We start from the raw sequence: 57,671 nt of genomic DNA, 5'->3' as shown, positions 1-57,671 counted from the left end.
CGTCAAAAAGTATGTGAATACGCATTAATGCACGTCGTGACAAAGGCGGCACGAAGGTATCATACTTACCGACAATTTGTGTATCGCCTACTGAAGCGATACGACGGCACGGCCGGCGGTCTCGCTCTTCGTTCACGAAAACCGAAAACAAGTCCCAAGGCCCACAGGGAAGAAGAACTGTGTTTGATACGTCGCATGCTAAGAAGAAATGATGTGTATGGTCTGGCGGAAGTGTATGTACGATGTCGTTCTAAGGGATACAGCCGATGTTTTGAAAGAATGTGTCGTCAAATACGTAAAAAAGGCTATAGAAAGCCACAAGCTCATCGTAAGAGCTACACACGCTATGAAGGGCTGGAGGAGAAGTTTCCGGGAGATAAGGTGCAAATAGACATCAAATACGTTCCGCAAGAATGTGTCCGCTTTCCAAGCTATGGATTACGCTATTACCAGATAACAGCTATTGATGAATTCAGTCGAAAGCGTGTTCTAAAAATCGTTGATGAGAAGTCGACCTATGAGACAACAAAATTTTTAGATGATTTATAAGAAAGAATGGGATTTTCCATTCATACCATTCAGGTAGACAACAGCTTAGAATTTGTGAACGACGATGATCACACCAATCGGGAAAGTCGCTTTGAACTGGCGGAAAGGGAAAAAGGCTGGGTTCTGCGAAGGACAAGACCCTATTCGCCGTGCCAAAACGGGAGAGTGGAGAGAAACCATCGAGAAGATGGGAAAATCCTGTATAATCGACACATTTTTACAAGAAAAAAAGATTTAATTAGTCAGGTAAAAAAGCATGAGCGACGTTACAATACGACAGCTAAATACGTTCTGAATTTCAAAAGCCCGGAAGAGATAGTACAAGAGTATTTTGAAGGCTCAGTCGCTTAGGCTAATGCATTTTCCAGGCGAGAAGGATAGTCACTTCCTTTCTCCAGGTCAAGGGACGCTCCCCTTGCTCACTCTTCGCCCTTGACAAGTCGAAAGCAAGTGTCTGTTAGAAGACCTCCGGAAAAAAGACAACTGTGTCAGATGCATCTTGATCGGAATGTGTAACATATGTCTTGACAGTTAAGAAATTCTAAAGCTATAGTCAACACTTTTATGTGAAATAGAAAACTAAAGTATGGTATAATAAACTTTAAATCGTGACTGAAAATAAGTGGGAGATAATTATGAAACTAAGTTATAAAAAATTATGGAAACTTCTTATTGATAGAGAAATAAAGCATAAAGATCTAATCAGTAAATTAGGAATTAGCAGAAGTACTTTTTATAAGCTTAAAAATGATGAGAATGTTAATACAGAAACATTGCTGAAGATTTGTAATACATTGGAATGTGATATATCAGAAATTATGGAGTGTATTGAAATTAATGAGTCTATAAAAAATTGAAATATCAATAAAGTTTGATATGTAACTATAAGGTTGCGTAAGGAATATTGATGAACCCCTTAATAAGTAACAGGTGTTGTAAAGGAGGGAGATTAATGAGTAACTTTACTATAGATGCCAGAACAATTTTTCAAATAGGTCGAGAATCGATTGAAAGTGTGACTTTGGCTGTTTCGGAAGTAATTAAAAATTCATATGATGCAGATGCATCTTTTTGTCATATTAGAATTGAAGAAAACAAACTTATATTTCATGATAATGGTACAGGTATGTCTTATGATGGACTAGAGAATAATTGGTTAAGGATAGGTACTGATAATAAAATAAAAAAACCATTTACAAATAAGGGCAGAAGAAAAATCGGTGAAAAAGGGATTGGAAGATTTGCTTTAAATAGGATTGGTAATATAGTTGAAATTTATACAAAGACATCTTTAGAAAGTTCTTATCTGAAAATTAATTTTAATGAATTTGAAAGAGGAGAAAATTTACAGGATATCTCAGTAAATTTAGAGCCTACAATAATAAATAAAAATATAAATGAATTATTAGGAGATCATGGAACTATAATTGTTATTACTGATTTGTTGGAAGAATGGGATGAAGCTTTGGTTGAAAAAATTCAGTTAGAATGTTTAAAATTAACATCGCTGAATAAGTCTTATTTAATGTTAGAAAACAATGAGCTTATTTTTAACAAAGAAAAAATTCAAAAGATAAAGAAAGAACAAAATGATGATATATTTGAAATAAAATTATTTAATGAAAAATATCCGAATAAAGAATTAGAAGAAACAAAGAGATTGGAAGAGTATCTAAATTACTCTTTGTTTCGTATGAAACTAAAAATAGACACTTCTTCTATGGAATATATTTATACTTTCAGTTTCCATCCTTATGAAGGGATGGATGTAGTCAAGAAAGGCGATCGAATAGAGAGCGGAAAAGATATTATTACTGACATTGATAAACGAGGAGCGACTCCATTAGCTAAAAGAGATATAGATTTAGGTGAAATTGAAGTTGAGCTTTTTGCTTATGATTTTTCTGCTCTGGTAAATAAATTTTCGCCATTAAAAAAAATTACACCATTAAAGCAAGTAGTAAAACAGAATGGTGGGGTTAGAGTATATAGAGATGGTCAAAGAGTCTACAATTACGGTGAACTAGGAATAGATTGGCTTGAGTTAGATTCAAGAAGAGTAAATCGACCAGGAAGGTTTTTGAGCAACAATGTATTGGTTGGAAATGTATATTTGAATAGAAATGATTCTGTCATTTTAGAAGAAAAGACGAATCGTGAGGGCTTTATAGCTAATGCAGGGTATCAAAAATTTAAGAAAATAATTCAAAGTGTAGTTTTTGAGTTTTCTTCAAAAGTAGAAGATGTAAAGTATTTAATTAAAAAATATTTAGGAGATCCAAAAGTAACAATTGATTATGATGACACAATTGATACTCTTTCTCAAAAAATTGATTCTATTGCGGAAATAAATGAAGAAGATAAAAAAGAGCTACATGACGGACTTTTTTTAGTTAGAAAACAGCTTAATTTTATAAAAGATGTCATGCTTAATACGTCTATTGAGGTAATGGACTATCTTAGTATAATGCATGACTTAGAAAAAAAATTAGAAAGAATGAAAGAATTAATAGAAAATCAAGATTATGGAAATTCTTTGGTAGAGCTAATAAATGAGACGAATAATTTAGTAATTAGACAAAATGATTTAATTAGAGATAAGAGCAAAAAAATATACTGTTTGAATGAGCTATTAATAAACATTATGTATAGAGCAAGATACAAGTTTAGAGCAAATGAAGTTCAAGTTTTAGAGGACTACACTGAGACACAGGGAGAACACATAAAAATTAATAAATCTTCTTTGATAAGAATTTTTGACAACTTAATTAACAATTCTTTGTATTGGAGAATGGGCCAAGATGACAAAATAAAAGTTTCTACAAAGAAAACAAATAGGTTTATTGAAGTTGTTTTTGAAGATAATGGAAGTGGTTTTAAGGGAGATTTAGAATACCTAAAAGAACCTTTTGTTACGAAGAAACCTGGTAATGAAGGTTTAGGATTAGGTTTGTTTATTGTTGGAGAACTTATGAAGAATCAAAATGGTAAATTTGAAATCAGCAATAATTCTTCGATTAAGGAGGGAAGCGCTCAGGTACGACTTATTTTCCCTAGGGAGGACAAAGATGACAATTAAAAAAAATAGTCAAGAAGAGCTAATAATCAATAAATGCTTGATTATTGATGACAACTTTTACGAAGTAAAAGATATTATTTTCAATCTAAATAATCAAGCAATTAGTACTGATTATCGAAAAGATGTACTAGATATGGGGGTTGAGATAGACCCTAATATACAGTTAGTTATATTAGATTTATATATGTCTGAAAGTCAAGATTCTTTTAGTAATGCCTTAGAAAGTGTGGCGTTTCTTAATGAGCACATTAAAGGACCATTTTTTTTATTAATCTGGACAAAGCATAAGGATAAATTTGAAAAGTTTTCTGAAATTCTTTGTGAAAAATACAGTAATTATGAGAATTTTCCTTTAGATATCGAAATGTTGTCAGCGACAAAAATAACAGGACAACAGGATTCAGTAGTTATTAATAAGACTGTTGATGATATTATTCAATATATTAGAAGTATTAAAGGAAAGTATACCAATATATTTTATTATTTGAAGTTGACAAAAATATTTCAAAAACAGTCAACAATGTTTTGGAGAATATTCAAATCCGATAGTCTAGATAATAAAAAAAATCCGAATGAATTTAGTAAATATTATGAGAAAGTTTTAGGACAAGCATTTAATTCTTTTGACAAATCCTTTAATTATGAAAAATCTGGTAAGGGATTTTTAAATATACACGCTAAATTTTTAGAGCATGAACTTACAGTTAATCGTATAGATTATCAAAGCGAACATGATGAGTTGGACAATAAATTCAAGAAAGAAATTAACTCTAGACTATTAATACACAACTTTTATGATTCAAAACCAGAAGAAGGATTACCTGGCTTAATTTATAAAGAAAGCGAAGAAGAAGTCTCTAAAAATCAAGAGCGTATTGAAGAATTTTTTTCGATTACAAATCTGAATGAGGTAAAATTGTCTCCCGCCGAATCCTTAAAATATAATTATTTTAAATTAGGAACTTTATTAGGTAAAGGTCAGAAAGATAAAGATCACTTAGTAGAATTATTACAAACTCCCATTAATCTAGAAATAAAAAACGATTCAAAAATATTAGACCATTTTAAAGAGATTGAAGTTGAATTACCATTAGACACTTCAACTTTAGGTCAAGTGTTAGAAAATATATTAAGATTAAAAATTGAGATAGGAAAACTTATAATAACTCCTTATTGTGATTTCGCACAAAAGAAAAAGAAAGATGTATTATATTTACCAATCTTGATTGTAGAAGATGATTTTAAAAACAAAAATAAATTGTTTAAGCCTAATGTAAACTTTTTAGATTTACATAATGGCAAATATATAGCTTATATAGTTTCTATGTACAATGTTTGTAACGTAGAAAAACTAGGTCATCAAATGTATTCTTTTTATCTGAGTAAAGAGTACGTAAATGAAATTCAGATTAATGTTGCAAATAATATTTCCAGAATTGGGACAACCATCCTTGATTATCGTAAAGAAGAGGTGGAAGGATGAGAGTAATTGATTTATTTGCAGGCGGAGGAGGACTAAGTGAAGGTTTTAGGTATAATGAGTTTAAGTTTATATGTCATATTGAAAAAGATTATGCTGCTTGTCTTACACTAAAGCTACGAAATGTCTATTACTATTTGAAAAATTTAGATAGCTTAGAAATATATAATGAGTATTTAAAGGATAATATTACTTTTAAAGAATTGTTAAATGAAATTCCAGAAAATGTTATTGAGGATGTTTTAAATTATGAGATTAACGATGAAAGTATTACGGAAATTTTTAATTATATAGATAAAAAAATAGGAGAAGATTCGTTAGATGGCATAATTGGAGGTCCTCCATGTCAAGCTTATTCAACAATTGGAAGAGGTAAAAACAAGCATAAAAAAGAAACAGATGAAAGAATTTATCTTTATGAGTATTATATTGAATTTTTAGAAAAGTATAAACCTAAGTTTTTTATCTTTGAGAATGTCAATGGATTATTATCCTTTAGGGACTTTAATCATAGGCGTTTGCTCCCTATTATTTTAGAATCTTTTGACATCGCAGGATATAACGTAAAATGGCAGATTGTAAACACAGAAGACTATGGCATTGCACAAAAAAGAGAGAGATTGTTTTTAGTAGGCTTTAGAAAAGATTTGAATTTAGAAAAAAACTTTTTTGAAGTATTAGGGCAGTATAAGTGTCAAGCACCCACGATTACAGAATTATTCGAGGATTTACCTGATATAAAAGCAGGAGAACAAAAAAATGAGTATTCAAAATCGATAGACAGTTCATTAGTTACTAAAGAATATCGAGATATCTTGACAGATGTTTTGACACAACATATTAGTCGACCAAATAACGAAAATGATTTGAAAATTTATAAATTAGTTTCTGACGCCAAAAAACATGGTGTAAACCTCAAATATAATGAACTACCAGAAGAGTTAATTACACATACGAATACTAAATCTTTTTTAGATAGATATAAGGCGATTGATGGAGATTCAGTATCACATACAGTTGTTGCTCATATTTCTAAGGATGGACACTATTATATTCACCCTGATAGTAAACAGAACAGATCTATAAGTGTTAGAGAGGCTGCTAGAATACAGGGATTCCCAGACAATTATTATTTTGAAACTTCTAGGACATCGGCTTTCATTCAAATTGGTAATGCAGTTCCACCCAAGCTATCTAGAAAATTAGCAATGTCAATTTTAGAGATCTTGATAGGGAAGTAGAGATTATCTCTCCGCTTCCTTGTCCATATAATTCTCATAATTCTTTTTATACTGAACCAACTCATAAAATAGCTCATTCGAATTAGAATACTCTTGCATAAGGGTATTCTTTTTTTCGTGCAATTCATTAAGTTGTTGAAGTATTTCTTTTGACTTTAGTACTGAGTCATGTTCCTTTTGGATTGCTTTAGATGCAACAATGTAGAGCTGAATTTCAGAAGAATACTCTTCTAAGAATGATTGGTCACTTGGATTCTCTTTATGATATTTGTAGTGCTAACGATATTTTCTAATAGTTTCAACATGCTCCATTGTTTCGGCAAGACTGTCCATTTTTGATTCGATTATTTGAATTTCATCAAGTAATTTTTGTCTTTCGTCAGCAGACTTTTCGATATAAATTTCTAACTCCTGTTTGGAGTTAATTCCTAGTTCACGTATAGCAATAACAGATTCAGCCATTGTTTTGAGGTTATGTTTCTTAGCCCAAAACTTATAGCCTTTACTAGTTTTAGTTTTTTCATTCTGTTCAATATCAATTACTTTTCTAACTTTTTTTTGACTTTGGGATGAGTATGTTGAAGGTTTTCATTAAGTCTTTCTTTCAATATATCTTCTGTATAATCTTCTCCGATAGTCTTCGATCTTGTAAATCTTTGCTTATCTTTATGACGAAAAGCAATGTGTTTACCAAACTTAATTTCATAATCCAGGGTTTTCATATTTTCTAAAAATTCTTCCCATGATTTAGACTTATTAATCATTCTATCTATATCAAATTGCAGTTTAGATTTCCAAGAATTTCCTTTCTTGTTTTGGTCATATTCGTACCAAGACTTACCAGCAGTTTTATATTTTCTTTTGTAAGCTTCATAGTATTCATCAATGACTGAAAGCTTATTTTCTTTACATAACTCATCACTTTGATACCTGATTTTGTGGTAAGTTTTTTTGTTAGATTGGTAGCATTTACCAGTCCTGTAATTTACATTATTAAAAATAATATGGTTATGGATATGTCCTCTATCTATATGAGTTGCAAGAACAAATTCATAATCTTCTTTTAAAATTTTCTTGCATAACTCCATTCCAATTTCGTGAGCTTTTATAGGATCAACCTCTCCTGGTAGAAAAGATTGAATTAAATGTCTAGCTAAGACTGTTCCTTTAGTATCATTATCTTCTCGAGTTTTCAAAAATTGAATATGGGCAGTAGATGGATGACATTTGAATGAAGATACTAAGATTTTTTCATCAGTTTTTTCACTATTGGTTATATAATCTATTGCCAAATTTAGAGTTGATTTTATAGGATGTATTTTTGTAATTGCCATACTAATCACCAGAACTTTCTTTTGACTTATTAAGAAGTAGGGAATGGATCTGCCATATTTCTCTTGATAATTTTTCTATTTCTTTATTCATTGAGTCGATTTCATTTTTGTAAATAATGCCAGTTGCATTAGTAGCTTTTGCAATCTGGTTTATGTTATTTGTTGCATTTGAAAGCAGCCATTGTAGGTTTCTAAATGGTTCTAAATCTACAACATAAATCTCTTTTTCTAATACGCATTTTCTAAGAAAGTGGGACATAGTTTTGCAATTAGCAAGTTTCATTTTCTTTTCAAAAACTTCCTTTTCTTCATCTGTTAAATATATTTTCAGTTGATTATTTCTTTTTCTATTATCCATAGTATATCTCCTTATCATAAAATATTGGGGTCTTAGGGTTCTCCCTAACAAGGTAAAATTGATAAAAAAAGAAGCAGTCCATAAAGGTTCTGCTTCATCAATTTTTCGTAAGTGGGTACTCACTTACTGTGCTTGCTATTAAAGTTATAAGCGTTAAGCGTTTATTAGATTTTATTAATTATACCGCATTTAAAAAAATTAATAAAGAAGTATAAGCGAAGCTATTGACAATGATTATCAGTTCTGATACAATAATACCGACAAGAATGTCGGTTTGGAGGTTATTTATGAAATGAAAATGGAAGCTGATGAAAGAAAAAAGCAAATTAGACAAGCAGCTATTAAAGTCTTTTTGGATAAGGGATTTAGAAATACAGTTATGAATGACATTATGGAAGCTACTGGGCTTTCTAGAGGTGGTTTGTATCATCATTATGGTTCTACCTATGAAATTTTATACGACATTATGTTAGAAGGAAATAAATACAGAGAGAAGATAATCTATGATGAGATGAATAAAACAAGTCAGGATTTTAGCGAAGTTTTATCTGAGATTATTTTAGAAAAAATGCTATATCAGAGTGACTATGTTTCAATTTATGCAATGTTTTTGCAGGAATTAAATCATGACGATAAGTTAAAAGACTTATATAAGAAACTAAAAAAATCATCATCTGATAGTATTTTAATGTTATTTGATGAAGATGTAAGAGGTGAATTAAGTGAAGCTATCGAATTAATAACTGATTTTATTAACATATTTATTCTAGGTTGTGAAGTTCTAAATGCAAGAGAAAATTTTGTGAAGAACAAACTTGCATTAAAAAAAATGATAGGAATTATCTTAGATAATAATGCTAAGTAAATCTTAGGGTTTACTCAGAAAGAAAAAACATATCTTAAATTGGAGGTTTATATGAAATTAAAAGATATAGTACAAATTGCAGTATTAACAGTAATTGGTTTTGCTATTGGAATGGCTGTTTCAATGTTTACAGGAACACTTGGAGCTATCGCTCTTTATGCTTCAGCTGGATTTGCAGCTTTTGCTGTTGGACCAGTTTTTGTAATAATGGCAAAAAGAATTCAGAAGAGAGGAGCTGCAGCCCTATTTTGGATTATATATGGTCTACTATATTCAGTGATGGGATATTGGATTATGATTCCTATCTGCCTAGTTTCAGCAATATTGGCAGAAATTATAATAGGTGATTATAAAAATAATACGAAGGTAGGAATAGCATTTTCAGTGGCTATGTTTATTGTTGCTATGCATCCTATTATCTTTGTTAAAGTTTTAGGAGTGGAAGGAATAGTTAAGTTTGCGTCTTCTATAGGCAGAGAGCAAGCTGAATGGATGGCGAGCTTTTATACGAATAAAGTAATAGCAATAGCTATGGGATGTAATGTAATATTAGAACTACTTGCAGGATGCTTTGGCATATATATAAACAATAAATTTTTTGAAAAGAGAAAAGAAAAAGGAATTTTGTAGTGAACAATTTTGGAAAAAGTAAGACAAAAGATATAAATCCAATCACTCTTTTTTTGATAATATTGATTTCGTCTTTCTTGGTTTTTCTTGTTAATGGAATAGCTTATTATGTTCTTTTGGGAATGAGCTTTGTGGTTGTCTTGTTATTTTCATACTTAGAAGCTATCAAAAGGTTGAGCATCTATTTAGGATTATATGTGTTAATAAAAATCTTATCTTATATTGACTTAGGATTAACTACTGGGGCAATAATAGGTCTAATTGCCTTGGTATTAAAATTATATCCAATTTTTAATATTGGTAGGGTATTGATCCTCACTAGCCCTCTCAAAATAATGGCAGCTTTAAGAAAGGTTCATTTTCCACAAATGGTAAGTATAGCTCTTGTAACTGCATTAAGATATCTTGGAGAATTAGAATCTAGAATTAAAGAAATACGCAATGGAATGAGGGTGAGGGGCTTAAAAATAAGCCCCTTACATCCTGTGCGTTCATTTGAATTTTATCTTATTCCACTTATCTATAAATGCCTTCAAGTAAGCGAAACATTAACATCTTCTATAATAACAAGAGGTATTGAGTATGAGGGTGAAAAAACAAATTATAATCCAATATATTTTGGTATTTTAGATTATATTGTCATATTTTCCTTTTTGATGGTATTTGCATTATGGAGGTTAGAAGGATGAGCTTATTAAAAGCTAAAATTTTGAATTTCCGATATGATGAAGACAATTCTTCCGTTCTTGAAAATATTGATTTAGAAATTTACGAGGGTGAATTAGTTGTAATTACAGGCTTATCGGGTTGTGGTAAAACAACTTTGACAAGAATTCTAAATGGGCTTATCCCAAATCATTATAATGGAATTTTAAATGGAGAAGTGAAACTATTAGATAAAAATCTGATGGATTATAGAAAAGGAGAACTTGCAAAATATATAGGCAATGTCTTTCAAAATCCATCAGACCAGTTTTTTGCAACTATTGCCGATGAGGAAGTTGCTTTTGTTGGTGAAAATTTAGGAATGCCCTTAGATAAATTGAAGTTAAAAACAAAAGAAACTTTTGAAAAAATGGGAATTAGCGACTTGATGGATAGGAAGCTTTCAGAACTATCTGGAGGTCAGAAACAAAAAGTAGCAATAGCTTCCACGTTACTATATGATACAAAAATTATTTTCTTTGATGAGCCTTCGTCTAATTTAGATTATCACGGGATTCTACAGTTTAAGGATATCCTTTCTAATTTAAGAAAAATGGGAAAAACTGTTATTATAGCTGAACATCGATTATTCTTTTTAAATGACTTGTATGACAGGCTAATCTATATGAAAAACGGAACAATAGAGAGAATATTTTCACGTGGAGAACTTACAGAAGATGCTTGCAAAGAATATGGACTAAGAGCAATTAATTATAAATCTTTGAAAGCAGAAAATTTAGTTTGTCCTCAAGAACAAGCCTTAGAGGTCTCAGGCTTAAATATCAAAATAGGTAATAATGAATTAATAACAAATCTTTACTTTAGTCTCAATTCTGGAGAAATAATGGCAATTATTGGACAAAATGGAATTGGTAAAACAACTTTGGGAAAGACTTTATCAGGCTTAATTAAAAATAATGGGAAAACAAGTTATGGAAAAAATAAAAAAGAAAGGTTAAAAAACTCTTATTATATGATGCAGGACGTGGATTATCAGATTTTCTTTGATACAGTAGAAAACGAGCTTTTACAAAAAGATAGAATTAATGACGATGGATATTTAGATAGACTTAGAAAAGAATTAAAACATATTGACCTTTGGGAAAATAGGTATGATCACCCTCAAAATCTATCTGGTGGGCAAAAACAAAGACTTGCCCTATTGACAGCTTGTTTAAGTGGTAGAAAGTTAATAATTCTTGATGAACCCACATCAGGTTTAGATTATAAGAGGATGAACGACATTTCTCAAATAATAAAAAGATATTCAAAAACTTATCCCTTTGCAATAATAACTCATGATATAGAACTTATTTTTAAGGTTTGTAACTCTGTGTTAATGCTTGGAAAAAATGGATACAAGAAAGTAAATATCCAGGGACATGAAAAAGAAATTTTGGAATTTATTAAAGATGGACTGATTATGTAAGGAGTTGATTTTTTGAAACAAGATATGAAAGAACAATTATTAAGCAAAAGACCTATAGACCTACTTTTTCAATTATCTATCCCTGCTGTAATAGGAATGATAGTAATAGGTCTTTATCCACTTATGGATGGAATTTTTGCAGGAAATATTATAGGGCAAACTGCAATGACAGCTTGTGGTGTCGCTATGCCACTTACTTTTTTCAATAGCGGAGTATCTACCCTAATTGGTGTAGGGTCAGCATCGGTTTTATCAAGAGCTATAGGAAAGAGCGACCAAAAAACAGTTGATAAAATTATGGGGAATTTAATCTTTTGGGTTATTCTATTCTCATCAATTATTACAATAGGCGGAATTTTACTTGCACCACATTTTTTAGATATGGTTGGAGCAAGTGGAGAAATTAAAGAATATGGTATCAGATATTTACGAGTAATTTTCATTGGTTCTTTATTTGTAAACTTTACTCAATCAGCAAACATGGTTATGCGTGGAGAAGGATTAATGAAAAAAGCTATGCTTATTATGGGGCTAGGGGCTTTTTTAAACATAATTCTTGACCCTATTCTAATGAAATTAATGGGAAAATTTGCAATTGAAGGTGCTGCACTTGCAACTATTACAGCACAATTTGTTCAAGCAATAATAACACTCCATTACTTCAAATATAAAAGTAAAGCAGTAAAAATAAATAAAATCAAACCTGATCAGGAAATAAAAAAAGAAATGTTTGGCGTAGGGTCATCTGCTATGATGATGCAAATTTTATTTATGATTCAACAAACAATGCTATATAAAATGTCATTTAAATATGGCGGAGATACAAATGCTATCTTGATGGCAGCAACACTAAGAATATATGCCTTTTCATTCATTCCACTTTGGGGAATGAGTCAAGGTTTACAACCTGTAGTTGGTACAAATTTTGGAGCGAAAAAATACGACAGAGTAAAAGAAGCTATGAAAGTATTTTCTATCGGAGGATTAGTTCTTGCATCAATATTTTGGATACCAGCATTAGCATTTTCAAAGAATATTCTTTCTTTATTTGGAGTAGAAGAAAGTATTATAACTCAGGGAATAGGAAACTTTAGACTATTTTATTCTATCTTTATCCTATATGGAGTAATGGTAATGACTATAACATTCTTCCAATCAATAGGAAATGCTAAAAAAGCCGGCATAATAGTAATGCTAAGACAGTTATTTTTATTCGTACCTGCCATGATTATTTTACCAATGATATTTGGAGTTAAAGCAGTATGGTTTGCAGAACCCCTTGTAGATTTAATTATGATTTTAGCTGGAATAGCAATGATGATTAGAGAGCTTAATAGAATGCCCTCTGAAATAAAAAAAATATAATAAACTATTTAAAAATATTACTAAAGGAGGTTTTAAAGTGAATTTAGTAAAAGAATATGTAAATAAAAGAAAAGGCTCATATTTTATATCTATCCTACTTGCCATAGTGGGAGTAGTTGCTGGGCTTTTTTCTTATATATACATGGCGAAAATTATTGTGAATTTGATTAATGGCATAAGGGATATGAGCTTATACACTCCACTTTGCATAAGTATTTTAATAACATTTGTTATTAAAGAAGTGGCAGCTGGAATATCAACAAGTATTTCTCATACTGCAACTTTTAACTCATTAGGAGAAATCAGAAATGATATTTCTAAGAAATTATTCAAGATGCCATTAGGAGATGTATTATCAAGATCATCTGGAGAATTAAAAAATATTATAGTTGAGCAAGTTGATTCTATGGAAACTTCACTTGCCCATCTAGTGCCAGAATTTACGGCAAATTTAGTAGGACCTATTCTATTGTTTATTTATATGTTTACATTAGATTGGCGATTGACCTTGCTATCACTAATTCCATTTGTGGTGGGAATGGCTACCATGATGTCTGTTATGAATGCTCATTATAAAGAAATGTTTGGAAAGTCAGTTGCCATTGGTCAACATATGAATAATTCCATTGTTGAGTATATAAATGGGATAGAAGTAATAAAGACATTTAATCAAAGCGAATCATCTTATAAAAAATATGCTGATGCAGTTTATGACAATGCAAGCTTTTATTATAACTGGATGGGTGAATCTATGAATAGGGTTGCCATAGGTAGATTACTTTCTCCTATGGGAATTATTACCATCATACCCTTTGGGATTTTATTTTATATAAATGGAAGTATTGATTTAGGAAATTTAATTACCTTAATCGTCTTATCCTTTGCTACGGTTTCTAGCATTTTAAAAATCATGAACTATATGGATGATATGTCAAGAATATCAACTATAACTTCTGAAATAGGAAAGATTTTAGATTCAAGAGAGTTAGAAAATATAGACAAGGGAGAAAAAATAGAATCCTATAACATAGAACTTCAAGACGTAGATTTTTCTTACGATGGAAAAAATAAGGTTATAGATAATCTTTCTATGGAAATAAAAGAATCTTCTGTTTCAGCCCTCGTTGGTCCTTCTGGCTCAGGTAAGTCCACAATAGCAAAACTTATTGCTGGATTTTGGAATGTAGATAAGGGATCTATTAAAATTGGCGGAGTAGAAACAAAAGATGTGTCGCTCGAAAACTTGTCTTCACTTATTTCTTTTGTATCCCAAGACAATTTCCTCTTTGATATGACTATAAAGGAAAATATTAGGCTTGGAAATAAGAATGCCTCTGACGAAGAAATTATAGATGTATGTAAAAAATCTGCCTGCCATGATTTTATTATGAATCTATCTAACGGTTATGATACAAGAGTTGGCGAAGGTGGAGGTCATCTATCTGGAGGAGAAAGACAAAGGATATCTATTGCTCGTGCCATGCTAAAGAATGCACCAATCGTAATTTTAGATGAAGCAACTTCTTATATAGATCCTGAAAATGAAGCTCTCATACAAAACGCCTTGGCAAATCTAGTTAAGGGTAAAACTTTAATCATAATTGCTCATAGGTTAAAGACAATTGTTGATGCAGATAGGATATTTGTTATTAAAGATGGTAAATTGGATTCTTATGGAAATCATAAAGAACTATTAAAGTCATCAGAGCTTTATAAGGAAATGGTTGATGCCAATGTAAGGGGTGATGAAAATGCTTAAGGTGTTTAAAAAGATATGGAATTTTTCTAAGGAAGAACAAGCAAATATTAAAAAATCTATTCTGGCTGGATTCTTTCATGCAGTCTTTAATGCTCTACAATTTGGTGCAATTTACTATATGTTGGTAAATATATTTTCTAAAACTTTAGACTATAAGGCTATCTTTATTTGTCTTGGAATATTAGTTATATCCCTTGTCGGAAAGATAATGACACAAAAATCATCACAAATGGCACAAACACACGCAGGATATTTTATGGCTGCCCATAAGAGAATAGAAATAGGTGAGAAGATAAAAAGAGTTCCCATGGGTTTCTTTTCAGACTTTTCACTGGGAAGACTTACAAGTATTGCCACATCTAATCTTTCCCAAGCAGAGCAATGGGTGCCTATGCTACTGGTTCTTGTACTTGGTGGAGTTTTAAATACTTTAGTCTTTCTCCTTGGAACTTTAATATTTAATGTAAAGGTAGGGTTTGTTGCAGTAGCAGGTGTGGTAGTATTTTTCATCGTTACATCAATGATGGAGAAAAAATCATCAGCTAATGCAGACAAAATGACAGAAACGCAGACAAGACTTACAAAAGAAGTATTAGCAACTTTACAAGGAATGCAGGTTATAAAATCTTATAATCTTGGTGGAGAAAATAACAGGGCTTTGAGAAAGTCTATAAAAGATACATCCAAAATACTCTTAGACCTGGAGAAATCTGTAGCACCCTACACAGTTATTCAAAGAATTGTAATGGGAATAACAACAGTATTTATGGTCTATGTATCATTAAAATTAAATTTATCTGGTGAACTTCCACTTGCTGAAACAATTCTTATGATTATGGCATCCTTTATTATCTTTGAAGGCTTAATCGGGGCAGGATCAAACATGGCAATCCTAAGAGCTTGCGAAAATGCCATAGATTCTGTAGGTTTTATCGACTCTATGCCTGATATGAGAGAAGGAAGTATTACAGAGCCTATAAAAAATCATGATATAGTCTTTAAAAATATTTCTTTTTCTTATGATGACAGACCAATTTTAAAAAATGTATCAGCAGAGATAAAAGAAAATACTATGACTGCCATTGTAGGACCATCTGGATCTGGTAAGACAACATTTTGTAATCTCATAGCGAGATTTTGGGATGTAAATTCTGGAGAGATTTTAATTGGTGGAAAAAATATAAAAGACTATAAGATAGAAAATCTTATGAATTCTATTTCCATGGTATTTCAAGATGTATATCTATTTGAAGATACAATTGAAAATAATATAAAATTTGGAAAACAAAATGCAAGCCATGAAGAAGTAGTTCAAGCTGCAAAAAAAGCAAGATGTCATGAATTTATAGAAGCTTTACCAGAAGGATATAACACTATAATTGGAGAAGGTGGAGCAAGTCTATCAGGTGGAGAAAAACAAAGAATCTCAATTGCAAGAGCTATGCTAAAAGATGCAGACATCATAATCTTTGATGAAGCCACAGCAAGTATAGATCCAGAAAATGAAGATAAACTTAAAGAAGCAATAGAATCATTAACAAAAAATAAGACAGTAATTATGATTGCCCATAGACTAAAGACAATAAGAAATGCAGATAAAATCTTAGTCTTAAAAGATGGAGAAATAATAGAACGTGGAAATCACGAAGAACTGATTAAAAATAATGGACTTTATTCTGACCTTATAAATGCAAAAGCTAAGGCGGAATCATGGAAATTAAATAATTGATTAAACGATAGATAATGAGACTGGTATTAGGCTAGTCTCTTTTTTTTTTTGACCTATCAACACTTTTTAATAGAGGTGTGGATTTACATAAGATACTAATTTAAAAAGCCAATCAATTAAATTGCATCAAAATAGAGAGGGTTAGTACACGCTTTAAAGAGCGGGACAATTACTTTAAAACTACTATTATTCATGAAGTAATTATCGTTGTTCTCTTTTTATTTAATCTGTCTATTTCAGTATTTATATTAATGGCAATAAACTTTACTCAAAAACACTTCCTTTGTCCTAAGGAATATAGAGGAAAGAAAACTAAGGTTAAAAATAGCCTTAATTTCTTTGCCTGTGACATAGGAGGTGGAGTATGAGAGTAGAAAAGCTTGAAAGTGAAAAAGAAGTTATAAAGACTGAATATACAGAAAGGGATTTAAAGGCAGAGCTTAATTTCTATCTATCAGATAAGTTCATCCAGGATCTCTTTCTTTTAGATGAAATTAGCCATGAAGAATATAGAAAAATTAGAAGAGAAAACATTAAAAAATTTAGCCCTATTCTTTCAGAATTATTGCTATAAGACTTGATAAATACTCACTTGTACGGGAATATAGCACTAGCAGAAAGGAGGTTGAATGGATGAAAAAGATAACAAAAATAGAAGCGAATCAAAAAGAAGAATCTATATTAAGAGTTGCTGCCTATGCAAGAGTATCGACAGATGAGGAAGCTCAGCTTGTGAGTCTTAAAACACAAAAGGCACACTATGAAAAGATGATAGCAGAGAACAAGTCATATACTTTTGCAGGTCTATACTTTGACGAAGGCATAACTGGAACAAAGAAAGAATGTAGGGATGGACTTCTAAAAATGCTAAAAGACTGTGAAGACGGGAAAATAGACTTTATCCTAACTAAATCCATCTCAAGACTTGCAAGAAACACAACAGATTGTTTGGAAATCGTAAGAAGACTCCTTGACCTAAATATTGGTATCTATTTTGAAAAAGAAAACATTGATACCAGGACAATGGAAAGCGAGTTGATGTTATCCATACTTTCATCCCTTGCAGAAAGTGAGTCCAGGTCTATATCAGAAAATAACAAATGGTCCATAAAGAAAAGATTTCAAAATGGAACGTTTATTATATCAAGCCCACCCTATGGCTATGAGAACATAGACGGAAAGATGGTAGTGAATGAAGTAGAAGGAAAAATAATAAAAGAAATATTTGAACAGTATCTCTCAGGTAAGGGAACTCACAAAATAGCAGATGACTTAAATAAAAGAAAGATTAAAGGACAAAAAGGAGCAAGCTGGCATGGTTCGACTATAAACGGCATCTTAAAAAATGAAAAATATACAGGTGATGTCATCTACCAAAAAACTTATACAGACGATAGTTATAAGAGACACAAGAATAAGGGAGAAGAAGACCAGTATAAGATTATTGATAACCATGAAGCCATTGTAAGTAGAGAGGATTTTGAAAAAGTACAAGACCTAATAAAGATAAGGGCTATAGCAAAAGGAAATGGAGAAAACACCAAAAGATATCAAAATAGATATAGCCTATCGGGGAAAATCAAGTGTGGCGAGTGTGGTTCAACCTTTAAAAGAAGGCATCACTATAATGGAAAAGAAAAATATATAGCTTGGACTTGTAGTGAGCACCTAAAAGATATTCATAAGTGTTCCATGAAGTTTATTAAAGACAAGGACATAAAACTAGCATTTGTGACTTTAGTAAACAAGCTAGTCTTTGGAAAAGATAGTATCCTTACACCGCTTTTAGAATCCTTAAAGAGAGTGGACAGCAAGAAAGAAGTCGAGAAGATAAATAAAATAGAAGAAGGCTTAGAAAAACTAAAGGAAAGAAAAGAGGTTCTAAGCAAACTAATAACTTCGGGAGTTTTAGATGCAAGTGTTTACGCAAAAGAAAGCAGTGAAATTTCTAGTGAAGAAAGTTATTTACTCAAAGAAAAGGAAAGAAGTAAAAAAGCCATTCTTGGAAATGATGAAGAAATAAGAGAGCTTGAAAAGCTAATAGGAATCTTGGGAAAAAGCAAAATGCTAGATCACTTTGAAGGTGACTTATTTGAAGAAATCATTGTCCACATTCAAGTTGTCAATAGAGAGACTCTTGATTTTCATTTAAAGTGTGGACTTGTACTAAGAGAGGAAGTGAAAGAAGATGTCTAGACTATGTTATGGCTATACCATAAGAGATGGAAGATTAGAAGTTCAAGAAACAGAAGCCGAGAATATAAGAAAAATCTTTAAAAATTATCTTGCTGGCAACGCTCTTATAAAGTCGGCAGACCTTGCAGGCTTGAAGAAAAACAGCTCCAGTGTCAAAAGAATGTTGACTAATGAAAAATATTTAGGAAATGAAATCTATCCCAAGATAATAGATAGAGAGAGTTTTGAAAAGGCAGGTCAAATGTTAAAGGAAAGGGCAGTAGCCATGGGACGAGTTTGGGAAAAGGAAGAAGAGATTATTAAAGTTCCTTGTAAGTTTAGATATAAAGAAGAAGGAGTTTTACCACTAGAACCCTTTGAACGAGCAAGCCACCAGTACAATTTAATCGAGGTGATAGATGATGAATAACAAGGTCATAGTCATACCAGCGAAAAAGAAAAAAGGAAATTCCATCAAGGAATCAGAAAAGAAGAAACTGAGAGTGGCAGCCTATGCGAGGGTATCAACAGATAGTGATGAGCAAGCAACTTCTTATGACACGCAAGTAGACCATTACACAAATTATATAAAGAGAAATCCAGATTGGGAATTTGCGGGAGTTTTTTCTGATGAAGGAATCAGTGGAACTTACACAAAGAAAAGAGCTGGCTTTAACAAAATGATTGAAGAAGCCATGGAAGGAAATATCGACTATATCATTACAAAGTCCATATCGAGGTTTGCCAGAAATACACTAGACTGCTTAAAGTATATTCGTAAACTAAAAGAAAACAACATCCCAGTCTATTTTGAAAAAGAAAACATCAACACCATGGATGCCAAGGGAGAAGTTCTCCTTACCATTATGGCATCTCTTGCTCAACAGGAAAGTCAGTCTTTATCACAAAATGTAAAGTTAGGCTTTCAATATAGATTTCAACAAGGGCAAGTCCAAGTAAACCATAATAGGTTCTTAGGCTATACAAAAGACGAAGACGGAAAACTTGTCATCGTTCCTGAAGAGGCAAAAATTATAAAAAGGATCTACAGAGAATATTTAGAAGGAGCAAGCCTAAGAGATATAAAAGAAGGGCTTGAAAAAGATAAGATAGTAAATGGAGCAGGAAATAAGAAATGGCATGTGTCAAACCTCAATCAAATATTAACTAATGAGAAATATATGGGGGATGCTCTCTTACAAAAGACTTATACAGTGGATTTTCTAAATAAGAAAAGAGTAAAAAATGATGGAATAGCACCTCAATATTATGTAGAAAATAACCACGAAGCCATTATACCTAAAGAAATCTTCATGCGAGTTGGAGAAGAAATGTACAGACGAGCTAATATGGTAAGTGGCAAAGGGAAAAGAAGAATTTATTCCAGCAAATACGCCCTTTCAAGTATTGTCTATTGCTCTAAATGCGGAGATATTTACAGGAGAATAGCATGGAACAACAGAGGGAAAAAATATACAGTTTGGAGATGTTGTACAAGAGTAACCCATGGGCCAGATGCCTGCCATGCTAGAACTATTAAGGAAGAAGACCTACAAGAAGCAGTCGTAGAAGCCATCAATAAACTTATATCTGAAAGCAATGAATTAAAAGAAATAATAAAAGAGAATATAGAAAAAGCCATCACAGGTGATGGAAGTAGTGGAATAGAAGAAATAGACAAAGAAATGTTGAAAGTGCAAGAAGAACTTTTAAAAGTTGCCAATGCCAAGAAAGACTACACAGACCTTGCAGGCAGAGTGGAAGAATTAAGGAATGAAAAAGAAAAGATACTTCTAGATTTAGCGGAAGAGAAGAATGAACAAAGCAGGCTAAAGGAATTAGAAGAGTTTTTAGATAATCAGGAATTGGAAATAGAAAGCTACGATGAAGACTTGGTAAGGAAACTTGTAGATAAGGTAGTTGTATATGATGAGGAACTAAAGATAGTGCTCAAGTCAGGAGTTGAAGTCAATGTATGTGTATAAACATCTTGACTTTCAAATATAACATGTGCTACAATATAACTAAGTTATATTTGAAGAAAGGAGGGCAAATCGTGGCAAACGGAGATTATGAAGTAACTCATAATAGGATTCTTAATAGCGGTAAGAAAATTTTCAAAGAACAAGGATTTGAAAAGGCAAATTTAAGAGCTATTTGCAAAGAAGCAGGTGTTACTACTGGGGCGTTTTATGGTCATTTTGAGGATAAGGAAGCACTTTTTTCTGAGTTAGTTGAGCCGATTGTAAGCCAAATACGAAAATACTATGCTATGTATGAGGATGAGAGTTTTGAGACATATAAAAAGGAAGTTCCGCTTGGGAAAGAAACCATTTATAAAATTTTAGACTCTAAAGCACATGGTGCTGTTAAGATGGTCTTGTATTTTTTTGAAAATAAAGATGCGTTTGAGTTATTAGTGTTTGGTTCTTATGGAACAAAATACAGTAATTTTTTAGATGAACTCGTGGAAATAGAAGATAAAAATCACATCAAAATATTAAGCATGATTTATGGTGAAGATGGTGTCGGTAGTGTAATAACCGATATGGGAATTCACTTAATTAACCATGCATATTATTATGCTTTATCTGAAGTTGCTGTTCATTCTAAAAGCAGAGAAGAAGTAGAATTAAATGCCAAACTAATTTCAAAATTCTTTAATGAAGGATGGGGCAAAATAAGAGGTTTGTAAAATGGAAAATTTTTTTGCATCAAATATAACTTAGTTATATTAAAGATTTAATTTTATACAAATTGGCAACATGCTGCTTTATAAGCAGAGAAAAAATATTATATGTATTCAAGGAGGAGAAAAATGAATTTAAAAGGTATTGTAAAAATAGCAGTATTTTCTGTTATTGGATTTGTTCTTACGATGGGATTAGGATTTTTGACAGCTTCTTTTGGAATGATTCCGAGTTTGTATTTATCATCGGCACTTGCAACAATTATTGCCGCACCAGTTTTTGTAATAATGTGTAAACAAGTCGCACAAAGAGGAACAGCATTCTTATATTTCTTATTACTCGGCGTGTTCTATGCTCTTATGGGAATGTGGCCTGTAATAGTAGTTTGTGCAATTGCAGGAATATTAGCAGAGCTTGTGATTGGTAAAAAGGAAAATTACTCAGGCAATAATATGAAAGTAGGACTTGGTTTTGGTGCTGGTATGTTTATATATTCGCTTCATGCGATGTATTTCACATTCGTATTTGGAGTAGAAGGTCTTACAAAACAATTCCCTAAGATGTTTACAACAGACTATGCAACATTTCTTTATAATTTTTACACCCCTAAAAACATTGCAATTTGCGTAGTGATCGCAATCGTTGCATCAATTATTGGTGCTAATTTTGGAACATATATTTACAACAAATTCTTTAGCAACAGGAAGAAAAAAAGTGTTTTGTAAAGGTGAAAAAAACTATATAGAAGGGTACCAACTATTAGATAAAATCAACCCACTTACTATAGTTGGGTTGATTTTACTATTTTCAGTTATTCTAACTGTTGGAGAGCAATCACAATATTTATTTTCCCTTATTTTTGTCTTAGGACTACTATTCTTATTTTCTATAAGAAAGGCATTTAGAACGATATGTTCATTGCTTATAGTATGGGGGCTTATTTATTTGCTGAAACCCCACTTAGGAAATGTTTTGGTTGGTTCTATATATACAATGCTACTTATAGTGTTGAAATTTGCTCCACTTTTCATTTTGGGAAAAGTGCTGTCTTCATATAGTTCTTCGCATCTAATTGCTGCATTTAGAAAAATTGGTATTGATGGTGGAATAGGTATAGGAATCACACTGTTTTTTCGTTTTATTCCGGAAATTTCTATTAGGATGAAGGAAATAAACAATGGCATGAAAATTAGAGGATTTAAAGCAAGTATTTTCAAACCAATTAAAACATTTGAATTATATTTTGTTCCTCTTATGTATAAGTGCATAGATATAAGCGATACCTTAACTTGTTCAATCATATCAAAAGGCATTGAATATGATGGTAAAAAAACAAGTTTTCATGATGTAAAATTTACTTTTATCGATATTGTAATGTTAATGATTGGAATAATTTTGGTTTTGGTGAGTGTATGGAAAATATGTTAGAAGCAAATATACGCAAATTTTCATACGGAGAGGACTTAGTACTAAAAGACTTAAAACTGTCTGTAAAAAAAGGAGAGATAGTTGTATTAACAGGTCTTTCAGGATGTGGGAAAACAACATTTTTAAGACTTCTAAATGGACTCATTCCATATTTTTACGAAGGAAATTTAGAAGGTAATGTTGAGCTTTTGGGAAAAGAAATTTCTTCGTATCAGAAAGGTGAACTTGCAAAATATATAGGAAATGTATTTCAAAATCCCAAGGATCAGTTCTTTTGCGATGTGGTTGAAGATGAAGTTGCTTTGGTAGGAGAAAATCTTGGGTTAGATGGGAACTTATTAAAAGAAAAGGTAGATAAAGCATTAAATTTACTGGAGATAGGTCATATAAGAAAAAAAATCTATCTTTGAATTGTCTGGTGGAGAAAGACAAAAGGTGGCGATAGCAGGAACACTTATTTATGATACAGACATTATCTTTTTCGATGAACCTTCAAGTAGCCTTGATTATGACAGTATAAGGAAATTTGAAAACATACTTGTTAAGTTAAAAGCGATTGGCAAGACAATTGTAATAGCTGAACATAGATTGTATTACCTTAAAAATATTTTTGATCGTCTTGTCTATATGAAAGATGGAACGGTAGAAAATATTTTTAAAAAAGGTGAACTCGATAACCGGAAGTGTAAAGAACTGGAATTAAGAACATTAAATGAAAAAGAACTTGTGTCGGAAAAAGAGCCATTAAAAACCAGAAGCTATATAAAAGTCGACAATGCAAATATTCACCAAGGAAAAAGAACTTTGATAAAAGATTTGACTTTTGACATTAAAGAAAAAGAAATCATGGGAATTATTGGTTCTAATGGAATTGGGAAAACAACATTAGCAAATTCTTTGTGTGGGCTTTCAGAAAAAAGATTAGATGTGAATTATGGAAAGAACAAGAAGGAACGATTGAAAAATTCTTATTTAGTTTTGCAAGATGTTGATGCTCAGATTTTTTTAGACACTGTGGAAAATGAGCTGATATTTTGTAAAGAAAAGAATACGGAAAGTGATTTAGAAGAAATACGAGATTACTTAAAGAAAACAAAGTTGTGGCATAAGAAAGTAAGCCACCCACAAAAATTGTCTGGTGGTCAAAAACAAAGACTTGCGATTATTACTTCGTTTTTATCCAATCGAAAATTGATAGTTTTAGATGAACCGACCTCTGGACTTGATTATAGAAGTATGAGTATTATATCTGATTTAATTACAGAAAAATCAGAGGAAGTTCCATTTATCATTATTACGCATGACTTGGAACTACTATTCAAAACTTGCCATTCTGTTTTAATGATTGGCAGTGAAAATTATAAAAAAATATCTGTAAAAGGAAATGAACAAGTGATTATGGATTTTATGGATAATAAAAAATCTTTGATTAAGGAGGAGAATGATGTTAAATAAGGTTTTTGAGTATGCTGGTTCGCATAAGAAAACAATACATTTAGCGAGTTTTATTATGCTATTAAGTGTCATTATGGGAGTTGTGCCATTTCTATTTGCTTATCAGATTATAAATCCCTTGATTTTAGGACAAAATTTGGAGTTCACAAGGTTAGTTATTTTGCTTGCCGGTATTTTGATATGTTTGGTTTTGCAAGCATTATTAGGTGGTTTGGCTCTTAATATGTCTCATAAGGCAGCATATAACACATTATTTGGACTTAGAACATCTCTACAAAAAAAGATGGAGAATCTTCCCTTAGGAGCTATTGAAGAAAAGGGAACAGGTGCTATTAAAAAGATGTATGTAGATGATATTGGTAGTTTGGAAGTTCTTTTGGCACACTCATTGCCTGAAGGAATTGCCAATTTAATTGTGCCTGTAATGGTATATATTGCAATGTTTTTCGTTGACTGGAGACTGGCACTTATGTCTTTGGCATCCATTCCACTAAGCATTGTCGCTATGATGATTATGTATTCCGCAGGAATGAAAAAAATGGGACCATATTATATGGCGAGTGAAAAAATGAATAATACCATTATTGAATATGTGAATGGTATGGAAGTAGTAAAAGTGTTTAACAAGCAAACGGAATCATATCAAAGATTTTCTAAAGATGTTGGAGATTATAGAGATTATGCACTCGCTTGGTATAAGACTGCATGGCCATGGATGGCATTGTATAGTGCCTTGCTCCCATGCACGATTATATTAACATTGCCGCTTGGCGGTTACTTTGCTTACATGGGCTATGTTAGTCTTTCTGATTTGATATTGGTATTATGCCTATCTTTGAGTATTGGCTTACCACTCTTAAAGGCTTTGGGATTTTTACCAACAATGCCACAGCTTAATTATAAAATATCTGCATTGGAAGATGCTTTAAATATAGAACCATTAAAACAAGGTGAAAACAGGTTTAAAGGTATAGATCATACTATTTCCTATGACAATGTTACATTTGGTTATCAACTAAGCAAGATGGGAGAGAATGGACAACCTGAAACATACATTAAAAATGTGATTCATAATGTGAGCTTTACAGCAAAAGTTGGAGAAAAGACAGCCATTGTTGGAGAATCAGGCTCAGGTAAAAGCACTTTAGCGAAACTCTTAATTCATTACTATGATGTTTTAGAGGGAAGCATTAGCATTGGAGGACAAAATTTACAGGATATGAGTCTTAAGGCACTGAATAAAGAGATTTCTTATGTATCTCAAGACCAATATTTATTTAATACTTCACTCTTAGAAAATATTCGTATCGGAAATTTGTCAGCTACCGATGAAGAAGTGATAGAAGCTGCAAAGAAAGCTCAGTGTATGGAATTTTTAGATAAGCTCCCAAATGGTATTTACTCTTTGGCTGGCGAGGCAGGAAAGATGTTATCAGGTGGAGAGAGACAAAGAATATCCCTTGCAAGAGCTATCTTAAAAAATGCACCGATTGTTGTACTTGATGAGGCAACAGCCTATGCAGATCCTGAAAATGAAGAAAAGATGGAAGCTGCGATTGCTGAACTTGTAAAAGGTAAAACATTGATTGTAATTGCTCATAAACTTCCGGCAATTGTAGATGCAGACCAAATATTGGTAATGAATCATGGTCGTTTAGTTGCAAATGGAAAACATAAGGACTTGTTAGAATCATCAGCAGAGTATCGTAAATTATGGAATGCGACAATATTTAGTAAGGAATGGAAAATTGATAGAAAGGCAGGTGAAATGAATGTTTAAGCTAATATCAAGAATTTTAAACTTGTCAGGAAAGTATAAAAATAGAATTAAAGGGGCATTTGTTTTTGCCTTCGTTGAATCCATATTAAGTAAAATGCCTATATTTATTGCATTTACCGTTTTGATAGGATTTTATGAAAAAACGAATACCTCCAAAACTTTTCTATATGTAGGAATAGGACTTGTTTTAGTGGTTTTATTACAAGCGGTGGTTCATTTCTTAAGCGATAAATTGCAAAGTGCAGCCGGCTTTCTGATTTTTGCAGACAAAAGGATGGAGCTTGGAAATCACCTTAGAAAACTTCCTATGGGATATTTCACATCAGGAAATTTAGGAAAAATCAATTCTGTTTTAAGTTCAGATATGGCATTCATTGAGGAAGTATCCATGAGTACCATAGCTAATATGATGAGTTATGTGCTTTCAACCGTTGTGCTTACTATATTCATGTTTGTTTTGGATTATAGAATAGGTCTTGTGTCTGTGTGTGTAACTCTAATAGCAACATTACTTGCAAGCAGAATGAATAAAATGTCTTTATCTGAAGCTGTTATCAGGCAAGAGCAAGGAGAGAAGCTAACAGATGCAGTTTTGTCATTTGCAGAAGGAATTAGTGTAATCAAAAGCTATAACCTTTTAGGAGACAATTCAAAGACTCTTACAGACAGCTTTGCTTCATCAAGAGACACTTCTATAAAGTTTGAAAAGAAGATGACACCTTGGACAAGCGGATTGAACATCATTTATGGTATCGGAATTACATTTATTTTGGCACTTGCTTTGTATCTTCATTTACAAGGAATGTTGAAACTTCCTTATGTGTTAGGACTGATACTATTTGTATTTGACTTATTTAGTCCATTAAAAACTCTTTATGGAGAAGCAAGTAGGCTAACAGTTATGAATGCTGCTTTAGATCGTATTGAAGAATTATTAAACGAGACAGAACTACAGGATACAGGTAAAAAACATATCTTAAAGGCTAGGTTTGGTGAGCCGGAAATTAGTTTTAATCATGTGAAATTTTCTTATGGAGAAAAAGAGGTTTTGCATGATATGAATTTTGAAATGAAAAAGAATACAATGACAGCTTTAGTTGGACCATCTGGTGGAGGAAAATCTACAGTAGCCAACCTTTTAGCGAGATTTTGGGATGTAGACTCCGGTGAAATTTTGATTAGAGGAGTGAATATAAAGGATGTTTCACTATCTGAATTGATGTCGGAAATTAGTATGGTTTTCCAAAGAGTGTATTTATTCCAAGATACGATTTTTAATAATATTGCCATGGGGAAAGAAAATGCGACGAAAGAAGAAGTTATAGAAGCCGCAAAAAAAGCAAGATGCTATGACTTCATTATGGCACTTCCTGATGGATTTGACACAATGATTGGAGAAGGAGGAGCAACTCTATCCGGTGGTGAAAAGCAAAGAATTTCTATTGCTCGCTGCATATTAAAAGATGCTCCTATTGTAATTCTTGACGAGGCAACAGCAAGTGTTGATGTGGACAATGAAAGCTATATACAGGAAGCAATCAGTGAATTGGTAAAGAATAAAACATTATTAGTTATCGCCCATAGATTAAATACTATTAGAGATGCCGATAGTATTATTGTAATCAAGGAAGGGAATATTGCAGAACAAGGAACCCATAATGAGCTAATTGCTTTAAATGGGATTTATAAAAATATGGTAGAGCTCCAAGAAAAAAATAAAGGACTAAAAATTATATAAAAATTGGTCTAAGAGAGGAGAAGGCAATGAAACAAGATATGAAAGAACAATTATTAACAAAAAGACCGATAGATTTACTCTTTCAGTTATCTATTCCGGCAGTTATCGGAATGATTGTTATCGGTCTGTATCCGTTAATGGACGGAATATTTGCAGGGAAAATTATAGGACAGACAGCAATGACTGCCTGTGGTGTCGCAATGCCACTTACCTTTTTCAACAGCGGTGTTTCAACTTTACTTGGTGTAGGTTCTGCATCTGTACTTTCAAGAGCAATCGGTAAAGGGGATCAAAAAACTGTAGATAAAATTATGGGTAACCTAATCTATTGGGTGATTTTCTTCTCTGTAATTATTACAGTTGGAGGAATACTTCTTGCTCCGCATTTTTTAGATATGGTCGGTGCAACGGGTGAAATCAAAGCCTATGGTATTAGATACCTTAGAGTAATTTTTATAGGTTCTCTATTTGTAAACTTCACACAGTCCGCAAACATGGTTATACGTGGCGAAGGACTGATGAAAAAAGCTATGACGATTATGGGACTTGGAGCATTACTGAATATCATTCTTGATCCGATTTTAATGACAGTTATGGGTGAATATGCGATTGAAGGTGCTGCCCTTGCAACCATCACAGCACAATTTGTTCAGGCAGTGGCAACACTACATTATTTCTTGAAAAAGAGTAAAGTTGTTAAAATCCATAAGATAAAGTCTGATGCGGAAATTAAAAAAGAAATGTTTTCTGTCGGTTCATCCGCTATGATGATGCAGCTTTTGTTTATGATTCAACAGACTATGCTCTATAAAATGGCATTTAAGTATGGCGGAGATACCAATGGAATTTTGATGGCGGCATCACTTCGTGTATATGCCTTTTCATTTATTCCTCTTTGGGGAATGAGTCAAGGCTTACAACCTGTTGTTGGAACAAACTTTGGAGCAAAGCAGTATGACAGAGTAAGACAGGCTATGAAGGTCTTTTCTATTGGCGGTTTAGTTCTTGCAGCAATCTTTTGGATTCCGTCTTTATTGCTTTCAAGTCAAATACTATCTTTATTCGGTGTAGAAGCAAACATCATTGCACAGGGTGTTGGAAACTTTAGATTGTTCTATTCCGTATTTATTTTGTATGGAGTAATGGTTATGACTGTTACTTTCTTCCAATCAATCGGAAACGGAAAGAAAGCTGGGATAATCGTAATGCTTAGACAACTGTTTTTGTTTGTTCCTGCCATGATTTTATTGCCAATGATATTTGGAGTAAAAGCTGTTTGGTTTACACAGCCACTTGTTGATTTCATTATGATTGTTGTTGGCGTTTTCATGATGATTGCGGAACTGAATAAAATGGGGAAAGAAAAAGTTCAAGCGTAAAATTTCTTATTAGGTGTTTAGAATTTGAAACATTAGAAGGACTTAATTTATGGAAAATAGTTAGCTATAAAATGGAGGGATAGAAATGGAAAAGTCTATATATTTATTTGAAAGAATAAACCACAATAAAAATAGTCCTTTTTCCTATAAGCTTTATAGCTGTTTGTCTTTCCATATGCTCGTCTAAACAATTAAATATAATTAAAGGAAGAACAAGTTTCTTTCGTTTTAGAGGACTTCTTATGCCAAGGTGCAGGAGTCCTCCTTTTTTTGTTTTAAAACGCAGACAAAAAGAAATGGAGGAAGCATATATGCCAAAAAAATATTACCTTTATATCAACGGACAAAAGGTCAAAGTCAGTGAAGATATTTATAAAGTCTACTGGCGAGAAAGAGAACACGAAAAGTATTTGGAGCAGGTGGAAAGAAAAAACCACTTGCTCTTTTTTCATCATTGGATCATGACGGACATTTTGTAGATAATATTGTTGATGAAAGTGTTGATGTAGAAAAGATTGTTGAAACACAGATGATGATTGAAGCAGTCAGAAATACAATTTCAAGACTCAATGCAGAAGAAAGGGGCATCATTGAGCGTTTGTACTTTCAGTATGAAATTCTTTCGAGTATTACAAGAATAAAGAAAGTGAGTTATCAAGCTATACAATGGCGTAAGAATAATATATTGAAAAAACTGAAGTTGTTATTAGAAGATTTTTTAAGATAATCGACTTGTAGATAAGGGCAGATTTTCCATTATAAAGTAAAGGTGATATAGGGCTATTTTTCTTTGCTTATTAATAGTATATTATGCAGTGAGAGAAGGAATTTATATCATAGATATATTCCCACATACGAGGCTTTTGAAAAATCTCAAATTTTATCCATACAGACCACTCAAGCCACGTTGAATCCGTCGTTCTTCTTGAGAAAAATAAATAATTTATAAGGCTATGAGAATTTAATATTAAATTTCAAAATCCTTATATGTAAAAGGTTTGAAAAAATTAATAGCTTATAGTAAATCATAAATTAGAAACAGTCAGCTATGTTGAATACTTGGTTAAAAATCAGTAGATAAAGTAGTTGTTTATGAGGAGAAATTAAAGGCAATATTCAAGTCTGGGATTGAAATTTATATTGATAAGTAGCAGATCCGTGAAGGGTCTGTTTTTAATGTAAGTGATAATGGTATACTATAAATGTAATTATTGGTTACTAGCATCAAATTGCTTATAGACGAATGATATAAAACAAAATATTTTAATAGATTTCAAAGTAAGTACATGAGAGGGTTAGAATGAAGAGTGTTTTGATTATAGAGGATAATAAAGAAATTGCTTTACAAATGGAAAAGTATTTAGTTAATAATGGTTATGAAGTAGAGATTGCATCATCTTTTCACGAAGCAAGCTATAAGATGAATGTAGACATGGATGTGGCACTATTGGACATAAATCTACCAGATAAAGACGGTCAACATTTGATAGAAAAATTAAAAGATAAGGATATAAGAGTCATTGTAACAACTGTAAAAAGCGATGAAGATTTTATAGTTAAAGCCCTTGATCAAGGTGCAGATGATTATTTGACCAAGCCATTTTCCCTTGCAATATTAAGGGCGAGAATTGATGCAGTTTTAAGGACAATAGTTCTAAGTCAAGACAAAAAAATTACTTACAAGGATATCAAAATAGATTTAAATGATTCAAAAGTTTATTTTAAGGCTAATCAAATAGACCTAACTCCTCTTGAATATGAAATCCTAGTCTTATTTATTAAAAATCCTCACCGAGTTTATACAAGAGGCCAGCTGATAGAAATGTTTTGGGAAGATAGGGATAAGTTTGTAAATGACAATACTCTCACATCAACTATTAAGAGAATCAGAGAAAAACTTGATAGGGAAGTTATCACTACTGTCAGAGGAATTGGTTATAGGATGGATTGAGATGCTATATGTATTTTGGATATTAAGTCTGGGACTACTTTATTATTTTTTGGAAAAAAGAAAGAAAAACAGGATAAATGAGCTTATAGATCTAATAGAAAATATGAAAAATCAAAATTATAAAATTCCTATGAAGCAAGACGATTTTTCAATTTTGGAAGATAAATTTTACAAGCTTTTTATAGAAATAGTGGAAGCCAAAGAGACAAGTAGAAAAAATAGCGAAAAACAAATAGAATACCTGGAAGACATCGCTCATCAAATCAAAACTCCCATCACATCTATGCTTTTTTCTATAGAAAATTTGGAGATGGATTTTCCAGATAATGATGACATAGAGATTTTAAAAAGACAAACTCTTAGATTAAACTCCCTATCAGATATTTTGCTTAAACTATCAAGCCTTGATGCAAACAAAGATCTTATGAAAGAAGAAGATATTCGTTTAGATGAATTGGTGGATTATGCTTTAGACAGTTTAGACCTAAAGAGATCTACCAATGTAGAAATAGGGAATGGTTTAAAGGGAAATAGTATTTGTGGAGATTTTTATTGGCTAGCAGAGGCTCTGATTAATATTGTGAAAAATGCTGATAATAGACCGACTTGTGATAAAATCCTGGTTTCATCATACAAAAATCCCCTCTATACATCTTTAATTATTGAGGACAATGGCGGAGGAATAGAAAAAGAGAATATGAAAAAAATCTTTAAACGCTTTTATAAGACACCAGACTCAAATGGTTTTGGAATTGGCCTTGCTATGGCGAAGACAATTGTCGAAAAAAACAATGGAGAAATTTCTGTTTCAAATACTATAGAGGGTGCAAGATTTGAAATTAAATTTTACAATGTCACCTAAAAATCACTTTACTTGTATATACTTACCTTAAATTAAGGAGGCAAGTATGGAAATTTTAAAAGTAGAAAATTTAAGAAAAGAATACGGCGAGGGTAATTCTAAGGTCATTGCCTTAGACGGTGTCAACCTTGAAATTGAAAGAGGAGAATTTGTCGCTATTGTTGGACCAAGTGGGTCTGGTAAATCAACCCTCCTACATATCATAGGAGGAGTGGATAGCCCAGATGATGGCAAAGTTTATATAGATGGTAACGACATCTCAAAGTATTCTTCAAAAGAATTAGCCTACTTTAGAAGAAGAAAAGTCGGACTAATTTATCAATTTTATAATTTGATTCCAAATTTAACGGTTCGTCACAATATAGAACTTCCACTAAAACTAGATAAAAGAAAAATAAATCAAGATGAATTTTCAGATATAGTAAAGAAACTTGGTATAGAAAGTAAACTTGACTCTTTTCCAAGTGAACTTTCAGGAGGTCAGCAGCAGAGAGTTGCCATAGCGAGAAGTCTTATCTATAATCCATCTATAATATTGGCAGATGAACCGACTGGAAACTTAGATAGAAAAAATTCTAAGGAAATAATTGGAATTTTTAAATATTTTAACAAGACTTTAAAACAGACGATTATCCTAATCACCCATGACGAAGAAATAGCCTTACAAGCAAATCGTATTATTACAATAGTAGATGGAAAAATTGTAGGAGATGAAAGAAATGAATAAGAAGAATTTTCCTATTTTTATTTCCTTATTTATTGTAAGTTTGTTTTTTACTGTGGTTTTTTATTATGGTTATATAAACAGACAAGCCAACTATGGTTATGCCATGTCAAATAATTTTTATCATGCTGAGATTAAGGATGAGTTATCAAATGAAGAAGTAGAAAAACTAAGGTCTATTGAAGATATCGAATTAATTGGAAAAATGTCACTTAATCCAGATAATGCTAAATATAATAATGATTTACTTGTCATTAATTATCAGGATGAAGCAATAAATAAAATGAGAGAGTATTCAAGACTTCAAGAAGGTAGATTTGCTGAAAAAGAAGATGAAATTGTAGTATCTGAGAGCCTTGCAAAGAAAAATAGTATTAATTTAGGTGATGAAATAAAACTTGAAATAGGTAATAGGTTTATAGATGGGGAAGAAATAGATCCTACTAGTGCAAATACTGATAAGGAGATATTTAAAAAAGATTCTACTAAATCTTTTACTGTAGTAGGAGTTTACGGAGATGTTTATAACAAATATAGTAAATTAAATTTTGCTTTAGGATTACAAGAAAAGATGTCATCCTTTAAAACATATGTAAAGTTTGATTCATTTGAAAAAACTTATAAAAATAAAGAAAATATTTATGAAGATATAAATAATAAGCTTGGTAGAAATGTAGAACTAAAATTTTCTGATGGCTTAATAAACTATTACGGTATAGAAAGGGATTCTTTACAAAATATTATGAGTAAAGTGGTTATAGTATTATCTATACTCGGATGTATAGCCGTCTTCGTATTTTTTATAAAAAATATCTTTTGGGTTTGGGGTCTTCGAAAAATCAGAGAGCTGTCTATATATAAATCTATAGGATCAACAAATGGTCAAATTTATTTTATGCTTTTAAAAGAAGGTCTAATTATATCAGCCATTCCAATACTTTTAGGTCACATAGCTGGTTTTTCCTTTATATATTATTTGTATAGAAATATACAAAAAGGTGAGGGAGTAAGTGCCTTTGAAGTAGTAAGATTTAATCCATTATTAAGTTTAGCTATACTATTTGTTTCTTTTATAATTGTTTCCTTGGCTATAAAATCTCCTTCAAAAAAGATTTCTAAAATCAACATTATTGATGGCATTAGAGGAAATATAGATTTTTCCAAGTATAAGAAAAGTAAGAAACAGAACTTATGGCAAGAACTAAGAATTAACAACTTAGCTTCAATAAAATCACAAAGATTTATTTCAGCTATTGGAATTCTAATCATTTCAGTATTTGTAATTGTAATAGGAATTTCAAATTATCTTAGAGACTATTCGTATTATGATAATGGATATAACTTTTCTGTAGATTATTATAGTGATAAGGATGCAGTGCCATCGGTACTAAAAGAGATTGATGAAAAAATTTCTAATGAAAAATCCTATATTTCTAAACAAAAATATGTAATAGTTGAAAATAATAAAGATTTTTCAAAAGAAGCTAGGAATGCAAAACTAGATAAAGAGGCTGAAAAAAACATTGAAAAATATAATGCTAAGGGAATGGATGGATTTTTAATAGCCTTAGAAGAAGAAGACTTAAAAGAGCTTGGAGGAAATAAGGGAGAATTTCTACTTTATAATATGATCCAAGAAGATTCTTCCATACCTATATCTAAGGCAAAGAAAATTCCATATTTTGAAAATCCAACAAGTCTTGACATAAGTATTGGAGATAATTACCAAACAAGTATTAAGATTTCAAAGTCAATAAGAGATTTGGGAAAATTTAAGTCCAAAACAATGCCTTTTGATGTGAAAATCTACACCGACTTCGATACGTTTTTCAATCTAATGAAAGAAGCAGGTAATGAAAAATATAGAAATTATCCTTATATTTTGAATATGAAAGTAAATCACTTTGATGAAAAAGATACACAAGATTATGCGGAAACCTTAATTAGGGAACAAATTTCACCTGAAGATAGATTTGATATGACTGTAGGTGAAGAGCTGAAAAAGAGAGAATTTGAAAGCTTACAAGACCTAATGAAAATTGTGTTAGGTATAGGATTAATAATATTGGTTTTAAATATTACAAATGGATATTCATCTATAAATCTAAGCTTGATGAGTAGAAGAAAAGAAATAGGAAGCTTTTATTCTTGTGGAATGGATTTGGATGAACTCAAAAGGGTTTATGGAAAAGAATATTTAAATGAACAGATAAAATCATTGCTTATAGTTATATTAACTAGTATAGGTGTAATGTTTATAATTTCTATATTCTCATCAAGATTGACTTTTTTAAATCTCCTAAGATACTATGACTATAAATTATTTATAGCATTTTCGTTAGTAGTCTACGGAATAAATGTGCTAATTTATCATTTATCTTTAAAAAGAATTTTAGACAGACCAACTATTGATTTAATTCGAACAATATAATTTCAAAGAAAGAGAAGTATTTATGAAACAAAAATTAAGCAAGAAGATATTTCTACTCGGACTTGTAATATTTGTGATTTCCTACTTACTGCCAATAGACACATTTCAAAGCTATACAAGTCTAAGACCAACTGGACTCACATCAATTTTTGTTTGCCCAATTATTGGATTAATAGGTTTAATATTTGGGGTAAAGGAAAAGGACAGATTATTTATAGTATTGAATATTATGTTAATCTTATTACTTCCTATAGCAATGTTTGTAGGTCATCTAATATAAGTAATGCGACTATAACAAGAAAATAATAATCTAAACAGCTCTTTTGTAGGGCTGTTTTTTTCTTTCTTTGCTCCAGAATGATATAATGTATTATAAGATACATATTGACTAATATGTGCCCACATACGAGGTTTTTGAAAAATATTAAACCTTATCCACACTAACACCCATGCTGAAGCTATAGTATTGATGTCAAGAAAATAAGATTATAGGTTATAAAACTGTTGAAAGTATTAGCTTTTAGGATCTTTAGGGGGTTTGTATGAATTTTGAAAAAATTGTAATTAGTTTATTACCTATAGCAGGATTGTTTTTGTCTTTTTTTTATAAGTATAAAGCAAGTGGAAATATTAGCAAGCATAGTGGATTTAGAACAGCATTAAGTATGAAATCAAAAGAAAACTGGGAGTATGGGCATAAGTATGCAGCTAAACTTTTGTGCATGTATGCTATATTTTTTATATTAGTAAATATTATAATAATAGTTAGTAATAGTCTAAATAATACAACTATGACAATCATAGTTGTATTGCAAATGCTATTTTACTTAATCATTGGATATAAAGTTAATAATGCTTTGGCGAAAAAAGAAAATAGTTAGAATCTATTAAGAATTAAAAAAGTATAAAGTTATGTATATTGAAAATGAAAAAATAAACCAATACTACAATGTGACGACATTGAGTCTAGGGATGTAGTATTAATTCTTATGACTTTAGCTGCTAAGGCAAATGTTGTATGAACGGAAATGTAAATACAATTATTAATGCTAATGTAACAGAGGTATGCGGTGGTTTCAATTACAAATTAACTAATATAAAAGATTATAGTTTGTGATGAAAATCTTAAAGTAATATTTAAATCTTCAGTTGAAGTTGAAATAGAAAATTGACAAGGATAAAAACCAAATACACAATAAAGCCAACAGAACCCGACATGCCTATTAAAGTGGTGTAAGTCGGGTCTTTTAATTGCAAAAATAGTCCTACCATGTATGGTAATGGCTTGTTCAATAAGTATAAAAAATGACCAAGAACTTGAATGAAAATTGACAAATACTTTATGGATGTTAAAAATAATTTAAAGGGTGTAAAACTAACTTCGAAATATGTCCTATATGGAATTATTTCTAAATAGATTTGAATTATATGACCTTATTCTTTATAATATACTTAGATTAAGTTCCAAAACGGAAATAATTCTAAATAGATAGAGGTGTAGGCGTATGGAAATAAAGCGTGATTATTATTTAGATAAATTAATACGAAAAAAAGACAATGGGTTCATTAAGATTATTACAGGAATAAGAAGAAGTGGTAAATCTTATTTACTTAATAATCTATTTTATAATTATTTGTCCCAAAGTGGTGTTGATGAAAAGCAAATTATAAAATTTGCTTTTGATTCAGCTAGGGATTTATTAAAAATTGGCGAAGATTTAATGGATTTAGATGTACTAAGCGGTGAAAGATTAGTAGATCCTAAAAAGTTTTTAGACTATATCATGAGCAAAACGAATGATAACGATAAATTTTATATCCTCTTAGATGAAGTTCAATTGCTTAAATCTTTTGAGCAAGTCTTAAATGGATTTTTGCGTCAAGATAATTTTGATGTTTATGTCACGGGAAGCAATTCAAAGTTTCTATCTAAAGATGTCATCACTGAATTTGCAGGTAGGGGCGATGAAATTCATGTTATGCCGCTTGTGTTTTCTGAATTTCTTCAAACTTATGATGGCGACAAAGAAGATGCTTTTGCGGAATATCAAGTTTATGGTGGTTTACCAGATGGGGCTTTAATGAAAACGGATGAAGATAAGATGAATTATCTAAAGGGGCAACTCGAAAATGTATATTTGAGAGATATTGTTCATAGGTATGACATACGCTTAACTTCTGAACTAGAAGACTTACTTAATATTTTAGCATCAGGAATTTCAAGCCTTACTAATCCAAGTAAAATAGCTTCAACTTTTAAGTCCATAAAAAAATCAAAGATTTCAGCCAATACCATTGATAAATTTATAGGCTACTTTGAAGATTCTTTTATCTTAAAAAGAGTCTATCGCTATGATGTTAAAGGTAGAAAATATATAGGCACACCTTATAAAATATATTTTGAAGATCTAGGGCTTAGAAATGCAAGATTAAATTTTAGGCAGATAGAACCAACCCACTTAATGGAAAATATCATTTATAACGAATTAAGATATCGTGGCTATATGGTTGATGTAGGAATGGTCACGAAAAGGGAAAATGTTAATAATAAAGATATAAAGAAACAGCTGGAAGTTGACTTCATAGCCAATCTGGGGAATAAAAGATACTATATTCAGTCTGCATATAGACTCCCATCGATAGAAAAAATAAATCAAGAAAAAGCCTCCTTGTTAAATATTGATGACTCATTTAAGAAAATTATTATCGTTAAAGATCGAATAAAACCATTTTTAGATGAAAATGGAATACTCACTATTAATTTATTTGACTTTTTGTTAAACAAGGAAAGCTTGGACTTATAATGAAGAATTTAACTGATTTGTTATGGATATATTCCCACATACGAGGCTTTCCTAAAAAATTAAAATTTATCCATACTGACCACTCAAGCCATGTAGAGAGCGTGGTATTGATGACAAGAAAATAGAATAACAAGCTATAAAAGTGCTGAAATCAATGGCTTTTAGGATTTTAGAAGAAATCTTAAAAGCCATTTTTCTATTAGAAAAACACCATGTAGAAACATATTAATAGTAAAAAATGTAGGGTGTGTAGACAGGATAGATATTAGGACTTGACAAGTGAAATAATTAGTAAAAATATAAGATATCACAGCTTTTGTGAACGCTGAAGATTACCTAAAAATGCCATAGAAGGTAAACATTGAAGCCTTTGTAAGGCTATCAGATAAAGAAAGAGATATCTATGAGAACTTAAAACAAATGAAGACCTTAAAGAATGAAATCAAGGTAAAATTCCTGTAGCCATTACCCATCCAACATCTGCTGGTCATGGACTTAATCTACAAGGTGGATATGATTAGTACACAGTTCAGAAAAGAATGAATGAGATGGTTCAATATTAAATAAATGATGTTTGGCATATCTAATTTTATATAATTTCAATCTCTATAGTTTGCGTGGATATCTATCAGCATATTTGATAAAATCCGAATATTATAGTATACTATAGCTAATATTAAAAGTAAAGGTGGGAAAATTGTGAAGTTATTTCTTCAAATATCTCCATTGGCAACTGCCAAGGCACAATGTGTTTGCAGTCAATTTTTGATTGTCTAAAAAATTAAAAATTTTGAAAGGAGAAATAATGGAAACAATAGTATCCGCTTTATTAGTTTTTGTCTCTACATCAATTGACTATTTAGTTGTTTTAACTATTTTATTCGCCAGTCAAGGCAAGAAAGGTTTGAAATCAATTTATGCAGGACAGTATTCAGGTACAGGACTGCTTGTACTGGTTAGTCTTATTGCCGCTTACTTTTTAAATTTTATTCCACAAGATTGGATAATCGGACTCCTTGGTCTAATTCCACTAGGTCTTGGTATAAGATCAATTTTTGTGGATGAAGATATTGATGAAGAAGACATCAAGGGAAAAATTACAGGAAATGGATCAAAAATCTTAGCATTTACAAGTTTAACAGTAGCAATGGGTGGGGATAATTTAGGAATTTATATTCCCTATTTTACAGGTAAGAGTTTGATTGAGATTAGTATAAGTTTAGTAATATTTGCGTTAGGAATTTTGATTCTATGCAAATTATCTCAAAGACTCGCCTCAATTTCTGCTATTGGAGAGATCGTAGAAAAGTACGAAAAAATAATTGTACCAGTCGTGTTTATTGGGCTCGGTCTCTATATATTGATTGAAAATGGAACCATTAATTATCTCATTTCCCTAATCACAAGTTAATAGTTATTTTTATATTTCAGACCTATTAAAGGGAATCTTTAGTAGGTCTTTTTTGTTTACTTAAAATTCTCTTATCTGTCCAAAGAAATATGAGAACGAAGAATTGTGTAGGATATTAAAAATAAGTGTTATTTTCTTGCCTGTGATATGGGAGGTAAATTATGCGAATAGAAAGACTGAACAAGAAAAAAGAAGTTATATTTGAAGAACACTCAAAAGACTATGTAATAGCAAAACAAAAAATAATAAATAAATTTCGATAAATCTCGGTTACTATATTTATAGTATTTTATTTATACAAATGATAATTATATATCATAAGTAAATTTAGATATAGGGATAATATAAAACATTAGAAATATACTTATGGATATATTCTCACATACGACGCTTACTTAAAATACTAAAATTTATCCATACTGACCACTCAAGCCATGTGGAAGTAATTTCTTTGTTGTCAATAAAACAATAAAAGTGGTTATAGGACTGTTGAAATCAATGGCTTTTAGGATTTAAAAGAAATCAGTTCTATAATAAATTAAAAATCGTGTTGGTAGAAAAATTGTCTACTTCTACCAACACGATTTTACAAAGAGCCAGCACTTACATCTCTTTTTTTCTTGTAAAACTATTGTATCTTGATACTTTAAGGAGTTTCAATCATTCGATCTGTTAACCGTTATTTTTTGGATCTAATCTTAATAAAATAGCATTAATGGCGACGATGACTGTTGACACAGACATTAGAATTGCTCCTAATGCAGGGTTTAATGTGATACCAATAGAGGCCAAAATTCCTGCAGCTAGAGGGATAGCTATAAAGTTATATCCGGCTCCCCAAAAGAGGTTCTGTTTCATTTTACGAGTTGTTTTGTGTGCTAATTCAATAAATGATTCAATATCTCCTGGATCAGATTGAGTCAAGATGACATCAGCTGAATCCAACGCCACTTGAGTTCCTGCACCGACCGCTATTCCAACATCTGCCAAGGCAAGAGAAGGGGCATCATTGACACCGTCACCTACCATGATAACTTTTTTTCCTTCTTCTTTAAGTGTTTTTACTAACTCATATTTGTCTTGTGGAGATTGATTTGATCTATATTCAATCTCTAAATCTTCTGCAGCGCCTTGAGCCGCTTTTTCATTATCACCTGTTGCCATAATTGGTTGAATATTGTTCTTTTTAAGAACTTTAATTAACTCTTTGCTCGTTGATTTTAATTCGTCCCCTAAAGCTACAGCACCAATGGCATCTTCATTTTCTACTAAGACACTGAGAGTTGCTCCTTTTGGAATATCCATATCCAGATTACGTCCGTATGCTTTTTGACTGATTAATTGGTAACTATGTCCGCCTGCTTTACCCTCTACTCCAGCACCGGAAATCACATCAATCGAATCAAAAGATGCTGGACGTATATCTTGTTGCTCGGCGAAACTTATAATTGATTGAGCAATCGGGTGGCTAGATCCTCCTTCAATACCTGCCAGTAAGGCAATGATTTCCTCTTTTGTATATTTGTCATTAAGAAGTTTTACATCTAATACTTTAAACTCACCAGTTGTTAAAGTACCCGTTTTATCTAAAATCATCACATCTGCATCTTGAGCTATTTCTAAAGATTGGCGGTCTTTTACTAGTAACCCACGACTTGCTCCTAAGCTTGTGCTACGGGCGGTTACCAATGGAATAGCCAGACCTAATGCGTGTGGACAAGCTATAACTAATGTTGTGATAGCAAATTTTACTGCCGTTGGAATATCCGCTATAAGCATCCATACTACAAAAGCTATTAGTGCGGCAGTTACCGCAATATAGAAGAGCCATCCCGCAACTTTTTGAGCAATATTTTCTGCACGAGAAGGTTGACTTTGAGCTTGGCTGATTAAATCCTGTACTTGAGAGATAAAGGACTTATCACCTGTCTCAAGTACTTTAATATAAAGAACCCCTTCTCCATTTGTCGAGCCCCCGATCACTTCATCGCCAGGTCCTTTTTTAACTGCTTTTGACTCCCCAGTTAGAAGAGCTTCATTTAAACGTGATTCGCCACGTTCGATAGTTCCATCTGCTGGCACATTTTCCCCAGCTTGAACACGAATTAAATCACCTACCTTTAAGTCAGCAACTGGACGTGTTTCAATGGAATCGTCATCTAATACGACATGAGCATCTTTCGGCACTAACTTAGCCAGTTCTTCTTGTGCATCTCCTGCTTCTCCAATAGCTTTCATCTCAATCCAGTGACCTAATAACATGATTAATAGTAATGAAGCAAATTCAAAGAAAAAATCCATAATTTGTTCACCTGTTACGTAGCTAGTGATAACAGTATAAATACTATATAAATATGAAACACTTAAACCTAAAGAAACGAGTGCCATCATTCCAGGTTCTTTTTGTTTAAATTCGTCAACTGCACCTTGATAGAATGGACGTCCACCATAAATAATTAATATAGTAGATAAAATAGCTACTACAATATCAGAATATGGAAAACTAAACTGGAATGGTAGGTCAAACCCAGCCATAGGGGATAAGAGCATAATAATGATTCCTAGTGGCAATGATTTTAAGAAAAGTTCCTTAAAGTTTCCGTGATGATGGTGGTTATGCCCACTATGCCCGCTGTGATCATGCCCACTGTGCCCACCGTGGTCATGTCCAGCATGATGGTCGTGATGTTGATCCTTATTATGGTCTCTATGTTCTTCCGTGCTTACATTCTCATGTTTTGAGTGATTCATGTCGCCATGATTATGGTGACTGTGGGATTAATGTTTATTGTTATTCTTCATTTTTAATTCCTCCTTATTCTCCCTTATGATGTAAATTGCATTCACATTGTCCTTTTGGACAATTGCATTCTACTTCTTTAACTGCGAAAGCTTTTTTCTTCTCTAATATTTCTTCCAGTCTCTTAATATCATCGTAGCTTAAGACATGATCTTCAATGATGCTTCCTATTACATTTCCGACTTTCTTTTTGCAAATACGGTTAAAAATATCTTCTGCATAATCCCTTACGGCTTCTTTCTCTTCAATATTGGCATTGTAAATAAATTTTCTACCTTCTTTCTCTGTATTTAGTACGCCTTTTTCAACTAATCGACCTAAGATCGTTTTGATAGTGGATTGTGTCCAGTCCGTTTTTTCTTGCAATATGGAGATAACTTTTTTACTAGTTACTCGATCATTTGCCCAAACTACACGCATGACTTCCCATTCAGCATCTGTGATATGAGTATTATATACTATTACACCTATTGTCTTTCCCTCCTTATCGTTTACAATTATAGACTTAATACTTAAGATAAGTTTACACCTTTAAACTTATCTTGTCAAGTCTTTTTAATAAATTTTTAATTCATTATTTTTAATAATATGTTAAATATGATAAATATGATGATACCTTTTCTGAATTTATTGTTAGGCTAAATATATAGTCATAAATTTCACAAATTCTATACTTTCATTTTTCATGTAGTTTGGTTTGATTCACTTCAAGAACTTTACTAAAAATTTGTAGATTTATTTAAATGAAAGTTGTGCAATTTATTCATCTTATTAAGAAAAATCTGGAGAAGTTTTCCACAAGAAAATAGAATAACAAGCTATAAGACTGTTGAAATCAATGGCTTTTAGGATTTTAGAAGAAATCTTAAAAGCTATTTTTTATTGAAAAAGCACAATGTGAGAACATATTAATAGTAAAATTCGTAGGGATGTTCAGACATATGGATACTTTACGTGAAGTCAACAGTAAAATAACAAATGACAATTAAATAAAAATAAGCATGGCAAACAAGCCTAAGTAAATTAGGCAAATTTAAATAATAAGTATTTAATTTTTGAGCATTAAATTTAAAATTAGTTTTTAGAAGCTTAAAAATAACTCTAATTAGTTTTTAACAACATTGACAAACATCGATATGGGGTGTATAATAAATATGAAATCGAAATTCATCGATATCATTGAAGTGTATCGATATATCAAATAAAGAAAGGGGAAATTATGAAAAAATCATACGCAGAGTTTGCACCTATATTCAAGGTTTTGTCTGATGAAACCAGGCTAAAAATAATTGATATGCTCTCATGTGGCGAGATTTGTGCCTGTGATATTTTGGATGGTTTGAGTATTTCTCAATCAACCCTAAGCTATCACATGAAAAACTTAACGGATTCAGGCCTTGTTAACGCAAGAAGGGATGGGGCATGGATGAGATATACTCTAAACCTTGAAAGAATAGAAGAGATTAAAGACTTCCTAGATTATATTACCGAAGATAAAGAAGACTGTATTTGTAAAAAATGTAAGTAAAAGTAAATGCTAAAGGAGTGTTAGTATGAAAAAAATGGTAATTTATGACCCAGCAATGTGCTGTTCAACAGGTGTATGTGGACCATCAGTAGACAAGAACTTATTAAGGGTATCCACAGCGATTAATAGGTTAAGTAAAAAAAATGTAGAAGTAATAAGACATAACCTAAAAGATGAACCACAGCTTTACGCTGAAAATGATAAAGTAAGCAAGCTGTTAAATGAAGAAGGAGTCGATGTACTTCCTATAACAATGGTTGACGATGAAGTAGTCAAAACAAGAGAATACCCAACAAATGATGAATTTGTTGAATTTTTAGATATACCCAAAGAATATATAATGTCTGGTATAGCAATTCAAAAAATGAAAAAGAATAAAGGAAACAAATAGATAGGATAGGAGGTCAATGTGTATACAAGATTCAATCCAGAAAATATTAAGCTAAATAAGTATCTTTTCTTTACAGGCAAGGGTGGTGTAGGTAAAACTTCTATAGCTTCAAGTCTTGCTATAAACCTAGCAGACCAAGGTAAAAAAGTTATCCTTGTTAGTACAGACCCAGCATCAAACTTACAGGATATTTTTGACACAGACTTAGACAATAAAATAAGAGATATAGATAAGGTAAAGAATTTAAAGCTAGCTAACTTTGAACCAGAGAAAGCCCTAGAAGACTATAAGGAAAGCGTAGTTGGACCTCAAAGAGGAAAGCTTCCGGATGAGGTTATAGAAGCCATGGAAGAGCAGCTTTCGGGATCATGTACAACTGAAGTGGCAGCTTTTAAGGAGTTCACAAGCTTTATAGCTGATGAAGAGCTTGCAGCTGAATATGACCATATAATATTTGATACTGCTCCAACAGGCCATACACTAAGAATGCTAGAACTACCTTCAGCTTGGACAAACTTTTTAGATAACAACAAGTATGGAGCATCTTGCCTAGGCCAGCTATCAGGTCTAGATGAAGAAAGAGGTATTTATAAAAAAGCTGTTGACAACCTAGCTGACAGTGAGCTAACTAGCCTTATACTAGTTTCTAGACCTATAGAAACAGCCCTAAAAGAAGCGGCAAGGACATCAAATGAACTCCACGAAATTGGCGTAGACAACCAAATTCACATAATAAATGGTATGCTAGATTCCTATGATGATGATCTTTCAACAGCTATACACAATATGCAAAAAAGAGATGTGGAAGCAATGCCAGAAGGACTAAAAGACCTTGAAACTTACTATCTTCCACTTAAACCATACAACACATCTAGTATCGAAAATCTTAGAAAATTTTTCTCGGATGATATAGAAGAAAGAATGGAGTCTTCAGTTACAATAGACACTAGCAAGATATCTAGGCTAGAAGATGTTGTTGACGACCTATATAAGAACAATAAAAAAGTTATCCTTACTATGGGTAAGGGAGGAGTAGGGAAAACAACTATAGCAGCAGCTATTGCCCTAGCCCTTAATGAAAAAGGTCAAAAAGTTCATCTTGCAACAACAGACCCAGCCGACCATCTAAAATATATAATAAGCGAAAGAGATAATTTGACTATTTCCTATATAGATGAAGATAAGGAGCTTGAATCTTATAGAGAAGAAGTCCTAGGAAAGGCAAAGGAAGATGGGGCAAGTGAGGAAGACATTGATTATATCGAAGAAGATTTAAGAAGTCCATGTACCCAAGAAATTGCAGTTTTTCGTGCATTTGCTGATATAGTAGACAAGTCAGAAGATGAAATAGTAGTAATAGACACAGCCCCAACTGGTCATACAATTCTTCTTTTAGAATCGACTGAAAGTTATAATAGGGAAATTTCAAGAAGCCAGGGAGATGTACCTGAATCAGTAAAGAAACTACTTCCAAGGCTTAAGGACAAGGATTATACAGAGGTTCTAATTATAGCCCTAGCAGAAGCAACTCCTTACTATGAAGCAAAAAGACTTAAGGAAGACCTAGATAGGGCAGAAATCTTTAATAAATGGTGGATTATCAACTCAAGCTACTTTGCAAGTGGCAGCCAAAACGAGATTTTAAAAGCTAGGGCCGATCAAGAAAAAGAGTGGATCAAGACAATAGATGAAACATCTCAATCTAACACAGCCCTTGTTGAGTGGATTCCAGAAGATTTAAAAGAAGACAATTTAAAAGACCTATTATAAGAATAGGCAGATAAAAAAAGAGGTGAAATTGATGAAAGAAACAAACGAAAAAATTAGTTTTTTTGAAAGATATTTAAGTATATGGGTTTTACTCTGCATGGCTGCAGGTATTTTGATTGCTAGATTTATGCCATCTGTTCAATCTTTCTTACAGTCATTGGAATTTAAGGGTCAAAATATAATCTTAACAGTTTTAATGTGGCTTATGATATACCCTATGATGGTTAGAATAGACTTTAATTCACTAAAAAATGTAGGAAGACATCCCCAAGGTATAATTATTTCTACAATAGCAAGCTGGGGAATAAAACCATTTTTAATGTTTGGTCTATCTACACTTTTCTTCCATTATGTATTTAGCCAGTTAATACCCGCTAATCTTGCCAATGATTTTGTTATAGGAGCAGTACTCTTAGGTACAGCCCCATGTACAGCAATGGTCTTTGTGTGGAGCAGTCTTACAAATGGAGACCCAGCACAAACCCTTGTACAGATATCGGTAAATGACATCTTGATACTCTTCCTATTTGTACCACTTGTACAGCTCCTTTTAGGTTTAAAGGGTATAACTCTACCAATGGATGTTCTCATTATGTCATTAGTACTTTTTGTTGTAATTCCTTTAGTGGGCGGTTTTTTATCAAGATACTTTATAATAAAAAATAAGGGAAAAGATTACCTGGAAAATAACTTTATAAAAAAGTTTGACGGAGTAACTACCATAGGACTTCTTCTTACCCTCGTTATTATATTTACTTTCCAAGGAGATATGATAGTAAAACATCCACTTTATGTAGTTTTAATAGCAGTTCCACTAATACTTCAAAATGTGATTTCATTCTCTCTAACATATTTTGTAAGTAAAGTAAGCAAACTACCTCATGAGATAGCAGCGCCAGCTTCTTTAATAGCAGCATCTGACTTTTTCGAACTTTCAGTGGCTGTAGGCATAGCCTTATTTGGTGTAGATTCTCCTGTTGTTCTTGCATCAACTGTAGGGGTTCTTACGGAAGTTCCCGTAATGCTACTTTTAGTAAGAATAGTTAATAATACAAAAAGCTCCTTCCCAAGCCTTGAAAGAGTTAAATAAAGTTAAGACATTAGAAAAAGTTCGACTATAAAAATTTAAGGTGACCCCCAAAAGTTAGACCTAAAAACTAACTTAAGGGGGTCATTTCATATTGTAAGGGCTTGTTAATTAAATATTATATTGTAAAGATAAAAAGATATAACAATAAACGATCAAATACTTGAATAAAAAATGGACAAATACTTGAATTAAAACAAGACAAGCACCTTTTGTTTATAAAAGAGATGATGATGTTTACGTAATACCTATTACGGCTTTAAGACCTTAATAGTATTAGCATTGATTGATATATTCCCACATACGAAGATTTTGAAAAACTTGGAAATTTATCGATGCTGACCACTCAAGCCACGTTGAAGCCCTAGCCCTACTTGTCAAGAAGCGAAGCTACACTGAAAAGTAGAGGCAGGTCTTATGCAAAGATTTCCCAAGAGAAGCGACCGAATAGGAAGCTTTGATTGGCAGAAATCGACTGCTGAAGCTATAGCGTTGATATAAAAGATGTAAATTTAGAAATCCTGCATTTTAATAAGTTTATAAGCATTTTGTCTTCGAAAAAGATAAAAAAGGATATGTAGAAAAGACTCAAAAAAACTACATGGACGTGAGAGTTGTTTTGCAACTAGTATGAGGAAACACAAAAAATATAATTAACTCATTTTGTACTTTCTACAAGAGTAGCTTAAAGGGCTACTCTTTTTTGATTTAAGGGTGTAAGGTTTCGTCACATCCTTTTTCAAAAATTAGTGAACTTTATAGAGTAGATTCTAGAATAAGACTTTCTTATTAAATTACAAAAACAATAGAGTTGTTATTATTTTTAAATTTAGATGAAAGTTCAGATACATTTAAGTTAACGTTTTTTTTCAGAACCAGTATATAAAGCAACTGTAGAATCATATAATACGATTCCAAATAATCATTTTGAAAGATATTCTATTTCTGATTTATCAAAAAATATGCTATTTCAGAATCATGTACCGACCTCAAAAATTTATACCAAAATCTAACGATTGGGAGGTCGGTACATGATTTTCTTACGGGCTCGTTTTTTAATTGTGATTTATGATTAAAATAAAATTTAATTAATCAGGTCAAAGATAAAGGAAACGTCAAGGCCTTGTTCCTTATTCTCTATAGAAAATTTCCCATCATGCAATTCGGCTATTTGTTTAGAAATAAAAATCCCCAAGCCGTGCTTTGTAATATTGGTCAAATCTTCGTCATTAATTCTCTTTATTATATCTTCATCTACCCCACAGCCTTGGTCTAAGACCCTTATAATTAGCTGGTTATCTGGGTTTGAAATTATAAGGTAGATTTTTCCCTCAGTATAGGCAAGGGAATTTTTTATGATATTTTCGACCATCCTATAAAACAAGGTTGGATCCATTTTAAGTTTTATATCTGGATCTCTTAGCCTATTTTCAAAAACAATTTCTCTTTCGGGATTTTCATTTAACTTATCGACTATGACTTTTCGGATTACTTTTAAGGGGCTTTTTGCCTCAAAATTCTCCTTGTCAATGTTGGCAAGGGACATAGTTAGATTGAGACCTTCTAGGATATTTGAAATTTTTAGGACTTGGTTCTTTATATTTTTGGTATTTATGTCAATTTTGTTTTCTTTATTAAGTTCCCAGGAAATTTTTGCAAGAGGAGTCCTCACATCGTGGCTAAGACCTCTAATCCACTTACTTTGTGATTTTTTTAAGTTATTATATTTTTCATTGGCCTTGTTAATTGAAAGGGCAAGGTCCTTTAATTCTCCACTTTCATCTAGTTTTTCATAGTCATCTTCGTAGATTTTATCTATCGCTTCTTGTAAGGGCAAGATGTTTTTGAAGATGTTTTTAATATCAATCCTATAAAATATGTAGACAAATATAAAGAATAAAATTACAAAAACTAGAAAAACTTCAAAATTAAAAAGCAAATTCTTGAAATTATAATAATTAAAGGGAAACTTATCCAAAGAATTTTTAGGATAAGCAAATAGGATTAGACCATCTTTTAATATATAGGTAAAGACAGGGTAGTCGGCCAAATAATACCTAGTAAAGCCTGCTACATCAGTAAGGTCAAACTTGTTCTTAACTTCTTTTGGCTTATTAAAACTTTCAACGATCTTTCCATTTTTATTAATTCTTATGGCCCAAATATCTTTTTCTTTTAAAAATTCCTTGTTTTTTTCATTTAGGTAAATACTAGTTTTATTGTCTTCTACATAAGAATAAATCTTGTCGGGGTTTGGGTATTGGTCTTTAAGCCTATAGTTTAGGTAGAGGAAAATCATAAATAAAAATATTAAAAAAAACATTAAAGCTAGTATCCTAATAACAATTTTTTTGAACCTTTTTATTATAAAATCAAACATTATTCATCCTCTTTGACAAGCTTATAGCCAAGTCCCTTTATAGTAATTAAAAGCTTTGGATCTCTTGGATTATCCTCAAGCTTTTCCCTAAGTCTATAGATGTGAGTAATCAAGGTATTTTCATAACCATAGGAATCTTCCCAAATATTTTCCAGAATACGGTCAATAGAGACAATCATATTCATGTTGTTGGCTAGGTAGGACAGGATTTTAAATTGGGTGGCAGTTAGGGGGATTTCCTCTCCATTTTTTATGAGGATGCCCTTGGACTTATCGAAAATTACCTTTCCTAAATTAATCCTCTCTTCGTTTTTTATTTTTTTACTGCGTCTTAAAACCGCATCAATCCTCCAAAGGAGTTCATCAGGGAAAAATGGCTTGACTAGGTAGTCGTCGGCCTTGTTTTCAAAACCTTCCTTCCTATCATCTATCCCATCAAGGGCGGAGAGGATTATGACTGCCATATCGGAAGTTTTTCCTATTTCCTTTAAAAGATCAAAACCACTCCCATCTGGAAGCATCAGGTCAAGGACCACTAGGTCAATTTTGAAATTTGTAAGCTTAAACCTAGATTCTTTGAGGTTTTTTGCGGTATAAATCTTATTAAAACCCTTTTCTTTCAAAAAATTATATAAATTTTCCAATAAATTTGTTTCGTCATCTACTATTAGTATAGAAAAATTATTTCTAAAATCCATTAAGCTCCTCCTTGCTATCCTAATTATACACCAGACTTTTGATATTTTGGTTTTTGTGATGTAAAAGTGACCTTGCTTAAAGCTTATTTTTATCTTAGCCTGGTATCCTTTTTGTAGGAGGAATGATTATGGAAAAAATATTAGAAATAAAAAATCTACAAAAATCATATAACAAGAAGAAAGTCCTAGATATTGACTATCTGGAAATCGAACAAGGTTCAATTTATGGCCTAATAGGCAAAAATGGAGCGGGAAAGTCAACACTTATGAAGCTTATACTTGGTCTTGTGAGAAAAGATGGAGGGGAAATTAAGGTTTTTGGCCAAGAAGTAAGTCCTAGAAACCAAAAAGACCTTAACAAAAATCTCGGTGCCCTAATTGAAAATCCATCCTTTTATGACCACCTAACAGGCTATGAAAATCTAGAAATAATTTGCGAGCTTAAGGGAATAGATAAGGCAGAAATTTCAAAAACTCTTGACCTTGTTGGCCTTAATAATGTGGGCAAGAAAAAAGCGAGGGATTATTCGCTGGGTATGAAGCAAAGACTTGGAATTGCAATTGCCCTAATAGGTAGTCCAAAGTTATTGATCTTAGATGAACCTATAAATGGCCTTGATCCTCAGGGAATTGAGGAAATGAGAAACTTATTTAAAAACATAGTGAAAAACACTTCTACAAGCATTCTGATTTCTTCCCATATTCTTGATGAGATGGAAAAAATTTCTACACATATTGGTATCCTCAAGGCAGGGAAACTAACCTACAATGGAAGCTTGGAAGACTATAGGAAACTTCATCCACCATTTATTTCCATCCAAACATCTGACAATCAAAAAGCTGCTAATCTTTTAGACTTAGATCAGGTAAGGATAGATGGTAAAAAGATTATTTTGGGCAAAGTTTCTAACCAAAAAATATCTGAAATAGTAAATTTCTTGCACGGAAAGGTTGATATATACAAGATTGAAGAAGAAAAAGAAAGCCTAGAAAAACTTTTTATCGAAGAAAGCAGGTCTTAATATGGCAAACTTAGAAAGAAAAAAATACAAAAGACTTGGGATAAATTTTTTAATACTAATAGTATTTTTCGCTCAAATGCTAATGGTGGCAGGGGTCAGCCATTCAAAATCATTTGCGGAAGGAAATTATCCCCTAGCCTATATCTTAGACACATATCTATTTATTTCCTTATTGATAAATCCGATTTTAATCTCTTCTTTGGTGAAAAAAGTGATTGAAATCGAGGAAAAAAACAAGATGTGGCAGTTGCAAGTAAGTCTTGGAGAAAAAGTAAACTCTATACTCATAAATAAATTTAAAAACCTATCCCTAAAACTAGTTTTATTGCAAATAGTAGAAGCTATTGTCTTTCTCCTACTAGCAAAAAAGTCAGCTCATTTTAATATGGACACTGACATGATATTAAGATTTGCCTTGGTAAATATATCTGCCATATTAATAAATTTATTTTTTATGGGCCTATTTATGATAATAGAAATGAAATCAAAAAGAGTCTATACCCTATCATTTATAGGAATAATAGGCGGTCTTACTGGAGTAATAACCATGCTTACATCAGAGACTCTTGCCTTTGTAAATCCCTTTGCTTGGATGGCAAGTTTATTAAATATTTCTTATGTAAGCGAAGGAGGGAAATTTATCCAGGTTCTAAATCCAATAAATTTTTATACACCAATAATTGCCCTGATCCTTTTAATAGCCTGCCTTGGCTACTTAAAGGCAATGAAAACTTATAATCTATACAAGGACTAGGAGGACTTATGTTAAAATTAGAATTAAAAAAAATAAAATTTACAAATATCTTGTTGGTAAGTCTGATAATTCCCCTACTAGCTAACGCCTTTGGCCTTATAAACTTTATGGGAAATAGGGAAACATTGACCAATGAATGGCAATCTTTGTGGACCCAGGTAAGCTTGTTTTACTTTTCGTTTTTCTACATTCCCTTAATTGCAATCGTAATAGCAAGCCTTTGGGCGACAGAACACAGAGCAGGCCTAAAATTTATTAGACTTAGCCCAAAGAAAAATATGGCCTTTGTGGGAGCAAAATTGATTTTGGCTTTTCTTATAATTTGCCTTTGCCAAATATATTTTCTGGCCCTTTTCTACCTGGGAGGGAAATATATAGGAGGATTTTCGACCATTGATTTTTCTATATATTTTTATTATATAGGCCTTAGCATCTTGCTTGCCCTTCCAATAATTGGGATTTTTGAAGCTCTTTCCATAAGGATAAGGTCTTTTGGGATCATAGTGCTCTTATCTACAATCTTTACCATGTTTGGTTTTGCGAGCGCTTTTAGGTCTTTAAAAATTGTAGGTCTAAGCTTTTTGGCAATAGAGGCTAATAATTTAAGGTTCATAAACCCACATGATTTGGTCTTGCTGAGTGCTTTTGCCATAGGAGAATTATTCACATTTTTGTATCTTTCTAATAAATTTTTAAAATTTGAAAATAAATAGCTATGAAAAGATATTAAGAAAAAGCTAATAAATTATAATACAAATATAGCCCCAAATTTAAGTTTAATTCTTAATTTTGGGGCATTTATTTCTATATTTTTATTAAATTTCTCCTATAGGAATGTCATAGAGGTCTTCGTAGAGGTATGACTTGTCGATTCCTTTCATGAAAACTTCTCTATAGTCTATTTTATCTATAAGAGCAGATTGTAAAAATGGTTGATTTCAGGTGTTTACAACCGATCTCTTCATAGCGGACAGATAAGCGTATTTATCGATTGTTTCCCAATCTACACATTTTTTAGGTTTTTTTTAGAATAAATTAAGCCAAATCCTATTCGTCCTGCTATTTCCCTCTCTAAAAGGATGGGCTATGTTCATTTTAACGTATTTGTATACAATAACATCGAACATGGTTATGCGTGGAAATGGATTTATGAAAAAGCCATGCCTATTATGGGCCAGGAGCTCTCTTAAACATAATTCTTGATCTTATTCTAATGAAATTAATGGAGAAATATGCAATTGAAGGTGCAGCACTTGCAACTATTACAGCACAATTGGTTCAAACAATAATAACACTCCATTATTTTAATCACAATAATCGCATTTTAAATTGTGATGTTTGCAAGCTAAATTACGAACCTCACTAGGAAGTTTTCCCTTGTATCTTTTGTAATAAATGGAAAATTTGCTAGCAGATGAATATCCAACAGATTCTGCAATTTCTTTTATAGGCAGTTCGGTATTTAAGAGAAGAGTTTCAGCTACATTCATTCTTTTTCTTTGAGTGTATTCTGTAATGCTTTGACCATATTTTTCTCTGAACAAATTTTTTAATTTTGTTCCGCTCATTTTAGATATTTTTTCAAGGGTTTCTTGATTTACATTCATGGCGAAATGATCATCTAAGAATCTTGCTACATCTTCAAGTGCTTTATTATCATCAGACTCAATTTTATATTTTTTTCTATTTAAGTATGTGTCAATCACAATACTTACCCATTCATTTGCTTTGGCTTTAAAGAAAAAATCAGCGGCAGGAGCATCCATCTTACAATTTAATATTTCCATTGCCACTTTTTCTAGGGATTTTGTAAGTATAATTTGATTCGGTTGAAGTAAAGATGAATAAAATGATTCCGGATTAATGTTAATAGATGCTAAATGTTTTTCTATTAGCTCTTTTTTAAAACCTATGGAAACAGCAAGATAATAGCAGTTCTCGTGTAATAAAAATAGGAAGTCATCTTTTATATTATCAAAATCAAGTGTGCATAATGAGTTTGCGGTAAGAGTTTGATACGGGTTAAACTTTTCTCCATTTGCGCTGACTATGTAGCTTGTGTAAATTGAAACATAGTCTGCCATACTATAGGTATTATTTTGAACTACTTCTTCACTGATATAAAAATCATGAACATCAATAATAAATCCATTTCCTTCATAAAACCAATACAGGCCTTCTGCATAAGTTAAATCTTCTTTTTTCCAACAAAAAGTGTGGCCTGCACTTGAATACTTCTTATTGTTTTTACATTCATCCACTTTCATATAATCTTTTACAAAATCATAATATGTCATAATACACCTATCCCTTTTAGACAATGTTCCAATTAGCCTTATTAATTTAAAACTATTGTATTAGTAATTATAACCGATGTATAATAAAAATACAATGATAGGCATTATCAAATAAGTAAATTTATACCTAAAAGGAACATCAAAGAAAGGGGAGATGATTATGAAAATTTACAAAAAACTATTTGCTTATGTACAGGATAAAAAATATCTTGGGGTTTTAGCTATAGTTTTTTCTGCTATATCTGCTGTGCTTACGGTATATGGATATTACTTAATCTACAAATTTTTAGATAGGTTAATAATTAATTCAAATTTATCTGGTGCAGAGAGCATAGCATTAAAATCTGTTATTACACTAACAAGTGGAGCGATATTTTATTTTGTCTCAGGACTGTTTTCACATATATTGGGATTTAGGCTTGAAACAAATTTAAGAAAGAGGGGGATTGATGGCTTAGAGAAAGCAAGTTTTAGGTTCTTTGACTTAAATCCCTCTGGTCAGATAAGAAAGATCATAGATGATAATGCAGCACAAACTCATCAGGTTGTAGCTCACATGATTCCAGATAGCTCTCAGGCAATAGTTACACCTATACTTGTCCTTGTACTAGGCTTTATAGTAAGTATAAGAGTTGGAATAACCTTGCTTGCTCTTACAATAATTGGTGGCTTATTTTTAGGGGCAATGATGGGCGAGGGAAAATTTATGAAGATATACCAAGAAGCCCTATCTAAACTAAGTGCTGAGACTGTTGAATACGTTAGAGGAATGCAAGTTGTAAAAATATTTAGAGTAAATGTTGAGTCATTTAAAAGCTTTTATAAGGCGATAAAAGATTACTCAAAGTATGCTTATGATTATTCCCTATCTTGTAAAAAGCCTTATGTTTTATATCAATGGTTATTTTTTGGACTGATTGCAATTTTAATTATTCCTATAGTTTATTTTATGACAAGCTTAGGTAGCGCAAAGGTGATTTTACTTGAGCTTATCATGATTATATTTTTATCAGGAGTTCTCTTTGTTTCATTCACGAGAATAATGTGGTACTCCATGTATATTTCTCAAGGGAATTATGCAGTAGATACTTTAGAGGCGCTTTACGAAGATATGCAAAAAGACAAATTAGTGCATGGTAATGTCAATAATTTTAAAAACTATAATATAGACTTTGACAATGTAAGCTTTGCTTATAATGATAAAGCTGTCATTGAAAATTTATCCTTTAATTTAGAAGAAGGAAAGTCCTACGCACTTGTCGGTTCATCTGGATCAGGCAAATCAACAGTAGCAAAACTTATATCGGGTTTTTACAATGTTAATGAAGGAAGCATAAAGATAGGTGGGATTCCAATAAGTGAATACTCTGACGAAGCCTTAATTAAAGCCGTTTCCTTTGTTTTTCAAGATTCAAAATTATTCAAGAAAAGTATTTATGATAATGTTGCTTTAGCTAATAAAGATGCGACGAAAGATGACGTTATGAGAGCCTTAAAATTAGCAGGATGTGATTTAATATTAGACAAATTCCCAGAAAGAGAAAATACAATCATAGGCTCAAAAGGTGTTTATTTATCCGGTGGAGAAAAACAAAGAATTGCAATTGCTAGAGCAATTTTAAAGGATTCCAAAATTATTATTATGGATGAAGCATCAGCATCTATTGACCCAGATAACGAGTTTGAATTGCAAAAAGCTTTCAAAAATCTTATGAAGGATAAAACAGTTATCATGATTGCACACAGGTTATCAACAATTAAAGACCTTGATGAAATTATTGTTATGGATAGTGGAAAAATTATAGAAAGAGGGTCTGACAAAGAATTAATGTCACAAGATACAAGGTATAAGAGCCTGCAAGAGATGTTTAACAGTGCGAATGAATGGAGGGTTTCAAATGAAAGAGTTTTATAAAAAAAGATTTGCTCTTACAGATAAAGGAGCAAGAAATTTAAGTAAAGCAACACTGGCTACATTTTTCGTTTATTGTATAAACATGCTTCCTGCCATATTACTTATGATTTTTGCTCAGGAAGTTTTGGAAAATATGGGCAAAAGCAAGGGATTTTATATAGTATTCTCAGTTTTGACTTTGATAGCAATGTATATTTTGCTTTCTATCGAATACGATAAATTATATAACACAACCTATCAAGAAAGTGCAGATTTAAGAATAAGGACAGCGGAGAATTTATCAAAATTACCTCTATCTTACTTTTCTAAACATGACATTTCCGACATTTCACAAACAATCATGGCTGATATTGCAGGCATAGAGCATGCAATGAGCCACGCAATACCAAAGGTGGGCGGCATGGTACTGTTTTTCCCATTAATGTCTGTAATGATGCTAGCGGGCAATGTCAAGATGGGTTTAGCTGTAATTATTCCATCTATTTTAAGCTTTATATTTATACCTTTATCTAAAAAATATCAGGTTAATAGACAGAATAGACATTATGATGTCTTAAGAAAAAACTCAGAAAGCTTTCAAGAAAATATCGAAATGCAAATGGAGATTAAAGCATATAATTTATCGAAGGATATTAAAGATGATTTATATAAAAAAATGGAAGATAGTGAGAGAGTACACTTAAAGTACGAAGTAACTACAATTTTAACTTTGTCTATATCTTCAATATTTAGCTTTATATCTCTTGCTGTTGTGATATTTGTCGGCGTAAATCTAATTATTAATAAAGAGATAAATTCTCTCTACCTTATAGGATATTTACTAGCTGCTATGAAGATAAAAGACGCTTTAGATGCATCTAAAGCGGGCTTGATGGAAATATTTTATTTAACGCCAAAAATTGAAAGATTAAAAGAAATTCAAAATCAAGATTTACAAGAAGGCGATGACTATAGCTTAAAAAAATTTGATATTGATCTAAAAGATGTTGAGTTTGCTTACAATAAAGACGCAAAAGTTTTAAATGGTGTAAGTTTTAAAGCTAAGCAGGGAGAGGTTACTGCTTTGGTAGGTGCAAGCGGATGTGGTAAAACAACTATCTTGAAACTTATATCAAGACTTTATGATTATGACAAGGGACAAATCCTAATCGATGGCAAAAATATAAAAGAAATATCAACAGAATCTCTTTTTGATAAGGTCTCAATAGTTTTCCAAGATGTGGTTCTCTTTAATCAAAGCGTTATGGAAAATATTAGACTTGGTAAGCAAGATGCAAGTGACGAAGAGGTTAAAAGAGCAGCAAAACTTGCAAACTGTACAGATTTTATAGAAAAGATGGATAAGGGTTTCGATACAGTTATTGGTGAGAACGGAGCTGAACTATCAGGAGGAGAAAGACAAAGGTTATCAATAGCCAGAGCCTTCTTAAAAGATGCACCGATATTGATCTTAGATGAGATAGCAGCAAGCCTTGATGTTGACAACGAGAAAAAAATTCAAGAGTCATTAAATAACTTAGTTAAAGATAAAACTGTCGTCATCATTTCACACAGAATGAAATCCATAGAAAATGCAGACAAGATAGTAGTTCTTGAAAACGGAAAAGTAGAAAGCGAAGGCAAACATGAAGAGCTTTTACAAAAATCAAAAGTTTATAAAAATTTAATAGAAAAAACA

At 31.8% G+C, this 57,671-nt stretch carries 46 protein-coding genes and 4 pseudogenes (2 of these 50 cut by a window edge); 42 read left to right on the top strand and 8 right to left on the bottom strand.

Translation table 11 applies throughout. The annotated features are described in order from the left end of the window. The 5 genes from ACU68W_RS01735 to ACU68W_RS01715 all read left to right on the top strand — a co-directional run. Positions 1-549: the 3' portion of a hypothetical protein gene (locus ACU68W_RS01735; RefSeq protein ID WP_199797325.1), read on the top strand. It extends 33 nt beyond the left edge of the window; only the last 549 of its 582 coding nucleotides appear in the window; its start codon lies beyond the left edge, outside the window; the stop codon is at positions 547-549. A 635-nt stretch (positions 550-1,184) separates the two neighbouring features. Then, entirely contained in the window at positions 1,185-1,406 is a 222-nt protein-coding gene (locus ACU68W_RS01730; protein WP_019034331.1) for a helix-turn-helix domain-containing protein, read from the top strand. A gap of 95 nt (positions 1,407-1,501) precedes the next feature. Further along, positions 1,502-3,628 carry an ATP-binding protein gene (locus ACU68W_RS01725; protein ID WP_446756012.1) on the top strand — a complete coding sequence of 709 codons (2,127 nt, stop codon included), beginning with the start codon at positions 1,502-1,504 and terminating at the stop codon, positions 3,626-3,628. After that, positions 3,618-5,111, top strand: coding sequence for a hypothetical protein (locus ACU68W_RS01720; RefSeq protein WP_446756011.1), 1,494 nt, complete (start codon positions 3,618-3,620; stop codon positions 5,109-5,111). The genes ACU68W_RS01725 and ACU68W_RS01720 overlap by 11 nt, the downstream gene beginning before the upstream one ends. Then, the gene (locus ACU68W_RS01715) at positions 5,108-6,349 is read left to right on the top strand and encodes a DNA cytosine methyltransferase (protein ID WP_019034328.1); all 1,242 of its coding nucleotides are present in this window, start codon (positions 5,108-5,110) and stop codon (positions 6,347-6,349) included. Before ACU68W_RS01720 ends, ACU68W_RS01715 begins: the two co-directional genes overlap by 4 nt. Positions 6,350-6,352: 3 nt before the next feature. Here ACU68W_RS01715 and ACU68W_RS01710 read toward each other — a convergent pair. Further along, positions 6,353-7,683: pseudogene (locus tag ACU68W_RS01710) on the bottom strand (relaxase/mobilization nuclease domain-containing protein). A 1-nt stretch (position 7,684) separates the two neighbouring features. Beyond that, positions 7,685-8,041, bottom strand: a complete 357-nt coding sequence (locus ACU68W_RS01705; RefSeq protein ID WP_094223829.1) for a plasmid mobilization protein — start codon at positions 8,039-8,041, stop codon at positions 7,685-7,687. A gap of 292 nt (positions 8,042-8,333) precedes the next feature. Between ACU68W_RS01705 and ACU68W_RS01700 the strand changes: the two genes are divergently transcribed. From ACU68W_RS01700 to ACU68W_RS01570, 27 genes and pseudogenes are all read left to right on the top strand, one after another. Then, the gene (locus ACU68W_RS01700; protein ID WP_446756010.1) at positions 8,334-8,906 is read left to right on the top strand and encodes a TetR/AcrR family transcriptional regulator; all 573 of its coding nucleotides are present in this window, start codon (positions 8,334-8,336) and stop codon (positions 8,904-8,906) included. Positions 8,907-8,957: 51 nt separating this feature from the next. Next, the gene (locus tag ACU68W_RS01695) at positions 8,958-9,536 is read left to right on the top strand and encodes an MptD family putative ECF transporter S component (protein ID WP_004812371.1); all 579 of its coding nucleotides are present in this window, start codon (positions 8,958-8,960) and stop codon (positions 9,534-9,536) included. Then, on the top strand, positions 9,536-10,225 hold the full coding sequence (locus ACU68W_RS01690; protein WP_094223828.1) for an energy-coupling factor transporter transmembrane component T family protein: 690 nt from the start codon (positions 9,536-9,538) through the stop codon (positions 10,223-10,225). The genes ACU68W_RS01695 and ACU68W_RS01690 overlap by 1 nt, the downstream gene beginning before the upstream one ends. Continuing rightward, entirely contained in the window at positions 10,222-11,670 is a 1,449-nt protein-coding gene (locus tag ACU68W_RS01685) for an ABC transporter ATP-binding protein (RefSeq protein ID WP_094223827.1), read from the top strand. The genes ACU68W_RS01690 and ACU68W_RS01685 overlap by 4 nt, the downstream gene beginning before the upstream one ends. Before the next feature lie 12 nt (positions 11,671-11,682). Next, entirely contained in the window at positions 11,683-13,035 is a 1,353-nt protein-coding gene (locus ACU68W_RS01680) for an MATE family efflux transporter (protein ID WP_446756009.1), read from the top strand. A 37-nt stretch (positions 13,036-13,072) separates the two neighbouring features. Then, positions 13,073-14,794, top strand: coding sequence for an ABC transporter ATP-binding protein (locus ACU68W_RS01675; protein ID WP_094223825.1), 1,722 nt, complete (start codon positions 13,073-13,075; stop codon positions 14,792-14,794). Then, on the top strand, positions 14,787-16,523 hold the full coding sequence (locus tag ACU68W_RS01670) for an ABC transporter ATP-binding protein (RefSeq protein ID WP_094223824.1): 1,737 nt from the start codon (positions 14,787-14,789) through the stop codon (positions 16,521-16,523). The genes ACU68W_RS01675 and ACU68W_RS01670 overlap by 8 nt, the downstream gene beginning before the upstream one ends. 364 nt (positions 16,524-16,887) lie before the next feature. Next, positions 16,888-17,097: an SHOCT domain-containing protein gene (locus ACU68W_RS01665; protein ID WP_002834854.1), complete on the top strand. Its 210-nt coding sequence runs from the start codon at positions 16,888-16,890 to the stop codon at positions 17,095-17,097. Between the two features lie 59 nt (positions 17,098-17,156). Beyond that, on the top strand, positions 17,157-18,719 hold the full coding sequence (locus tag ACU68W_RS01660; RefSeq protein ID WP_002834853.1) for a recombinase family protein: 1,563 nt from the start codon (positions 17,157-17,159) through the stop codon (positions 18,717-18,719). Next, complete coding sequence (locus ACU68W_RS01655; RefSeq protein ID WP_002834852.1) at positions 18,712-19,128, top strand: recombinase family protein; 417 nt, start codon at positions 18,712-18,714, stop codon at positions 19,126-19,128. The genes ACU68W_RS01660 and ACU68W_RS01655 overlap by 8 nt, the downstream gene beginning before the upstream one ends. Then, on the top strand, positions 19,121-20,683 hold the full coding sequence (locus ACU68W_RS01650) for a recombinase family protein (RefSeq protein WP_004835127.1): 1,563 nt from the start codon (positions 19,121-19,123) through the stop codon (positions 20,681-20,683). Before ACU68W_RS01655 ends, ACU68W_RS01650 begins: the two co-directional genes overlap by 8 nt. Positions 20,684-20,754: 71 nt before the next feature. After that, entirely contained in the window at positions 20,755-21,393 is a 639-nt protein-coding gene (locus ACU68W_RS01645) for a TetR/AcrR family transcriptional regulator (RefSeq protein WP_004835143.1), read from the top strand. 123 nt (positions 21,394-21,516) lie between these two features. Continuing rightward, positions 21,517-22,113: an MptD family putative ECF transporter S component gene (locus ACU68W_RS01640; protein ID WP_002834847.1), complete on the top strand. Its 597-nt coding sequence runs from the start codon at positions 21,517-21,519 to the stop codon at positions 22,111-22,113. Beyond that, positions 22,046-22,816, top strand: coding sequence for an energy-coupling factor transporter transmembrane component T family protein (locus ACU68W_RS01635; RefSeq protein WP_425339113.1), 771 nt, complete (start codon positions 22,046-22,048; stop codon positions 22,814-22,816). The genes ACU68W_RS01640 and ACU68W_RS01635 overlap by 68 nt, the downstream gene beginning before the upstream one ends. Next, positions 22,801-24,271, top strand: a pseudogene (locus tag ACU68W_RS01630) (ABC transporter ATP-binding protein). Before ACU68W_RS01635 ends, ACU68W_RS01630 begins: the two are co-directional and overlap by 16 nt. Continuing rightward, positions 24,261-26,051 carry an ABC transporter ATP-binding protein gene (locus tag ACU68W_RS01625; protein WP_004835097.1) on the top strand — a complete coding sequence of 597 codons (1,791 nt, stop codon included), beginning with the start codon at positions 24,261-24,263 and terminating at the stop codon, positions 26,049-26,051. Before ACU68W_RS01630 ends, ACU68W_RS01625 begins: the two are co-directional and overlap by 11 nt. Next, positions 26,044-27,789 carry an ABC transporter ATP-binding protein gene (locus ACU68W_RS01620; protein ID WP_446756008.1) on the top strand — a complete coding sequence of 582 codons (1,746 nt, stop codon included), beginning with the start codon at positions 26,044-26,046 and terminating at the stop codon, positions 27,787-27,789. Before ACU68W_RS01625 ends, ACU68W_RS01620 begins: the two co-directional genes overlap by 8 nt. 26 nt (positions 27,790-27,815) lie before the next feature. Then, positions 27,816-29,168, top strand: a complete 1,353-nt coding sequence (locus tag ACU68W_RS01615; RefSeq protein WP_446756007.1) for an MATE family efflux transporter — start codon at positions 27,816-27,818, stop codon at positions 29,166-29,168. A 311-nt stretch (positions 29,169-29,479) separates the two neighbouring features. Beyond that, a pseudogene (locus ACU68W_RS01610) lies at positions 29,480-29,895 on the top strand (sigma-70 family RNA polymerase sigma factor). 573 nt (positions 29,896-30,468) lie between these two features. After that, positions 30,469-31,119 (top strand): response regulator transcription factor, encoded by a 651-nt coding sequence (locus ACU68W_RS01605; protein ID WP_094223819.1) that lies wholly within the window; start codon positions 30,469-30,471, stop codon positions 31,117-31,119. 1 nt (position 31,120) lies between these two features. Next, on the top strand, positions 31,121-31,981 hold the full coding sequence (locus ACU68W_RS01600; RefSeq protein WP_446756006.1) for a sensor histidine kinase: 861 nt from the start codon (positions 31,121-31,123) through the stop codon (positions 31,979-31,981). 46 nt (positions 31,982-32,027) lie between these two features. Continuing rightward, positions 32,028-32,708 carry an ABC transporter ATP-binding protein gene (locus tag ACU68W_RS01595; protein ID WP_446756005.1) on the top strand — a complete coding sequence of 227 codons (681 nt, stop codon included), beginning with the start codon at positions 32,028-32,030 and terminating at the stop codon, positions 32,706-32,708. After that, complete coding sequence (locus tag ACU68W_RS01590) at positions 32,701-35,136, top strand: FtsX-like permease family protein (RefSeq protein WP_446756046.1); 2,436 nt, start codon at positions 32,701-32,703, stop codon at positions 35,134-35,136. Before ACU68W_RS01595 ends, ACU68W_RS01590 begins: the two co-directional genes overlap by 8 nt. A 22-nt stretch (positions 35,137-35,158) precedes the next feature. Then, positions 35,159-35,416, top strand: a complete 258-nt coding sequence (locus ACU68W_RS01585; RefSeq protein WP_446756004.1) for a hypothetical protein — start codon at positions 35,159-35,161, stop codon at positions 35,414-35,416. Between the two features lie 262 nt (positions 35,417-35,678). Continuing rightward, positions 35,679-36,017 carry an SdpI family protein gene (locus tag ACU68W_RS01580; RefSeq protein WP_308610966.1) on the top strand — a complete coding sequence of 113 codons (339 nt, stop codon included), beginning with the start codon at positions 35,679-35,681 and terminating at the stop codon, positions 36,015-36,017. Between the two features lie 624 nt (positions 36,018-36,641). Then, the gene (locus ACU68W_RS01575; protein WP_446756003.1) at positions 36,642-37,940 is read left to right on the top strand and encodes an ATP-binding protein; all 1,299 of its coding nucleotides are present in this window, start codon (positions 36,642-36,644) and stop codon (positions 37,938-37,940) included. An 805-nt stretch (positions 37,941-38,745) separates the two neighbouring features. Continuing rightward, the gene (locus ACU68W_RS01570) at positions 38,746-39,351 is read left to right on the top strand and encodes a CadD family cadmium resistance transporter (protein ID WP_094223813.1); all 606 of its coding nucleotides are present in this window, start codon (positions 38,746-38,748) and stop codon (positions 39,349-39,351) included. 672 nt (positions 39,352-40,023) lie between these two features. Here the strand turns inward: ACU68W_RS01570 and ACU68W_RS01565 are convergent. After that, positions 40,024-42,102 carry a heavy metal translocating P-type ATPase gene (locus ACU68W_RS01565; protein WP_446756002.1) on the bottom strand — a complete coding sequence of 693 codons (2,079 nt, stop codon included), beginning with the start codon at positions 42,100-42,102 and terminating at the stop codon, positions 40,024-40,026. Positions 42,103-42,166: 64 nt separating this feature from the next. Further along, complete coding sequence (locus ACU68W_RS01560; RefSeq protein WP_446756045.1) at positions 42,167-42,622, bottom strand: CopY/TcrY family copper transport repressor; 456 nt, start codon at positions 42,620-42,622, stop codon at positions 42,167-42,169. A 748-nt stretch (positions 42,623-43,370) separates the two neighbouring features. On the opposite strand from ACU68W_RS01560, the gene ACU68W_RS01555 reads away from it, so the two are divergent. From ACU68W_RS01555 to arsB, 4 genes are read left to right on the top strand one after another with little or no spacing between them, the layout of a single operon-like run. After that, positions 43,371-43,679, top strand: coding sequence for an ArsR/SmtB family transcription factor (locus ACU68W_RS01555; RefSeq protein ID WP_446756001.1), 309 nt, complete (start codon positions 43,371-43,373; stop codon positions 43,677-43,679). Positions 43,680-43,704: 25 nt separating this feature from the next. Then, on the top strand, positions 43,705-44,070 hold the full coding sequence (gene arsD, locus ACU68W_RS01550) for an arsenite efflux transporter metallochaperone ArsD (RefSeq protein ID WP_225560337.1): 366 nt from the start codon (positions 43,705-43,707) through the stop codon (positions 44,068-44,070). An 18-nt stretch (positions 44,071-44,088) separates the two neighbouring features. After that, positions 44,089-45,840, top strand: coding sequence for an arsenical pump-driving ATPase (gene arsA, locus ACU68W_RS01545; RefSeq protein WP_446756000.1), 1,752 nt, complete (start codon positions 44,089-44,091; stop codon positions 45,838-45,840). Between the two features lie 31 nt (positions 45,841-45,871). Then, entirely contained in the window at positions 45,872-46,930 is a 1,059-nt protein-coding gene (gene arsB / locus ACU68W_RS01540; RefSeq protein ID WP_446755999.1) for an ACR3 family arsenite efflux transporter, read from the top strand. A gap of 1,081 nt (positions 46,931-48,011) precedes the next feature. Here arsB and ACU68W_RS01535 read toward each other — a convergent pair. Continuing rightward, a complete protein-coding gene (locus ACU68W_RS01535) occupies positions 48,012-49,307 on the bottom strand; it encodes a sensor histidine kinase (RefSeq protein WP_446755998.1) in 1,296 nt (431 codons plus the stop codon). Further along, positions 49,307-50,005, bottom strand: coding sequence for a response regulator transcription factor (locus tag ACU68W_RS01530; protein ID WP_446755997.1), 699 nt, complete (start codon positions 50,003-50,005; stop codon positions 49,307-49,309). Before ACU68W_RS01530 ends, ACU68W_RS01535 begins: the two co-directional genes overlap by 1 nt. 128 nt (positions 50,006-50,133) lie before the next feature. Between ACU68W_RS01530 and ACU68W_RS01525 the strand changes: the two genes are divergently transcribed. The 3 genes from ACU68W_RS01525 to ACU68W_RS01515 are packed head-to-tail and all read left to right on the top strand — an operon-like array spanning position 50,134 to position 52,494. Then, on the top strand, positions 50,134-51,027 hold the full coding sequence (locus tag ACU68W_RS01525) for an ABC transporter ATP-binding protein (protein WP_446755996.1): 894 nt from the start codon (positions 50,134-50,136) through the stop codon (positions 51,025-51,027). 1 nt (position 51,028) lies between these two features. Further along, complete coding sequence (locus tag ACU68W_RS01520) at positions 51,029-51,781, top strand: hypothetical protein (RefSeq protein WP_446755995.1); 753 nt, start codon at positions 51,029-51,031, stop codon at positions 51,779-51,781. 8 nt (positions 51,782-51,789) lie between these two features. Continuing rightward, complete coding sequence (locus ACU68W_RS01515; RefSeq protein WP_446755994.1) at positions 51,790-52,494, top strand: ABC transporter permease; 705 nt, start codon at positions 51,790-51,792, stop codon at positions 52,492-52,494. Between the two features lie 312 nt (positions 52,495-52,806). Here ACU68W_RS01515 and ACU68W_RS01510 read toward each other — a convergent pair whose 3' ends face one another. After that, the gene (locus ACU68W_RS01510; RefSeq protein WP_241674312.1) at positions 52,807-52,875 is read right to left on the bottom strand and encodes a Fic family protein; all 69 of its coding nucleotides are present in this window, start codon (positions 52,873-52,875) and stop codon (positions 52,807-52,809) included. A gap of 13 nt (positions 52,876-52,888) precedes the next feature. Between ACU68W_RS01510 and ACU68W_RS01505 the strand changes: the two are divergent. Further along, positions 52,889-53,138, top strand: a pseudogene (locus ACU68W_RS01505) (MATE family efflux transporter); the annotation flags it as partial. On the opposite strand, the gene ACU68W_RS01500 reads toward ACU68W_RS01505, so the two are convergent. Next, complete coding sequence (locus ACU68W_RS01500) at positions 53,086-54,078, bottom strand: helix-turn-helix domain-containing protein (RefSeq protein WP_446755993.1); 993 nt, start codon at positions 54,076-54,078, stop codon at positions 53,086-53,088. The pseudogene ACU68W_RS01505 and the gene ACU68W_RS01500 overlap by 53 nt on opposite strands. Positions 54,079-54,238: 160 nt before the next feature. Here ACU68W_RS01500 and ACU68W_RS01495 point away from each other — a divergent pair, with 160 nt between their 5' ends. Both ACU68W_RS01495 and ACU68W_RS01490 read left to right on the top strand, forming a co-directional pair. After that, positions 54,239-55,993, top strand: a complete 1,755-nt coding sequence (locus tag ACU68W_RS01495) for an ABC transporter ATP-binding protein (protein ID WP_446755992.1) — start codon at positions 54,239-54,241, stop codon at positions 55,991-55,993. Further along, a protein-coding gene (locus ACU68W_RS01490; RefSeq protein WP_446755991.1) for an ABC transporter ATP-binding protein crosses the window boundary here: on the top strand, positions 55,977-57,671 show its 5' portion. Its footprint extends 27 nt past the window's final position; the window shows 1,695 of its 1,722 coding nt (coding positions 1-1,695); it begins with the start codon at positions 55,977-55,979; its stop codon lies off the right edge, out of view. The genes ACU68W_RS01495 and ACU68W_RS01490 overlap by 17 nt, the downstream gene beginning before the upstream one ends.

Source organism: Finegoldia sp. P2-F-LR (assembly GCF_052932265.1).
Note: the sequence above shows the minus strand (reverse complement) of the source record. Positions and strands in the feature narration are given on the sequence as shown.

What these genes read in the sequence shown, in the direction of transcription:
- ACU68W_RS01730 (WP_019034331.1), top strand. Translation starts at nt 1,185, where the DNA reads ATGAAACTAAGTTATAAAAAATTATGGAAACTTCTTATTGATAGAGAA.
- ACU68W_RS01725 (WP_446756012.1), top strand. Translation starts at nt 1,502, where the DNA reads ATGAGTAACTTTACTATAGATGCCAGAACAATTTTTCAAATAGGTCGA.
- ACU68W_RS01720 (WP_446756011.1), top strand. Translation starts at nt 3,618, where the DNA reads ATGACAATTAAAAAAAATAGTCAAGAAGAGCTAATAATCAATAAATGC.
- ACU68W_RS01715 (WP_019034328.1), top strand. Translation starts at nt 5,108, where the DNA reads ATGAGAGTAATTGATTTATTTGCAGGCGGAGGAGGACTAAGTGAAGGT.
- ACU68W_RS01705 (WP_094223829.1), bottom strand. Translation starts at nt 8,041, where the DNA reads ATGGATAATAGAAAAAGAAATAATCAACTGAAAATATATTTAACAGAT.
- ACU68W_RS01700 (WP_446756010.1), top strand. Translation starts at nt 8,334, where the DNA reads ATGAAAATGGAAGCTGATGAAAGAAAAAAGCAAATTAGACAAGCAGCT.
- ACU68W_RS01695 (WP_004812371.1), top strand. Translation starts at nt 8,958, where the DNA reads ATGAAATTAAAAGATATAGTACAAATTGCAGTATTAACAGTAATTGGT.
- ACU68W_RS01685 (WP_094223827.1), top strand. Translation starts at nt 10,222, where the DNA reads ATGAGCTTATTAAAAGCTAAAATTTTGAATTTCCGATATGATGAAGAC.
- ACU68W_RS01670 (WP_094223824.1), top strand. Translation starts at nt 14,787, where the DNA reads ATGCTTAAGGTGTTTAAAAAGATATGGAATTTTTCTAAGGAAGAACAA.
- ACU68W_RS01665 (WP_002834854.1), top strand. Translation starts at nt 16,888, where the DNA reads ATGAGAGTAGAAAAGCTTGAAAGTGAAAAAGAAGTTATAAAGACTGAA.
- ACU68W_RS01660 (WP_002834853.1), top strand. Translation starts at nt 17,157, where the DNA reads ATGAAAAAGATAACAAAAATAGAAGCGAATCAAAAAGAAGAATCTATA.
- ACU68W_RS01655 (WP_002834852.1), top strand. Translation starts at nt 18,712, where the DNA reads ATGTCTAGACTATGTTATGGCTATACCATAAGAGATGGAAGATTAGAA.
- ACU68W_RS01650 (WP_004835127.1), top strand. Translation starts at nt 19,121, where the DNA reads ATGAATAACAAGGTCATAGTCATACCAGCGAAAAAGAAAAAAGGAAAT.
- ACU68W_RS01640 (WP_002834847.1), top strand. Translation starts at nt 21,517, where the DNA reads ATGAATTTAAAAGGTATTGTAAAAATAGCAGTATTTTCTGTTATTGGA.
- ACU68W_RS01625 (WP_004835097.1), top strand. Translation starts at nt 24,261, where the DNA reads ATGTTAAATAAGGTTTTTGAGTATGCTGGTTCGCATAAGAAAACAATA.
- ACU68W_RS01620 (WP_446756008.1), top strand. Translation starts at nt 26,044, where the DNA reads ATGTTTAAGCTAATATCAAGAATTTTAAACTTGTCAGGAAAGTATAAA.
- ACU68W_RS01615 (WP_446756007.1), top strand. Translation starts at nt 27,816, where the DNA reads ATGAAACAAGATATGAAAGAACAATTATTAACAAAAAGACCGATAGAT.
- ACU68W_RS01605 (WP_094223819.1), top strand. Translation starts at nt 30,469, where the DNA reads ATGAAGAGTGTTTTGATTATAGAGGATAATAAAGAAATTGCTTTACAA.
- ACU68W_RS01600 (WP_446756006.1), top strand. Translation starts at nt 31,121, where the DNA reads ATGCTATATGTATTTTGGATATTAAGTCTGGGACTACTTTATTATTTT.
- ACU68W_RS01595 (WP_446756005.1), top strand. Translation starts at nt 32,028, where the DNA reads ATGGAAATTTTAAAAGTAGAAAATTTAAGAAAAGAATACGGCGAGGGT.
- ACU68W_RS01590 (WP_446756046.1), top strand. Translation starts at nt 32,701, where the DNA reads ATGAATAAGAAGAATTTTCCTATTTTTATTTCCTTATTTATTGTAAGT.
- ACU68W_RS01585 (WP_446756004.1), top strand. Translation starts at nt 35,159, where the DNA reads ATGAAACAAAAATTAAGCAAGAAGATATTTCTACTCGGACTTGTAATA.
- ACU68W_RS01580 (WP_308610966.1), top strand. Translation starts at nt 35,679, where the DNA reads ATGAATTTTGAAAAAATTGTAATTAGTTTATTACCTATAGCAGGATTG.
- ACU68W_RS01575 (WP_446756003.1), top strand. Translation starts at nt 36,642, where the DNA reads ATGGAAATAAAGCGTGATTATTATTTAGATAAATTAATACGAAAAAAA.
- ACU68W_RS01570 (WP_094223813.1), top strand. Translation starts at nt 38,746, where the DNA reads ATGGAAACAATAGTATCCGCTTTATTAGTTTTTGTCTCTACATCAATT.
- ACU68W_RS01565 (WP_446756002.1), bottom strand. Translation starts at nt 42,102, where the DNA reads ATGAATCACTCAAAACATGAGAATGTAAGCACGGAAGAACATAGAGAC.
- ACU68W_RS01555 (WP_446756001.1), top strand. Translation starts at nt 43,371, where the DNA reads ATGAAAAAATCATACGCAGAGTTTGCACCTATATTCAAGGTTTTGTCT.
- arsD (WP_225560337.1), top strand. Translation starts at nt 43,705, where the DNA reads ATGAAAAAAATGGTAATTTATGACCCAGCAATGTGCTGTTCAACAGGT.
- arsB (WP_446755999.1), top strand. Translation starts at nt 45,872, where the DNA reads ATGAAAGAAACAAACGAAAAAATTAGTTTTTTTGAAAGATATTTAAGT.
- ACU68W_RS01535 (WP_446755998.1), bottom strand. Translation starts at nt 49,307, where the DNA reads ATGTTTGATTTTATAATAAAAAGGTTCAAAAAAATTGTTATTAGGATA.
- ACU68W_RS01530 (WP_446755997.1), bottom strand. Translation starts at nt 50,005, where the DNA reads ATGGATTTTAGAAATAATTTTTCTATACTAATAGTAGATGACGAAACA.
- ACU68W_RS01525 (WP_446755996.1), top strand. Translation starts at nt 50,134, where the DNA reads ATGGAAAAAATATTAGAAATAAAAAATCTACAAAAATCATATAACAAG.
- ACU68W_RS01520 (WP_446755995.1), top strand. Translation starts at nt 51,029, where the DNA reads ATGGCAAACTTAGAAAGAAAAAAATACAAAAGACTTGGGATAAATTTT.
- ACU68W_RS01515 (WP_446755994.1), top strand. Translation starts at nt 51,790, where the DNA reads ATGTTAAAATTAGAATTAAAAAAAATAAAATTTACAAATATCTTGTTG.
- ACU68W_RS01500 (WP_446755993.1), bottom strand. Translation starts at nt 54,078, where the DNA reads ATGACATATTATGATTTTGTAAAAGATTATATGAAAGTGGATGAATGT.
- ACU68W_RS01495 (WP_446755992.1), top strand. Translation starts at nt 54,239, where the DNA reads ATGAAAATTTACAAAAAACTATTTGCTTATGTACAGGATAAAAAATAT.